The following is a 54,214-nucleotide window of genomic DNA, read 5'->3' on the forward strand; positions in this document are numbered from 1 at the left end:
CTGCCTCAACTTCGGCTCGCCGGAGGACCCGCAGGTCATGTGGCAGTTCGCCGAAGCGGTCCGGGGCCTCGCCGACGGCTGCGCCGAGCTGGGCATCCCGGTCACCGGCGGCAACGTCAGCTTCTACAACTCCACCGGCTCGCAGGCGATCCACCCGACCCCGGTTGTCGGCGTCCTCGGCGTGATCGCAGAAGTCGGCACCCGCGTCCCGATGGGCTTCGGCGGCGACAGCGACGTCATCATCCTGCTCGGCGAGACCGGCGAGGAGCTGTCCGGCTCCGAGTGGGCCTGGGTGACGCACAACCACCTCGGCGGCCAGCCGCCGCGGGTCAACCTGGTCCGCGAGCGCATCCTCGCCTCGGTCCTCACCGAGGCCTGCGAGCGCGGCCACCTGTCCTCCGCGCACGACCTCTCCGACGGCGGCCTCGCCCAGGCCCTCGTCGAGGCGACGTTGCGCTACGACCACGGCGCCAACATCACCCTGCCGGAGGGGCTCAACCCGTTCGTCGCGCTCTTCTCCGAGTCGACGGCCCGGGCCCTGGTCTCGGTGCCGCGCGGCCACGAGAAGGCGTTCGCCGCCCTGTGCGCCCAGCACGGCCTGCCGGCCACGGTGCTCGGCACCGTCGACGGGCGCAGCCGGGCCCTGGACGTGCGGGGGCAGTTCACGATCTCGCTGGACGAGATGCGGTCGGCGTGGAAGGGCACGCTGCCGGCACTGTTCGGCGACGTGTCAACCGACGCGCCTGCGTATGGGGCTTCGGCTTCGGCTGACGTTTCGGCTTCGCCTGACGTTTCGGCTTCGCCTGAGGTTTCGGCTTCGGCTGAGGCTGGGGTTTCGGCTGCGGCGGCCGCTTCATCCGCGGATGTTTCGGACAAGCCGGTCTCGGGTGGGGGAATCTTCGAGGCGGTTGCCGCGCCGGAGGTACCTGAGGTGCCGTCGACCGACTCGCCGTCGGTGGACATTTCGAAGGCCGCGGACGCCGGTACCGACGACGCTGCTCCTGACGCGGTTGCTGACGCTGCTCCTGCCGACGCTGCCGCTGCCGAGGGTCCGGCCGACACCGCACCACCGGCCGACCCCGACGCCTGACCATGCCCGAGGGCGTCTTCAGCCAGCCCGGCTCCGGCGCCCGTTTCGACTGGGGACCAGCGGGCGCCGCCGAACTGGCGCGCGTCTGCTCGGTCCTCGTCGTCGTCGACGTCCTGTCCTTCTCCACCGCGGTCGACATCGCCGTCGGCCGCGGCATGCGCGTCCACCCGTTCCCTTGGAGCGACCAGGCCCGCGCGTACGCCGACAGGATCGGCGCCAAGGTCGCCGTGGGCCGTAAACAGGCCTCAGACGCCTCCCCGTGGTCCCTGTCCCCGGCCGCCTTGCAGGGCGCCCCGTTCGTCGCCGAGCTGGTCCTGCCATCGCCGAACGGCGCGTCGATCTGCTCAGCGGCAGCCTCGACGGGCGTCCCCGTGGTGGCCGCCTGCCTCCGCAACGCCCCCGCGGTGGCCCGCTGGCTGCACGCCCAGGGCCACGGCACTCCCACCCGCCCGGTCGGCGTGGTGGCGGCCGGCGAGCTGTGGCCCGACGGCACCCTCCGCCCGTGCGTCGAGGACCTCCTGGGCGCCGCGGCTGTCCTGGACGGCCTGTCCATGCTGGGGGTGCCGCTGTCCGTGGAAGCCGCCGTGACCCTCGCGGCACTCGCTTCGGTCCGCAACGTGCCGGCGGCGGTACGGCGGTGCGTGAGCGGCCAGGAGCTGATCCAGCGCGGCTTCGCCGACGACGTCAAGCTCGCCGTCCAAGCGGGCGCCTCCCACACGGTGCCGGTACTGACCGGCCAGTCCTTCGCCCCTGCCTGAGTCTGCCTGTGCGCGGCGGTCCGCCCGCGATGCAGTGGCGGGTACTTTGGTACCAGGCTACTCTGGAACCCTCAGAGGGGGATCTATGGCGAGCGCATCTGCCCCAATCAAGGTCGACGTGGCCACTGACGAACTGATTTCTCACGCCGCGCATTTCCTCGGCAAGTCCAAGAAGGACGTCGTGGACGCTGCCGTCCGCGAATATGTCGACTCACACCGGAATGAGATCAACGCGGGCATCCGGGCGGCGCTTGGGCGCCTCGATGGCACTTCCAAGTCGGCCGTGGCGTTGCTTGCTGACGTGCCCATCGATCAGCTTGACGAGTACGGTGGCCTGGCTGAGGAGCAGGCCGGCGATTAGGTCCGGCAGGCTGTTCGCTCTACGCTCCTGCGATGTGTGTCGAGTCGACTCCCGTCCGGCCAACTCGCAATTGTATGAACGATCTGGCCACGCCAATTCCGCCGATCAGCAAGCCTTTGCACTGCGTTGCGGACGATCTGATCGAAGAGGCTCAACGCCTGCCCGAGTTGTACGCAGCTGGCGGCGCCGAACGAATCGTCTCGCTCAAGGACCGCGTGTGGTTCAAGGTGAAGACGGGCCGTTGGCGCGGCGCTGCAACTCGGCTTCCGGAAGCAGACCGGCCCGAGGCTGCTGTTCAGGTCCGCTTCGCTCCGTGGTGGATGGGCGCTGCCGGCTACCGACGCGAGGGTGATCCTGCCGACTTCTATTCAGCGCTTGAGTCGGACGCTGGTCGCAGCGGAGGGTCAGACAAGTGGCTGCCGTCAGACTGGGACTGGAAGCGCTTGGAGCTTGAACAGGCATACGCCTGGGAAGCGCAGATCCGCACGACGGTACGCGGGTTGATCGCCCGGTCGCTGCGCAACGGCAGGACCTATTTGGCGGAGTTTCGCGGCTACAGCGTCACGGCTCTTGCTCAGGCAAGGGGAGGCGAAACCTACCTGAAGGTAGGCCTCGCCAAAGTCGCCGACCCGAAGATCTTCGCGGTCATCCTCAATGCGGTTCCGGGTGTTGACCCACAGAGCTGGATGCCGGAACCGAGTGACGTCGCAGGCATGAGGACCGAATCAGGCGAGATCATCTGGTCCACCATTCTGCCTCCAGCAGTCGCGGCAGGCTTGCTCGATGAGTTTCCGCAGTAACGCCGGGACCGCACCAAGCTTGGGATTAGCGGAGGCAGCCGCCAATCCGCATGGCGTGGTGTCGGCCGAGCGTTCGACCTGCTCGACCTAGTTGAGTCGTTGCTGTGCGGAGGGCGTGGGATTCGAACCCACGGAGACGCGGAACGCCTCACCGGTTTTCAAGACCGGCGCCATCGGCCACTAGGCGAGCCCTCCAGCGGAACGTCGACCAGTCTGCCAGATCGCTTCGCGGCGTCGGTGGTCACCCGTGTGAGGGAGGCCGGACGGCAGGCGGGCGGTGGCGGACTGGACGACCGCGACCAGATGACATCTTGACACTCCGCCGCAAATGTCGCGCGGAATAAAGGTGACCTGCGCAGACTCAGGGCTGCAGGTGGGAGCTAACGGGGCGGGGGCCAAGGGCATGCATCTCTTCTTCAACGATCCACGGGTCGCGTACGTCACCCGGCACCGGCGCATCGTGCGGCATCCGTTGGTGGCGCTGGTCGCGGGTGGGGTTGGGGTGGCGGCGTTGGGGGTGGCGATCGGGTCGGCCGGGTGGGAGCCGCCGCGGCACGACGGGCCTGGGCCGCAGCGGGAGGCGCAGCAGCAGGGGATGGTGACGCCCGACCCGGTGCGCGAGATCAACCTGTACGACGTGCCCGCCGCGCCCCAGCCGGTCCTCGGGCCCACCAGTGCGCCGCCCCGGGTGCTGGCCGGGCCGCAGGCGCCGAAACGGGCCAAGGCGCCGAGGCAGGCAGTCAAGCAGACAGAGAGGGCCACGACCGCCCCGAAGACAAGCGCGCCGGCGGTAACAGCACAGCCGACGACCCAGCCGACCCCGGAGCCGACCACAGAACCGACCAGGGACCCGACGCCAGAGCCCACGACACAACCCACCACCAGCCAGGAGCCGGCCGTGGAGCCGACCGCCTGGCGCCCCGGGTGGCATCACCACGACGGCCGGGGGCATTGGCCGTGGGAGCGGAGCGCGCCGGCGCCGTAGGGCAGGAACCAGGGCCCGCGGGCATGGCGCAAAATGGTCAACATGCGCGCGATCACGATCGAGCAGCCGGGTGGTCCTGAGGTACTGCGGTGGACCGAGGTGCCGGACCCCGTGCCGGGACAGGATGAGGTTCTGATCGAGGTTCACGCGGCTGGGGTCAACCGGGCCGATGTACTGCAGCGGCAGGGGTTCTACCCGCCGCCGGAGGGGGCGCCGCCGTATCCGGGCATGGAGGTGTCGGGCCGGATCGTCGGGGTCGGTTCGGGTGCGCACCACTGGCAGGTCGGGCAGGAGGTCTGCGCGCTGATTCCGGGCGGCGGGTACGCCGAGCTGGCGGTGGCGCACGTCGGGCAGCTGCTGCCGGTACCGCGGAACGTGACGCTGGACGACGCGGCCGCGCTGCCCGAGGTGGCGGCGACGGTGTTCTCCAACGTCGTGGACGTGGCGGGGATCAAGCCGGGGGAGACGCTGCTGGTGCACGGCGGCGGCAGCGGCATCGGTACGTTCGCGGTGCAGCTGGGCAAGGCGCTCGGCGCGCACGTGGTGACCACGGCGCGGGAGAGCAAGCATGAGGCGCTGACCCGGCTCGGGGCGGACCGGGTGATCGACTACACGGCCGAGGACTTCAGCGCGACGGTGAAGGCCGACGTCATCCTCGACATCATCGGCGGGGCGTACCTCGGGGCGAACGTGAAGGCGCTCAACGAGGGCGGCCGGCTCGTGGTGATCGGGATGCAGGGCGGCCGGAAGGCGGAGCTGGACCTGGGCGCGCTGCTGGCGAAGCGGGGCAGCGTGTTCGCCACGGCGCTGCGGTCCCGGTCGCTGGCGCAGAAAGCGGCCATCATCCGTGGCGTGCGCGAAGAGGTCTGGCCGCTGATCGACGAGGGGCTGATCGGGCCGGTCGTGGACAGCCGGGTACCGCTGCCGGACGCGGCGGAAGCACACCGCCTGATGGAGTCCAGCGGGCACTTCGGCAAAATCATTCTGACCCGCCCCTAAGAGACCGTCAGAGATCCGGGGGAGAGGGCGAGGAAGCCAGGATCACCGGCCCCGGCCCCCGGGCCGAGAGCCGGTCCCCCGGGTTCGCCAGCCAGCAGTGCGTCAGCGACAGGCACCCGCACCCGATGCAGTCCGTCAGCGTGTCCCGGAGCCGCTCCAGCAGCGCGATCTGCTCGTCCAGGTGCACCCGCCACTTGCGCGACAGCCGGGCCCAGTCCGCCCGGGTCGGGGTCCGGTTGGCCGGCAGCGAGGCCAGCGCCTCCTTGATGGTCTCCAGCGGGATGCCGACCTGCGCCGAGATCCTGATGAACGAGACCCGCCGCAGCTCCGTGCGCTCGTACCGGCGCTGGTTGCCGCTGGTGCGGGTCGAGTGGATCAGACCGAGTTTTTCGTAGAAGCGCAGCGCGGACGGGGCGACCCCGCTGCGCGCCGAGAGTTCACCGATCGTGAGGAGCTCCGCCATGCGCTCAGCGCTTGGTGGACGGCTTACGCACGCGCTCGCGGGAGAGGATCCACAGCGCCTCGACGCCGTCCTTCCAGGTGATCTTCTTGCCCTCTTCGCGGGTGCGGGCCCGGTAGCTGATCGGCACCTCGTACGGGCGGTGCCGGTTGCGCAGCAGCTTGCCGGTGACCTCGGCCTCCATGCCGAAGCCGGCGGAGCGGATCTGCAGGGAGCGGTAGAGCTCGACGGGCATGAGCTTGAAGCAGGTCTCCAGGTCGCCGAGGTAGCAGTTGTACAGCATGTTCGCGGCGGTCGTGACGGCCTTGTTGCCCATGACATACCAGAACGAGAACGAGCTGTGGCTGCCGAACGTCCGATTGCCGTAGACCACGGTGGCGCGGCCGTCGAGCACCGGCTCGAGCAGCTTCGGGATGTCCTGCGGGTCGTATTCGAGGTCGGCGTCGAGGATGACCATGTAGTCACCCGTCGCGTGCTCCACGGCGGTGCGGATCGCGGCGCCCTTGCCCTTGTTGCGGGGGTGCAGCACCACCCGGATGCGCTCGTCGTGCAGCCCGTTGAGGATCTCCGCGGTGCGGTCCCTGCTTCCGTCGTCGACGATGACGAGCTCGGTCTCGGTCGGGTAGTTCACGTCGAGTGCCTGCTTCACGGCATCGGCGACGCGAACCTCCTCGTTGTAGACCGGCATCAGGATCGACAGCTTCATCACGATCTCCGAAGGGTTCGGGCTTGGGACCATCAGACTAGCCTTCCGTCACCCGGGCGTGTGATGTCCCCGCTTGGGGTTGCGGACCTCGTACGGTGTGGCCTATGACGAGCGCAGCGAAGCAGTTGGGCGACGAAGCGTACATCGCGGTGACGACGTTCCGCCGCGACGGGACACCGGTGTCCACGCCGGTCTGGGTCGCCCCGGACGGCGAGGCGTTGATGGTCTGGACCGTCGGCGATTCGGGCAAGGTGAAGCGGATCCGCCGGGACGGCCGGGTGACCGTCGCGCCGTGCACGGTGCGCGGGGTGCCGACCGGCGAGGCGGTGCCGGGGCACGCGACGGTCCTCGGCCCGGACGGTGGCCGGACGGCGCGGGAGCTCATCAAGCGCAAGTACGGCCTGCGCGGTCGCCTGGTCGTGTGGATGAGCGTCAAGCGCCGCGGCGAGGACGCAACCGTCGGCGTGCGGATCACGTTGGACTGAACGGCGGGTCTGGGACGAGGACAAAGCAACGCGCTCGGATCACCGGGGGGTGACAATCCGAGCGCGTCGCGGGAACAAGCGTATGGTTTTGGCACCGGAGGGAGGCGCGAGGTAAGGTTGCGGCCTCAGTCGCCTTGGCGCTGCTGCGGGATCTGTCCCTGGAGCAGGGCACGCACCTCGGATTCGCGATAGCGGCGGTGTCCGCCGAGGGTGCGGATGGCGCTCAGCTTGCCCGCCTTCGCCCATCGGGTGACGGTCTTCGGGTCGACGCGGAACATCGACGCGACCTCAGCCGGCGTTAGCAACGGCTCAGGCTCATGCGTGCGAGATGGCATCGGTCACTCCTCCACAGGTACCCAGGAACGTCGGACGGGGTCCCGCCGGCCGACGCGTTTCCTATGGTCCGGCTAGTCCCCGATGTCCGACATGGGCCGAACGGCTGAAGGTCCCTGTATGGACGGATGATGAATAAGTGAATTTTCCCATTTTGATGACACGAAATGGGATAAAGCGGGACCGGATGTGACGCTGTGTGGGTGAGTCGATACGAATTTAGCTCACTCGACCGGGTGAGTGGTAGCCCATAAAGTCCTCCCAATAACCCATAACGGACACCACCGTGGAGCGATTCGGTTGCGAAGGGTGACACCCGTTCGTGGCTGTTGGGATCCAGACATTTACCTGCGGCAATGCGTCTCGGTGTATGTCACCCGGCGGATGAAGAACAGGATGACGAAAAGACGGACCCGCCCGCGGTCGCGGCCGGATCCGTCGTGATCACCAAGCGTGGCGGCTGGCGCTCTGGCCACGAAAATTCACGGTGTTGGTCAGGCCGCTGTTCGAGTGGCTGGTTGACCCCGTCGGCGTCGGCGTTCGCAGCGGTGGACACGCGCGAGCCGCTGGCCGATCCTGTCACGGTCGGCTCACTAGTGATCTTGCCCGGTTGATCGAAGTCGCGGCGTGGTCATCCAGACGACCAGGACGCGCCTTGGATCACACGCTGGTCCGGCTCAGGCAGTGCGAGCGTCAGCGCTAGTTGCAGCGCTCCAGCAGCTGCACGGCGCGCCAGCGTTCGACCAGTTTCTCGTACACCTCGGTGGCCTCGTCGGCGTCGCCGCGGGCCACGCTGGACAGCCCCGCCGCCACCAGGCCCGGCGAGTCGTCCTCGACCAGGGCCTCGTCGGACAGCAGGCCCACCAGGCCGCCGTAGTCCAGCTCCACGATGGACCGGGAGTGGAACTCCTCCAGCCACCGCGCCGTCTCCTCGACCGCGACAGTGATCGGCGCGTCGCCGATGGCGCGGCGCAGCACCGCATAGGCCCGGTGCGCCCGACGGCGGGCCTTGGAGATCTCGGTGCGGTACCGCAGCACCCGCCGGCCCGGCCGCAGCGAGAGCTCCCGCTCCTCCAGGTCGACGAAGACGAACCAGCGCAGCGGTACCCCCCACGTCGCAACCTGTTCGTGTACCCGCGGCAGCCCGCGCTCCAGGACATGGTCGCCGCTGCGCCAGTCGTCGACGACGGTCTGCGCGAGGCCGGCGAGGACCGGCGGCACGAAGGCGTCGGCGATCACGCTCGGCACCCCGTCGCGGGCGGTGAGGGCGGCCTCGGCGACCCGGATGCGCAGATTCCACGGGCAGACGAGCAGCGTGTCGTCGGCCTCCAGGACGTAGGCCTCGTCGGGCAGGTCCGGCAGGCGGGTCCAGCCCGCGCCGAGCGCCTCGATGACCGACGTCCGCTGCCGGCCGGGACCGTCGGACAGCGCGACTGCCCGGCCCTCCTTCACGTAGCGACGCCAGTACAGCTGGTGGTCGCGGTCGAAGGCGGCCAGCGGCTCGTATACCCGCAGGTATGACGCGAAGAGCGACGGCACGGCCCGATCGTCGCACGAAACCGTCAGCCATCGGTATTAGGGTCGGTACACAGGCGCCGTCTCACGAGGATCGGCCCCCACCGACACAGGAGCATCCATGGGTGTCTTCACCACCAGCCACGAGCAGGTCGTCTACTGTCACGACCGGCCCTCCGGCCTGCGCGCGATCATCGCCATCTACTCCACGGCGCTCGGTCCGGCACTGGGCGGGACCCGTTTCTACCCGTACGCGTCGGAGGATGACGCCCTGCACGACGTCCTCGACCTGTCGCGCGGGATGGCCTACAAGAACGCGCTCGCCGGGCTCGACCTCGGCGGCGGCAAGGCCGTGATCTGGGGCGACCCGGACAAGGACAAGAGCGAGGCGCTGCTGCGCGCCTACGGCCGGTTCGTCCAGTCGCTGGGCGGTCGTTACTACACGGCGTGCGATGTGGGCACGTATGTGCAGGACATGGACGTGGTGGCGAAGGAGACCAGGTTCGTCACCGGACGCTCCGAGTCGCACGGCGGCGCGGGTGATTCTTCGGTCCTTACCGCCTACGGCGTCTTCCAGGGCATGCGGGCGGCCGCCGAGCACCGCTGGGGCACCCCCACGCTCGCCGGCCGGCGGGTCGGCATCGCCGGGCTCGGCAAGGTCGGCAAGCACCTCACCGAGCACCTCGTCGAGGACGGCGCCTCGATCGTCGCGACCGACGTCAACCAGCGCGCGATCGAGTGGGTCCGCAGCACGTATCCGCAGGTGGACGTGGTCGACAGCAACGATGACCTCGTTGCCGCGGACCTCGACGTCTACGCGCCGTGCGCCCTCGGCGGGGCGCTCAACGACGAGACCGTGGCGGTGCTCCGCGCCAAGATCGTCGCGGGTGCGGCGAACAACCAGCTGGCTCACCCGGGGGTGGAGAAGATGCTCGCCGAGCGCGACGTGCTCTACGCCCCGGACTATGTCGTCAACTCCGGCGGGGTCATCCAGGTGGCCGACGAGATCGAGGGCTTCAACTTCGCCCGCGCCCAGCAGCGCGCCGCCCGGATCTTCACCACGACGCGGGAGATTCTGCAGCTCGCTGAGGCTGAGGGGGTCCCGCCGGCGGTCGCCGCCGACCGCCTCGCCGAACGGCGGATGGCCGATGTCGGAAGGCTCCGTACGATCCTCTTGTAAGCGTGACGACCGCGGCACGACGGTGGTGCTTACCCAACCGGTCCGGTCGGGTAAGCAACGCCACCGAATTGGTCGGCAGGGGCGAGATGCCGAAAGGTGCCCTCGACATGTACCGTAAGAGCCACGAGAGATGCCTGACGTTGTCGGGGCCTGCCGGTAATGGCTGCCCCGTAATTCTGTGCGAGGGGGTCGAGCCATGGGGCGCGGCCGTGCGAAGGCCAAGCAGACTAGGGTGGCCAGGGAGTTGAAGTATCACTCCCCCAACACCGACCTCGACGCGTTGCAGCGCGAGCTCGCGGGCAGCCCGAAGTCTTACGACGACTACGCCGGATCCGGCGAACACGTCGACGATGAGGCCGACGACGAGGACGACGGTAACTACGACGACTCCTCCAGCGACAGCGACTGGCGCTCACGGAGTCGTTGATCATCGCTCTACCCGGCTGACGGGCACGTGGACACCCCACGTGCCCGCATCGTGTCCGAGGCACCCGCGCGGTGGCCGTTCTCTCGACGGCGCACCGCGTGGGTGTTCAGGCACATCCAGACACCTCTGGCACGGCCCTCAACGAGGACGGTTGTTCCAGTTGTAGAAGGTCGGGATGTTCTCGAAGTGGTTCCAGGCACAGACGGCGTTCGCGCCATCCTCGCCACTCGCCTCCGCGCGGGCGGCCCTTGCCACCGCAGCCTCGTCGAGCAGCACACGAAGGCCGTCAGCGGCCCCGTGGACGCGCTCCGCGACCGGGTCAGCGTGCTCCGGCATGGTCCAGCACTCCCTCCAGAAGGCAAATCTTGCTATTACGGCAGTGACGCGTCTGCGTGCCGTCGAACCTGCCGTGCTCGAAGTAGCGGTTCGCCGCGTGCGCACCGCCGCAGAAGCCGAAGTACGGGCACGTCGAGCGGCATGCCTCGACCCCGCGCAGGTACTCCGGCACCCAACCGGCGGACCCGGCCGCGCCGGCCAGGATCGTCGCGAGGGGTGTCTGCAGGACGTGGCCGGAGGAGAAGTCGCCGTACCGGGCGTCGGTGAAGCCCGCCAACTCGGGTGAAAGCAGGAAGACCCGGCCGTCGGCGGCGATCGTCGGGATCGGATCGAGCGCCGCGGGCAGCACGTCGTCGGCGCCGCCGGTCAGGACCGCGCCGGCGTAGCGCAGCGTCCACTCGATCTCCCGCACGTGGATGCGCGGGTCGCGCCGCCACGCCGCGACCAGCTCCGCCCAGAACGCCCGGACCGCGTCGGCGCCGAAGTCGTTGACGCGGGCGTTGACGCCCTCCTGCTCCTCGATGTTGATCCCGAGAACGTCGCAGCCCAGGTCGAGGAAGTAGTCGTAGAGCCGGGTGGCGAGCCCGGGGGTGGGCGCACTGACGACGCAGAGTGCCGAAAACGGGATCTCGTGCCGCCGCAGCGTCTCGATGCCGCGTTGGATCCGCCGGTACGAGGGGGAGCCCGCCCGATCGACGCGCTGGCCGTTCAGGTCGGCCGGCCCGTCGACGCTGACACTGACGTGCATCCGGTGGGCGGCGAAGAACTCGCACCAGGCGTCGTCGATGAGCGTGGCATTGGTCTGGACGTGGTGTTCGACGCCCGCGAACGGCGCCATCAGCTCGGCGAGGGCCTGACGGCCCGCGGCCAGCGGCTCCCCGCCGTGCCAGACCACCGAGAACCGGTCATTGCCGGCGGCCCAGACGTTGACCGAGCCGGCCACCGCGCTCGCGACCTCGAGGCTCATCCGGTCGTCGCGGGCGCGGAAGGGCAGGTAGCAGTACGTGCAGTTGAGGTTGCACAACGTCGTGGGCTGCATCACGACATAGCTCGGGACCGGGGAAATGCCCCGCATGCCGTTCCACGACACCGCCCCGTCCTCCTTTTGGGCGTAGGGACGTGTCGGTTCAGCCTAGGTCTCTTGCCTCGCTGCGGTAAGACCCGGTGATCGGAATAGGCGAGACTTCTCCAATCCCGCCTATTCCGACAACGCCGCATCAGCCCCGCGTGTGGGAGCCGACCATCTGCACCTGACCGGTGCCCTCGATGACCTCGCCGACCTGCCAGGCGTCCACGCCGCGGCCGGCGAGGAACGCCAGCGTGCGGTCGGCGTCCTCGGCGGAGACGACGGTCAGCATGCCGATGCCCATGTTGAAGGTGCTTTCCATCTCCATGTCCTCGATGCGCCCCTTGGTGCGCACGAGCTCGAAGATGGGCTGCGGCCGCCAGGTCGAGCGGTCCACGACCGCGTCGACGTGCTCCGGCAGGACCCGGACCAGGTTGCCGGGGATGCCACCGCCGGTGACGTGGGCGTACGCGTGGATCTCGCTCTCGGTGATGAGGTCGAGGCAGTCCTTCGCGTAGATGCGGGTCGGCGTGAGCAGCTCCTCGCCGAGCGTGCGCTGCGAGCCGAACTCGTCGATCACGCTGTCCAGCCGCATCCGGCCGGCGCCCAGCAGCACGTGCCGGACCAGGGAGTAGCCGTTGGAGTGCAGGCCGGTGGAGCGCAGGGCGATGACCACGTCACCCACCTCGACCCGGTCGCGGCCGAGGATCGCGTCCTCCTCCACCACGCCGACGCCGGTGCCGGAGATGTCGTACTCGTCGGGGCGCATCACGCCGGGGTGCTCGGCCGTCTCGCCGCCGAGCAGGGCGCAGCCCGCGTAGCGGCAGCCGTCGGCGATGCCCGCGCCGATCTCCGCGACCCGGTCCGGCACGACCTCGCCGCAGGCGATGTAGTCGAGCAGGAACAGCGGCTCGGCGCCGCAGGCCACCAGGTCGTCGACGACCATCGCGACCAGGTCGATGCCGACCGTGTCGTGGATGCCCATGGCCTGGGCGATGGCCAGCTTCGTGCCGACGCCGTCGGTCGACGAGGCGAGGATCGGGCTCTTGTACTTCTTGAGGTCGAGCCGGAACAGGCCCGCGAACCCGCCGATGTCACCCATGACCTCGGGCCGGTGCGTGCGGTGCACCTTGGTGCGGAGCAGCTCGACGGCCTTCTCGCCGGCGTGGATCGACACGCCCGCGTCCGCATACGTCACGGTGCGCCTGCGGCCCCTGCCGTTGCCGGCGGTCCACAACTGCCGCTCGGGGGTGCTGCCCTGGCCGGTCTCACCGGCCTTCTCGGCGCGCTCATCCACGTGCGTCACTTTCTCCCCTTTGATTGCCTCGGCGGCGGCCACCGCATGTTGCTATGGGTGGGCGGATCACGGACGCAGCAGTGCGCCCGAACCGCCCGGACTGGCGGCGACGCTGACCGCGCCACCGTCGGTCGTGGTGGGAGCGGCCCCCGCCGCACGCGCCACACCTTCCAGGACGTGCTTGCCGATCACGTTGTCGGCCGGCAGTTCGATCGGGTACTGACCGTCGAAGCAGGCGCTGCACAGCCGGTTGGCGGGCTGCTCGGTCGCCGCGATCAGGCCGGGCAGCGACACGTAGCCGAGCGAGTCGGCGCCGATCGAGCGGCGGATACCTTCGAGGTCGAGCCCGTTGGCAAGCAGCTCCGCCCGGGTGGCGAAGTCGATGCCGTAGAAGCACGGCCACTTGACCGGCGGCGACGAGATGCGGACGTGCACCTCGACCGCGCCGGCTTCCCGCAACATACGCACGATCGCACGTTGCGTGTTGCCGCGCACGACAGAGTCGTCGACGACGACGAGACGCTTGCCCCGCACGTTGTCGCGCAGCGGGTTGAGCTTGAGCCGGATGCCCAGCTGACGGATGGTCTGGGAGGGCTGGATGAAGGTGCGCCCGACGTAGGCGTTCTTGACGAGGCCGTGGCCGAACGGGATGCCGGACTCGGTCGCGTAACCGATCGCCGCCGGCGTGCCGGACTCCGGCACCGGGATGACCATGTCGGCCTCGACCGGGTGCTCCCTGGCCAGGGTGCGGCCGATCGCCACGCGCGCGGCGTGGACGTTGCGCCCGACGATGGTGGTGTCGGGGCGGGCCAGGTAGACGTACTCGAACAGGCAGCCCTTGGGGTCCGGGGTGCCGAAGCGGCTGGAGCGCAGGCCGTGCTCGTCGATGGCGATCAGCTCGCCCGGCTCGATCTCGCGCACCACGCTGGCGCCGACGATGTCGAGCGCGGCGGTCTCGCTCGCCACCACCCAGCCCCGCTCGAGGCGGCCGAGGACCAGCGGGCGGACCCCGTTGACGTCACGGGCCGCATACAGGGTGTCCTCGTCCATGAAGACGAAGCTGAACGCGCCGCGCAGGGTCGGCAGCACGTCCAGGGCCGCGGCCTCGACCGACCGGTCGGGGTGGGCCGCGAGCAGCGCCGTGACCAGCGCGGTGTCGTTGGTGGAGTTCATCTGGTCACGGTCGCCGAGCTCGGCGACCCGGCGGGCCAGCTCGGCAGTGTTGACCAGGTTGCCGTTGTGGGCCAGGGCGATCGTGGTGCCGCCGCGGTCCTCGCCCGGGGTGGTCGAGCGCAGCGTGGGCTGCGCGTTCTCCCAGTTGGACCCGCCGGTGGTCGAGTAGCGCGCGTGGCCGATGGCGATGTGGCCGTGCAGGCTCGCCAGGGTCGGCTCGTCGAAGACCTGGGACACCAGGCCGAGGTCCTTGTACACCACCACGCCGGAGCCGTCGGACACCGCGATGCCGGCCGCTTCCTGCCCACGGTGCTGCAGTGCATACAGCCCGTAGTAGGTCATCTTCGCGACCTCTTCGCCCGGCGCCCAGACGCCGAACACACCGCACTTGTCCTGAGGACCTGGACGCTGGGGGTCGAGCTCATGGCTCAACCGGCCATCGCCTCGGGGCACGTTGCCGCTCCTGTCGTCGCAGTTGCCGGGGTCGTCGGCGGTGTGGGTTCGAGGGGGGAGTCCGACCTGATAGGCGCGGTGATGCAGTCGCCTTCGCGCCCCAAAGTGTACGCGAGGAATTTGGCATGACGCACAGCCACAGTTTGCGCGCAGCTCGTAATCAGTGTCCCGTACGTTTTACAGACTCACAAGGGTAGATAGGCCGATAAATCAGCCCGAACCCCGCTGGCGCGGATCTTCCCGGCGGTGACTGCTTCATGCCACGTTTTCCGTCCCGTGGCGATCTCCAGCCACGTGGCGGGGTCGGTCTCCACCACGTTGGGTGGCGTACCTCTCGTATGCCGCGGCCCCTCGATGCATTGAATCGCGCCGTACGGAGGAACTCGCACCTCCACCGAACGGCCAGGAACCCGGAACCGCAGGTCAGCCAGGAGCTCTCGCACGGCGTCACGCAGCGCGACCCGGTCCGGAACGAGTCCACCATCCAGCGCATCAAGGACGGTTTGCACCGTGTCGGAATATCGGTGCGGAGTGGACATGACGGGACGATACGACCCGCCGGACGCCGGTCGCAACACCCTGCGCCTTTCGCCGACCCCTGTGGACAAGGCATAGTTTGCTGCGGCGCACCATGCAAAGCGAGCCTCGCTCGCATGTTGGACCATCGACAGAGATGCTCGGCAGAGACGCTCGGGTGAAAGTCAAGATCCGGAGGGGTGTGGACGTGACTACCCACCGACGAGCCTTGCTGCTCCGTGCTGGAGCAGCGGCCGTACTGGTGACGGGCGCGCTGGTCGGTGCGACAGCCGCACCAGCGTTCGCGGCCGCGAATCTCGCCATCAGTGCCAGCAACGCAACGTTGACCGTCGGTGGCGGCGCGCAGTCCTCGACGATCACAGTGCGAAACACCGGTGACTCTGCTCCTGCCAATGACGTCAAGTTCAGTGTCGACATTGCGGTCGGTGCCCAGGAAATCACGATGAGCACGCCCGGTGGTTGCTCGAACACCTCGACGGGCTTCGAGTGCACGATCCAGGCGGCGGACCTGCCGGCGGACGGCTCGAAGAGCTTCACCGCCTCCTTCACTCCGCCCGGGCAGAGCTCGATCCCAGCCGGCCAGTCGCGCGACGTCACCGGGCAGCTCAAGATCAACGGCGGCGGCGGCGGATCCGGCTCCTTCAAAGTGACCTTGAAGGGCCCGGCGCAGACCGCGCCGGCGACCCAGACGGTGCAGGAAGTCTCGGGCACGGTCAACGACTCGACGACCGGCAAGGTCCTCAAGGGCGCCTCGGTCAACATGGAGGACGGCGCCGGCAAGAGCCGCTCCGCGACCACCGACGACGCAGGCCGGTTCCGCTTCCTGGGCACCGAGACCAACCCGATCGCCCCGGGCAACATCTCGATCTCCGTCACGATGAACGGCTACGACGCCGCGTCCAAGGACGTCACCGTGCAGGCCGGCAGGTCGGCCACCGGTCAGCGGCTCGCGCTCGTGCCGATCGGCTCGACCGCGTCGCCGGTGGTGCCGTCCATGGAGGAGAGCACGCCGGCTGGCGACGACACGCAGTCCGTGGCCCCGGGTGCGGCCAACACCGCGAACACCTCCAGTGACAGCGGCGGCGGCATGTCGTCGTACATCCTGATCGCGCTCGGCGCGCTCCTGGTGATCTTCGGCATCGTCGCGATCGTGCTGCTGCTGCGCCGTCGCGGTGACGATGACGACGACGAGGAGCTGGACGAGGAGCCGGCCCCGCGGCGCGGCGGCGGGGGTCAGCGCCCCGGCTACCGGCAGGCGCAGGCCGACCCGACGATGGTCGGCGCGATGGGCGGCGCACCCACGATGATCAACCGTGGCACGGCCAACGACGCGACCGCGATCGTGCGGCCCGGCCGGGTCAACGACTACGACGTGCCGCCGGACCCGTACGGTGCGCCGCTGCCCCGGGCCGGTTCCGGCTACGGTGCCGCGGGCGCGGGTGCCGGCTACGGTGCCGCGAACGGCGGGGGCTACAACGACCAGGCCGGCTTCGCGCAGGGCGCCCCGTCGGCCGGCGCGGGCTACGGCCCGTCGTCCCGCCCGGCGGTCGACCCGTACGGCCCGGAGTACGGCGCGGGCGGCGGTGGCGGGTACAACGACCAGCCGGGCTACGGCGGTGGCGACCGGGGCGGCGCGTACGCCGACTCCACCCAGCGCTGGGAACCGGCGGCCGGCAACGGCTACGCCGGCGGCCAGAGCAACGGCGGCGGGTACGGCGCGAGCGGCGCGAGCGGCTACGGTGCCGAGCCCGGCGCCAACGGCTACGGCGGCGGCTACAACGGCAACGGTGCCAACGGCTACGGCCCCGACCAGGGCGCGAACGGCTACGGCCCCGACCAGGGCGGCTACGGCCCGGCCGGTGGCGGTGCCGGCGGCTACGGCCCCTCGGCCGGCCAGGACGGTTACGCCCCCGCCGGCGGTGGCGACGGCTACCCGAGCGCGGGCGGCGGCTACAGCCCGAGCGCCGGCAACGGCTACAACGGCCAGTCCGACTACGACGGCCCGTACGCCGGCCGCGGCGGCTACGAGCAGCGTGGCGGCTACGAGCCCGCCGCCGGCTACGAGCGCGACGGCTACGAGCGCGTCCCCGAGCCCCCGAGGGCCGGCAACGGCTACGACGGCGCCAACGGCAACTACGAGCAGCGCGGCGGCTACGGCGAGCCCCAGGGCAGCCGGGGCCAGGCCGGCGGCAACCGCCGCTCCCTGGACTGGCTCGACGACTGACCCACCCCGACATTGACGCAGGACGGCGCCCCCGACGGGCGCCGTTCTGCGTTCAGCGGGAGGCAGGAGCGGCAGGGCGTCATCCTGTACGGCGTTGAGGTCGATGCCGTCGCCGGCGCGCTGTGGAAGCTCGACCCGCGGTACGTGCCGGCCGGTGCCGGAGCGACCGCCGGGCAGGTGCCGGTGCTGCTGGTCCGGGACGGCGTGGAGGCCGCAGGGTCGTCAGCACCCGAACAGTCGCGCTCCCGCACTGGTCAGCAGGGGTGCGGAGCCGTCCGGTTTCCCCCGTTCGGAGACGAATGGGGAGTGACGCTCAGGCGTAGCGGTGGCCCATCTCGGCGTGCACGACGGTGTCGGTGGTGAGCGCCGCCAAGGCCAGCGACAGCCGGCGGTGCAGGGACGCGCGGATGTTCGCGGCGTCGAGCGGTGCCCATCGGACGCCGGTGAGCTCGTCGGCGGCGGGGCGCAGGTCGGCGGCCGGGTTCAGGACGCCCCCGTCGAAGACGAACTGGACCTGGTCGCTCCAGGGGCCGCGGCCCGGGGTCCAGTCCACGACGAGGAGGCGGCCGGCCGGCCGGTCGAGGCCGAGCTCCTCGCGGACCTCGCGGCGGCAAGCGGCGGACGGGGGCTCACCGGGCTCGACGATGCCGCCGGGCAGGTCGAGGTACGGCTTGTAGTTGGGCACCACGAAGAGGATGCGGCCGCCGGGATCCCTGATCAGGGCGCCCGCGGCGACGGTCTTGTGGGCCATGCGACGGGCGATGCCGGGGTGGAACTCCGCCTCCGGCGGCCCCTCCTGCTCGAAGAACGCGGCGGTCACGGCGTCCATTCAACGCGATGCTCGGCGGCGATGGCGTCAGAAGGCGCGCCGCATGTGCAGCCGGACCGTCGTGCCGGGCGAGCCGGTGCGCATCTCCAGCAGGTCGCAGATCTGGCGGGCGATCCACAGCCCGTGCCCCCGCTCGGAGTGCGGGTCGGAGCGCAGGAAGCCCAGGAAGTTGCCGGTGGCGGTGCCGGTGTCGGTGATCTCGCAGACGACCCGGCGGTCGGTCGCCCACATGCGGGCCTCGCCGTTGCCGCCGCCGTGGCGCAGGACGTTGGTGGCGATCTCGTTGACGGCGAGGATGAAGTCGTCGATCCGGTCGGCGGGCACGCCGAAGCGCGGCGCGTGGTCGGCGACGAACTGCCGGACCGGGGCCAGGTCGGGATGGATGGGGATCCACTCGAGGCCGGCGGCCGGGTACGGCGCGAGCGGTGTGTCGCGGGAGGCGTAGTACGACGCCGGCTCGGTGAAGTCGGCGCTGATCTCGCTGGTGGTGCCGACGGCGAGCCGGGGGTGGGTGCGGCGGGCGTCCTGGACGATGGCGCCGGCGAGGGTGCGGCTGTCGTACCCGCACATGACCCAGGCGCGGGAGTCGGCGAGGGCGACGTTGATGACGGACTCGTACCGGCCCCACTCGGAGGTCTCGAGGTCGTCGCGGCCGGCCCAGACGGGCTCGCCGAGGACCCGCAGGAAGGCGCTGCCGGTGGCGAGGGCGTCGATGCGGCGGTGGTGGGCGTCCAGGGTGCGGCCGGGGGAGTCGAACCAGCCGGCCGGCTCGAGGAAGGTGACCTGGTCGGCGGCGCCGTTGAGCTGCTCGCGCAGCAGGCGGGTGTTGTCGGTGGAGGTGACGGCGAGGACCGTGTCGCCGCGGTCGACGCCGTCGACGACGAAGGGGACGGCGGCGGCCAGGAACTGCTCCGGAGAGTCGAACAGCAGGGCCTGGTGGATCAGGGTCATGTCGCCGCCACCCCTGGGTCGCCGATGGTCAGGCCGGGGGTGGTGTCCCAGCCGACGATCCGCAGCACGTTGCGCAGCGTCGGGGTGAGGTTGCGCACCTGCAGGGTCCGCCCGGGTGGGAGCGCCTCGGCGGCCCGCACGAGGGTACGGATGCCGGCGACGTCGATGAACCGCAGCTCGGCGAAGTCGATGACGACGACCGGCTCCGGCCACTGCGCCGTGTGGGCGAGCGCCTCGGCGAAGGGCGCGGCGCTCAGCTCGTCGACGGTGCCGTGCACGCGCAGCCCGCGCGGGGAGTAGGTCGGCACGATGCGCAGCCGCCGGTCGTCGTGCAGCGGGTCGACGCACACCACGCCCGGGTGCCGGGCCACCAGGCCGCTGACGTCCACCCGGTCGAAGAGGCGCTCGTCGTACTGGCAGACGGCGGCGAGATCCTCCGAGCCGGTGACGGTCGAGGCGACCCCCGACTCGTACTCGTGCAGGCGCAGGCTGTCGGGCAGGCTGCGCAGGGCCAGGCTCATCTCGCCGGTGAGGCGCAGGCCCTGGAAGCCGGCGGCACGGGCGTCGCGGATCGCGTGCCGGATGCCGTCGACGAGGACACCGGGGTCGAAGTGGTCGTCCGCGGCCGGGCGGACCTCCAGCTGGCCGCGGGCCATCGCGAGCGCTCCGTCGACGCCGCGCGGGTCGAGCCACGCGTCGATGGCGTCGGGGCCGGTCTTGTCGGAGTAGTACAGCACGCGCTCACCGCGGATCAGGCCGTCGGCGATGTAGGCGGACACCACCTCGCGCTGCTCGAGATCGCTGGCGAACGGCAGGCACAGGTGGTCGCCCAGGCGGACGTGCCCGGTGTGCTTGGTCAGGACGCTGTCGTCGATGCTTTCAACTTACCCATTCACCCAGGAAATGATGTTTCACGCCCTACTGGCGGATGCAGCAGCTGGTGCACACCTTCGGCGTCGGCAGGGTGAAGGCCAGGCAGCAGGTGCGCCGCTTGATGTCCAGGCCGCCCTGCTCCCGCACGGACAGCTCGACCAGGTCGTCGGCGCCGAGCGCGCCGAGCACGCGGTGGGCGGTGTCCAGGACCGTGGCGGGCGGCGCGACGAAGCCGCGCGACAGCGCGTAGGAGACCCCGGAGGCGACCGAGCCCCACAGCGTCCGCCGGCTCAGGCGGGCCTGCTTGCGCACCTCGTCGAGCATCGGGTCGAGGTGCGCGTCGACGAGCGAGCGCCGCAGGACGCCCAGCAGCTCGTCCTCGTCCTCGACGATGAGCAGGCCGGGGGTGTCGGTCGCGACGATCGGGTCGGTCGCGAGGACCGCGGTGACCGGCCGGCGCAGGGCGACGGTCAGGAAGGGCTGCCGCTCGGAGAACCGGACCAGCACGTGGTCGGGGGTCATCAGGGGCACCCGCCGCGACGCCGCGAAGCCGAGCACCGCGGGCAGGGCCAGCCAGTAGGAGTAGCACTTCCACGCGAGGGCCGCGGCGGCGTGCGGCTGCGCGCTCCAGCGCCCCTCTGCGGCGGCGAGCCAGTCGCTGACGCCGTCGGCGGTCAGCAGTTCGGCGGCGCTGCGCCAGCCGGGCGCGTGGGTGACCAGCCCGGCCGACAGCCCTTGGAGTGATTCTTTGCCGTGCCGCAGACCCATCCGGGTGAGGGAGGCGATCACCGGTGCGAGCGGATCGGCGGTCGCGCGACTGATGAGCGCGGTCACGTTGGGTCGCCGGCCAGGCAGGGGGGCACGCGGCGGGAGCGCCACGACGCGGCGCCCGTCGACTGCGTGTGTGCGGTGCTCACCACCGTTCGATACCCCCAAGCGTGCGTGCCAAGCGCCCACGATACAGCGATTAGGTAAGCCTAACCACTGTGCAATTGTCTAGCATGCGTCGTAACTTTGTGTGACTTTGTACAAGCGCGTTGCTGATCCAGGGATGTTGATCAACTCCGATGGAGTGGTGTTGTCAACCCTTTTGTCGGTAAATTGTCCGCTTGACCTGTTCGACTGTGACCCCAGGGACACTTGGTGGGCAGGGGCCGTCTCCCTGCGGGGCTGGGCCGGACATGACTACGAGCGACTCTCCCGTGCAGCGGGCGTCAGAGGCGTTCGTCGCGGAGTTCGCGCGGTGGCGCATCGACCGCGGCATGTCCAAGAAGCAGTTGGCCGCCGCGATGGGGTTCGACGCCTCCTACGTGAGCCACGTCGAGGCCCGCCGCCACCGCCCCACCGAGGACTTCGCCCGCCGCGCCGAGGCCATCCTGCAGAGCGGCGGCGCCATCTGGCAGCGCTACAAGGAGTACGACGAGCTGCGCGCCACCGCCCGCAGCCGGGTCGGGCTGCCCGGCCGCGACCCGCCGGTGCCCGACCAGTGGCTGCCGCCCGGCACGGGGCTGGTCGTGGAGCGGGAGACCGCCCGGCTGTCCTACGTCGACGGCAAATACCGGTGCACGGTCCGCCGTGCGCTGTACAACGCCGGCACCGAGCCGGTCACGCGCTACCTGGTGCGGATCTCCGTGGACCGCTACCCGGACGACCCGGCGCGCTCCAACCGCCACCACCGCGACCACCCCATGTTGTGGGACGAGCTGGCGATGGTCGCGTCGTGCGCCGGTGAGCCCATGGACTGGCGGTCCAAGACCGACCGGGATGCGCTCAAGGAGGCGTGGCTGCTGTTCGAGAACGCGCAGGGCCGCTTCCCCCTGTACCCGGGGCAGCGGACCACGATCGCGTACTCGTGGCACATCAGCGTCGAGAAGTGGGGCCACTGGTTCCAGCGCACCGTCCGCCTGCCCACCCGGCAGCTCACCATCGAGGTCGAGTTCCCGGCGCGGATGCGGCCGGTCGTCTGGGGCGTGCAGACCTCACTGTCGGCGGAGGAGGTGCCGCTGCGCACCCCCATCACCCAGGAGCTGTCCGTCGACGGGCGGGCGGTCTTCTCCTGGCACACCGAGCAGGCGACCCTGCACGACCGGTACCGGCTGGAGTGGCGCTTCCGGGGCACCCGGCCCGAGGGGGCGGTGGAGCAGCCGGACGACTGGGAGGAGCCCCCTTTCGTGCAGCCGGCCTCGAGTGACGCCATGCGCGCGGCCGGTGTGATCCAACGTGGCGACGCCGGCCTGGACCGGCCGGTGCGCCAACTGGACCTGCCGGGCGAGTCGGCGCGCGCCGAGGACGTCGTCGACCAGCTGTCCACGGCGCTGGACCGGATCGAGGCGTTGCACCCTTTCGTCAAGGGCGTGGGGCTCGCCGCCCCGCAGCTCGGTTCGGGGCTGGCGGTGGCGGTGATCCGGCCGGCGGAGCCTGACGCGGAGCAGATCGTGCTGATCAACCCGACGGTCGTGGCCGAGTCGGGCGACGCCGACGAGCAGTTCGAGGGCTGCCTGTCGTTCTTCGACGTCCGCGGCCTGGTGCGGCGGCCGCTGAGGATCACCGTGCAGAGCCGGCGGCTCGACGGCTCCACGGTCACCACGGTGTACGAGCGTGCCCTGGCCCGCCTGGTGGCCCACGAGATCGACCACCTCGACGGGCGGCTGTACCTGGACCGCATGGAGCACGACGCGCCGCTGGTACCGACGACGGAGTACCGGCAGACGGGCAAGCCCTGGCGCTACGCCTGAGCGGCCAGCGGAGCGTCTCGGGCCGCTCATCATGTGGCAGGTTTGGCTCAGGCTGGCGCCGGAGCGCAGCGGAGGTGACGGCATGAGCGGCCAGCGGAGCGTCTCGGGCCGCTCATCATGTGGCAGGTTTGGCTCAGGCCGTCACAGCTCGCCCGGCGCGGAGATGTAGGCCGACTCGACGTAGACGGTGATCCAGCGGGCCGGTCGGCGCTCCGCGACCAGGTCCAGGGTCGGGTCCAGGTTGAGGGCGTGGTAGGCGCGCCGCATCGCGTCGTCGTCGAGGATCTTCGCCTTGCCGTTGATGTGCAGGCCGACCGCGCCGCGGGCGAAGTCGACGAAGAGCAGGCTGACCCGCGGGTCGCGCTCGATGTCGGAGATCGCGTCGGACAGCGTCGCGTCGTCGAACTCGGGCCAGGCGAGCCGGTTCACCGACAGGATCCGCACGAAGCCGGCGCCGCCGGTGACGAACGTGCAGTCGTGACCGTCCTCCGGCTCGCCCGTCGCCACGAACAGCATCTCCTGGCGGCGGACGAACAGCTGCATCCGGTCGTCGAGCTCGGTTCGGACCTCGTTGTCGGACAGTGTCGGCACGGTGCACCTCCGGAAGACGAACGCCTCTGACCAGCCAAACACCGGGCCGGCGGGGTGGCCGGACAGTCAGTGCGACATGACCGGGCCGCTTCGTGTCCAGTGCCCGGCAGCGGCGCGTCGAGTGGAAAACCATCCGCCAACACGAGACGTCGCACAGTCAGTGCGATGCGTGGTCTTCGCTGGTAGCGACGCTGGCTCTCCTACGGCACCTACGTTTGACCGCGAAGGGCACCGATGAGCAATCTGTCGCGATTACTGAAGGAGAGTTGGACCCTCGTCGAGGATCAGCAGGACAAGCTCGCCAGCTACTTCTACGCGAGGATGTTCCTGAACAATCCGCAGCTGAGGGACCTCTTCCCGGTCCAGATGGACGTGCAGCGCTCCCGGCTCCTCGGCGCGATCGTCACCGCCGTGCAGACTGTCGACGACCCCGACACGTTCGCCGAGTACCTGCTGTCCCTCGGTCGGGACCACCGCAAGTTCCACGTCCAGCCGGAGCACTACGACGTCGTCGGTGACGCGCTGATGGAGGCCCTGCGCACGTTCGGCGGCGACGAGTGGACCCTGGAGTTCGACCAGGCGTGGCGGGACGGCTACGCGGTCATCGCGGCCAAGATGATCGCCGGTGCCGAGGCGGACTCGACCAACCCGCCGTACTGGCACGCCGAGGTGCTCTACCACGAGCGCCGCACCCCCGACATCGCCGTCATCACCTGCCGGCCGCTGCAGCCCCTGGAGTACCGCGCCGGGCAGTACATCAGCGTCGAGTGCAAATACCAGCCGCGGCTGTGGCGGGTGTACTCCGCGGCGAACGCGCCGCGCAAGGACGGCTCGATCGACTTCCACGTCCGGGCCCTCGGCGCCGGCTGGGTGTCCTCGGCCCTGGTCCGGCGGGTCCAGGCGGGCGACATGATCCGGCTCGGCGCGCCGATGGGCTCCATGGTCCTGGACCGCCGCTCGACCCGCGACATCGTCTGCGTCGCCGGCGGCACCGGACTCGCCCCGATCAAGGCCCTGATCGAGGAGATGACCCGGGCCAACCGGACCCGGTGGGTGCACGTGTTCTTCGGCGCCAGGAACCGCGAGGACCTGTACGACCTGGCTTGCCTCAACCGGCTGGCCGCCCGCTACCCGTGGCTGTCGGTGGTCGCCGCCACGACCGACGACCCGGAGTTCCCCGGGGAGCACGGCAGGATCTCCGACGTGGTCGCGCGCTACGGCCCCTGGAACGACCACGACTTCTTCGTCTCTGGCTCACCGCAGATGGTGCGTTCGACCCTGCGCACCCTCGCGGAGATGCAGGTCCCCGCGATCCGGATCAAGTACGACGCCTTCGGGGACGTGTGACGCGGGAGGGGCGCCGTTCGTGCGGGCGGCGCCCCTCCCGCACTACAGTTTCGACGTGATCGACAGGCGCGCCGTCCGCATCGAGGTGCTGTTGCTGCTGGGCGTGTCGCTCGGCAGGTCCGCGATCCTGTCGGTCCTGGCGATCATCGACCGGCTCACCTATGTCAAGCCGCTGTCGGAGCAGACCGCGACGCTCAACCCGTCGGTCACGCCCGACCGGCCCTGGCTCGATCTGGCCTACCAGCTCACCTACACCGGCCTGGGCTTCATCGCTCCGTTGCTGGCGGTGTACCTGCTGCGCCGTGACCACCAGGGCTGGCGCCTCGATGCGCGCCCCGCATCGGACCTGGGCTGGGGCACCGCCTTGGCCGCCCTGATCGGCCTGCCCGGGCTCGGGCTGGTCTGGGTCGCCCAGGAGCTCGGCATCAGCGCCCGGATCGTGCCCGAGGCGCTCGGCACCCACTGGTGGTCGGTGCCGGTGCTGATCCTCGCCGCCCTGCAGAACGGCGTCCTCGAAGAGATCGTCATGATCGCCTACCTGCTGACCCGCCTGCGCGACCTCGACTGGGGCTGGTGGCCGGCGATCGTCACCAGTGCGGCGATCCGCGGGTCGTACCACCTCTACCAGGGCTTCGGCGGGTTCGTCGGCAATTTCGTCATGGGGTTGATCTTCGGCTGGTTCTACCGGCGCACGAACCGGGTCATGCCGCTCATCGTCGCCCACACCATCCTCGACATCGTCTCCTTCGTGGGGTACGCGCTGCTCAAGAATCATTTGACGTTCCTGAGATAGGGCAAATCGCCACAATTTAGTCTGACTGGCGTGGGCCGGATCCTTCTCGTCGTCACCCTCGTCGCCTCGTCCCTCTTCGCCGTGCCCGTCGCGGCACGGGCCAGGGCCGACACCGCGCTCTACATCGTGCAGTTGGCCGGCGACCCGGCCGGCCGGCAGGAGAGCGCCCGCGGCCGGATCCGGGCCGACCGCACCGCCGTGCTGCGCCGCGCCGGCATCGGCCGGACCGTCACCGTGTACGAGTCGGCCTTCAACGGCTTCGCGGCCGCCCTGACCCCGGCGCAGAAGGCGCGCGTCGAGCGGATCCCGGGCGTGCGGCGCGTCTGGAAGAACGAGCGGCGCACCGTCGACACCATCTCCACCCCCGACTTCCTCGGCCTCGCCGGCGACACCGGCGTGTGGAGCAAGCAGTTCGGCGACCCGTCCCGCGCCGGCGAGGGAATGATCATCGGCGTCGTCGACACCGGGTTCTGGCCGGAGAGCCCCAGCCTCGCCCCGCTGCCCGAGCCCCGCCCCGACCAGGCCGTCATCGACAGGAAGTGGTACGCCGGCGGGGTCGACAAGTGCGACGAGGGCACCGGCACCGCCCAGCAGAGGATCACCTGCAACAACAAGGTCATCGGCGCGCGGTACTACGACGGCAGCGGCTTCGGCGGCTGGGAGTCGGAGTTCCGCTCGCCCCGCGACTACGACGGCCACGGCACCCACACCGCCACCACCGCCGCCGGGCTGCACGACATCCCCGCCACCATCAACGGCGACCCCGTCGGCAGGGTCTCCGGCATGGCGCCCGCCGCCCGTATCGCCGTGTACAAGGCGCTGTGGCGGCAGTCCGACGGCGAGGGCTCCGGCGGCACCGTCGACCTGCTCGACGCCGTCGACGACGCGGTCAGCGACGGCGTCGACGTCCTCAACTACTCCGTCTCCGGCTCCTCGGCGCTCGTCGTCGACCCGATCGAGCTCGCCTTCTACAACGCGGCCGCGGCCGGGGTCTTCATCGCCACCTCGGCCGGCAACAGCGGCCCCGACGCCTCCACCGTCGCGCACAACGCGCCGTGGGTCACCACCGTCGCCGCCAGCACCCACAACCGCGGCGCCGACAAGTCCGTGACCCTCGGCAACGGCAAGACCTACGCCGGCGCCGGCCAGGGCCCCGCCGTGCCGTCCGCGCCACTGGTCGACGCCGTCACCGCCGGGCTCAAGACCGCCGAGCCCGGCAAGGTCGAGCTGTGCTACCCGGGCGCCCTCGACCCCGCCGCCGTCACAGGCAAGATCGTGCTCTGCAAGCGCGGCGTCAACCCGCGCACCGACAAGAGCATCGCCGTGCGCGACGCGGGCGGGGTCGGCATGGTCCTCTACAACCCCGACGAGAACTCGCTCAACACCGACTACCACGTCATCCCGACCGTGCACGTCGACCACCACGCCGGCGCCGCGATCAAGGCGTACGTGCGGACCGCCGCCCCGACCGCCGCGCTGTCCGCGGTGTCGAAGACCGTGCCGCGCGCCCCGGCGATGGCTGCGTTCTCCTCGCCCGGCCCCGCCGTCGCCGGCGGCGGCGACCTGATCAAGCCCGACATCACCGCCCCCGGCGTCGACATCGTCGCCGGCGTGTCCCCGGCCGGCCACCACGGCAACCTGTACGACGGCGAGTCCGGCACCTCCATGTCCAGCCCGCACGTCGCCGGCATCGCCACCCTCGTCCGCGCCGCCCACCCCACCTGGACGCCGTCGGCGGTGCAGTCCGCGCTGATGACCACCGCCAGCGTCTTCGACAGCGACGACGGCATGATCCAGCGCGCCGGCGAGCTCGCCAGCCCCTTCGACTACGGCGCCGGCCACGTCACCCCGGCCCGCGCCTTCGACCCCGGCCTCGTCTACGAGTCCGGCCCCCAGGACTGGGCCCGGTACGCGTGCGGCCTCGGCCAGCTCCAGCTCGTCAGCGACTGGTGCCCGACCGTCGGCGCCATCGACCCGAGCGACCTCAACTACCCGTCGATCGCCGTCGCGGCGCTGCCCGGCCGGCAGACGGTCACCCGCACCGTCACCAACGTCTCCGCCCTGCCCAGCGTGTACGTCGCCACCGTCACCGCCCCGCCGGGCGTCACCGTCACCGTCACCCCGAGCACGCTGACCGTCGGCGCCGGGCAGAGCGCCACCTTCCAGATCACGATCACCCGCACCGACGCGGCCTACCGGACCTGGACCTTCGGCTCGCTCACCTGGACCGACCTGCGCGGCCACACCGTGCGCAGCCCGATCGGCGCCCGGCCCGTCGCCCTCGCCGGCCCGGGCGAGGTCACCGGCACCGGCGCCGCCGGCACCGCCACGATCGAGCTCACCGGCGGGTACACCGGCAGCATCGCGACCAAGGTCCACGGCCTCGCCGCGTCCACCGTCACCGAGCGCCGGCTCGCCGGGAGCACGGCCGCCTTCGTGCCCACCGCCCCGGCCACCGGCCCGGCCGTGTTCAAGTTCGGCGTCACGGTGCCGCCCGGCACCGAGGTCGCCCGGCTGGCCACGTTCGCCGCCGACCACGCCCCGGGCACCGACCTCGACCTCTACGTGTACCAGGACGGCGAACTGGTCGACCGCAGCGAGGGCACCACCGCCGAGGAGGAGGTCGCCCTCACCTCCACCGGCACGTTCGAGGTGTACGTGGTGCGCTTCGCCGCCCCGCCGGACGTCGACGCCCGGCCGGTCAGGGCGCATACGTTCCTGGTCGGCGGCACGGCGGCCGGCAACCTGACCGTCACGCCGCAGGTCTCACCGGTGCGGCCGCAGCAGGTGGTGACCTTCGAGGCGGCGTGGAAGGGCCTCGACCCGGCGAAGCGCTACCTGGGCATGGTCGAGTTCGGCGACGGGTCCCAGGCGCGGGCCTGGACGACGGTCGCGATCGGCCCGGCTGCGGGCCTGCCGCCGGCCGCGGTTTCGAGCGTGTCGCCGTCGGCCCCGGTTCTGAGCGTGTCGCCGCCGGTCGTGAGCGGTCGTTGAGCGGCCGCGGGCGATTGTCAGCGGTCGTCAGCGGCCGGGGTCGGCCGGCTTTGCCTTGCGGCGGTAGTAGCGGGTGGCGCGCATGGCGATCGCCTCGGTCGACCTGACCGCGGCGACCGCGCCGAGGACGGGCCCGATGCCGGGCACCGCCCGCCGGGCGATCCTGACGCCCGCGGCCTGCAGCAGCCCGCCGCCGATCGCCCGCCCCAGCGGACTCGCCAGCCGGGCCACCCCCACCCCGGACCCGGCCCGGCGCGAGCGCTGCGCCTGCTCCGCGGCCAGGAGGGCGGCTTCGGCGGTCTCGATCTCGGCGTACACCCGCTGCAGCACGAGCAGCTCAGCCGCCCGCTGCCGATCGAGCGGATCGTGCCCGTGCGCCGCGGCGAGGTGCAGGACGAGCTTCGCGTGCAACCAGTTGACCCCGGCCGCCTCCACCAGCAACCCCAGCGACCCTGCCGCCCCCGCCGCGAACCCCTGCCGCCTCGCCCGCCGCACGAACTCCCGCGTGATCGCCCTGCCCACCGCGTCCCCGTCGGCGTCCGGGTAGTTGACCGCGTACCAGGCCACCCGCTCCCGCGCCCCCGCCCCGAGCCTGGCAACGGCACTGAGGGCGAGGAACTCGGGCAGGTACGCCGGGTTGATCCCGCGCCGCTCCCCGACCGGCGCCCGCCCGGGCGTCTCCGCGGCCTCCGCTGCGACGGGTGCGGCAACCAGGGACTGCGCCTTTGGCTGCGGTGTCGGCTCCGGCTGTGGTGCCGGCTGCGGCTCCGGCTCTGGCTGTGGTGTCGGCTCCGGCTGTGGTGCCGGCTCCCGCGGCGGCTCCGGTTGCGGTGTCGAGGCCGGGAAAAGCGCCTCTTGCGTCGAGCTCACGTCGACGGTCGCTTTCTTGGCCGCCGCTTTCTTCACCGGAGCTTTCTTCACCGGAGCCGCCGTTTTCTTTGCCAGGGCCTTCTTCGCGGGCGCCTTCTTCGCCGGTGGCGCGGCCTTCGCGGGAGTGGCGGCCTCCGCGGTGGCCGGCTCCACGATCTGGACCTCGGCGGGTATTTCTGCGGTCGGAGCCACCTTCTTCGCCACCGCTTTCTTGGCCGCTTTCTTCGCTGCCTTCTTCACGGGCGGCACGTCGCTCGGCGGCGCCACCGGCTCGGCAGCCTTCCTGGCCGCCGGCACCTTCTTCGCCGGCGCCGCCTCCGCGGGCGTCGCCTCCGCGGGCGTCACCTTCACGGGCGCCGCTGCCTTCACGGGCGCCGCTGCCTTCACGGGCGCCGCTGCCTTCGCGGGCGCGGCTATCCCTGGCGCGGCTTCCGCGGGCGCGGCTTTCGCTGGTGCCGCCTTGGCGGGCGCGGCTTTCATGGGCGCTGCCTTGGCGGGCGCGGCTTTGGCGGGCGCTGCCTTGGCGGGCGGCGCGAACGGCGGTGGCGCGAACGGCGGTGGCGCGAACGGCGTCACCGGCGCCGCCGCCGGGCGCGGCATCCGTGGCTGCGGCGGCACCGCCCGCGGCGGCTCCACCGGCGCCGGCGGCGCGCCGAACGGGGTGGTCGCCGGCCGGGGCGTGGCGACAGGCGGCGCTGGCGCGTCCGCAGGGTCGTCCTGCGGCGGCGGCTCGAACCGCAGGGACGTGTCGCCGAGGACCCTCGGGCGGGAGGGCGTCTCGTCGGAACGCGGAGGCTGAGTGGACTTTGGATCCTCTCCCATCCGCAAGAGCGTAATGCGCCTGCCCGCCCAGCACCCGTCTTGCGGCCCGGGGACCTGGCCGGGTCCCCGGGCCGGTGGTCATCCGGCGGGGATCGTGACCGTGACCGTTGTCGTGCGGTTGTTCCTGACCCCGTACGTCTGCGCGGTGGCCAGGTCGGTGCCGCCGAGCCAGCCGGAGCGGCCGTCGTACGTGACGTAATGGAGCTTGACCTGTTGCGGTGCGATGTTCGCGATCGTGTACGTGCCGTCCTGGTTGACGTTGGCGGCGAACGCGACCGGCTCGCCCGACAGCGCGTCGACGGCGCGCAGCTCGACCGGGACCGGGGCGCCGGTCGTGTCGCGGATGGTGCCCGCGACGGTGCCGCCGCCGCGGCGGGCCTTCAGGCTGGCCGTCACCTTCCCACCGGCGACGACCGTGACCGTGCTCGCCTCGTGCCGGTTGACCGCGTTGCCGGTCCAGCGCCACTGGTACGAGGCCTCCGCGAAGCCGACCGCCCAGGTGTACGGACCGATGCCGCTCAGCGTGTACGTGCCGTCCGCCTGGGTGGCCAGGCCACAGCCGTCGCCGCCGACCGGGTTGCGGGGCGGGGTGATGACGGAGACGCAGGCGCCGCCGACCGGTGCGCCGGTGCAGGCCTCGGTGTACCTGCCGCGGATCACCCCGGCCCGGTCGAACACCACGGCGGGACCGGCGACGACGGCACCGCTCGTCACGGTGATGCGCTGAGCCGCTTCGCGACTGCCGGTCCCGCCGGTCGCACCCACCCACTGCAGCCCGAGCGTGTCCACGTCAGGGTCGGCGATCAGCTGGTACGTGCCGGGCGCGAGCGGCCCGATCCGGAGCGTGTTGCCGTCCTCGCCGGTGCACCACTGGCGGAAGCCGGTGTCGGCCAGCGGCCGGTCCACATCGACCGGCTGCACGCAGCCGTGGGCCGGGCCACCGGTCGCGCGGTCGGTGAGCGTGGTTGTGATCGTGGCACCCGCCGTCAGGGCGACGTCGACCTGCGTGGTCTGCCCACCGGCGACGACCGCGAGGGCGTTGTGCCGGTCCAGGTGGACGCCGTCGTCGGTGCTGACGACCAGGTGCCAGGATCCGGCGTACACCTCGTCCAGGAGCACCTCGCCGTTGTCGGTGCAACCCTGGTACATCGAGCTCTCCGCTGTCCAGAGGCAGAACCGCTGCACCGGCGCGCCACTCGCCGCGTCGTGCGTGACGACCCGGACGGCGCCCGTCGGCCGGAACCGCTCGTCGACGGTGGTCGTCTGCCCCTCGGCCACCATGAACCGCTGCGCGCCCGCCTCCGCCAGCGAGTCGTGCGCCCACTGGGTGACCCCGTGCAGGCCGCCGAAGCCCACGGTGTACCGGCCCTCGACGGGCAGGCCACCGACCTGGTACCGCCCGTCGGCGTCGGTCGGTCCGCCGGCCACGTTGCCCAGCTCGTCGCCGACCGCCACCCACGAGCCGGCGACCGGGCTGCCGTCGGCCCTGGTCAGCCGGCCACCGACGGCCCCGGTGGCCAGCGCGTGCTCCTCGACCGTGACCGTCTGCCCCTCGGCGACCGGCACCGTGCCAGCGGTCTCCAGGCTCCGCCCCCCACCGGACCACTGCGTGACCCGGCCGTCCACGGCGTACGAGATCTTGTACCCGCCGGCCGGCACCATGACCTCGAACCACCCGCCGGACGCCGAGGACGCGGTTGCCACGACTTCCCCCGTGCCCGCGTCGTGGAAGGTCACGAACACGTCTGCCGGCGCGCCGTCCCGCTCGAGCAGGCGCCCGGTGACCGTGCCGACCGGCAGCAGCTGCTCGTCGACGATCACCGTGGCTCCCGCGCCCACGGTGAACGCCTGAGCGCTCCAGTACGCCACCTGCCGGTGCGCCCACTGGGTGAAGCTTGCGGAGCCGGTCTGCGCATGGATCGTGAACGCGACCAGGAACTGCCCTGACGGCAGCCCCGCGAAGCCGTACGCACCGGCGGCGTCGGTGGTCGCGGCGCCGTACTGCGCGCCGTTGAGCTGGAGGCTGACCTGCGCACCGGCGACCGGCGCGCCGCTCGGGTCGACAAGATGCCCGACGAGGCTGCCCTGCGCCGGGTCGGCCGCGACGGCAGGTGTGACGGGAACCACTGCGGTGGCGATGGTGATCGCCGTCGCCGCTGCGAGCAGCAGGGGACGACGGAGGGCGCGCGTCAGCATGGCACTCCTGGGTGAGCGGGGTGAGAGACGGCGCGCCGGTCGGCCCCAGCGCCGTGAGCAGCGCAAACGTGGTCCAGGGCAGTGGCGGTGGTCGTCGCGGCGCGCCGGGAGCGTACCCGCTTTGCCCGGTCCTTTGCTGTCCCTGTATCCTCGGACGGCGGCTCCTGGCGACAGGGGCTGTGGAGGCTTCGCCTAGTTCGGTCTATGGCGCCGCACTGCTAATGCGGTTTGGGTCTTAAAGCCCATCCCGGGTTCGAATCCCGGAGCCTCCGCGCAAAACCTGGTGTGTACACTAGGTGAGCACCAAGCGCCCGTAGCTCAACGGATAGAGCATCTGACTACGGATCAGAAGGTTAGGGGTTCGAGTCCCTTCGGGCGCGCAACATCAAGAGGCGGTTGACCTGCGGAAACGCGGGACGACCGCTTCTTCGTGTCTGTCTGTTGTGGACGGTGGGTGTCACGTGGGTGTCGCTTGGGTGTCGTCACAGCGCGTGCTTCCGGCCCGCTGGGCAGGTCTTTGATCGCCGTTGTCGGGCCGGTCGGTGCGGGTGTCCCGGTGGCCGCTCGGGACTGTGGTCGGTTGCGGCTGGCTTTCTCGCGGATCTTGTTGCGGGTGCGTCGGGCGGCGGTGACGACGAGTTTGGCGGTGGCGTTGGCGCAGCGCCGTTGGGCGACGGGAAGGACGCTGGTGTAGGTGTCGGCGGTGACGAGGATGCTGGAGTGCCCGAGCAGGTCTTGCAGGGTTTTGAGGTCGGCGCCGGCCTGGTGGGCGATTGAGGCGGCGGTGTGACGCAGGTCGTGCAGCCGGATCGGTGGGACGTCGATGCGGTTGAGGAGTTGGCGGAAGCGGCAGCTGACGTTGCTGGGGTGGATGGGTAGGCCGTCCATGCGGACGAACACGTACCCGGAGTCCTGCCAGGGTTTGCCGGCGGCGCGGCGGCGGGTCCGTTTCTCGATCTGCCGGGCGCGGTGTTGCCGCAGGATCTGCAGGGTGTGTTCGTCGAGGGCGACGGCGCGGGTGCCGGCTGCGGTTTTGGGTGGGCCTTCGATGACCTGGTAGCCGGCGGTGGTGCGGTTGCGGACGATGTAGAGGACGCCGCGGTCGAGGTCGATGTCGCTCCACCGCAGTCCGCAGGCCTCACCGCGGCGCAGGCCGCGGAGGCCGACGAGCCACCAAAGGGCGTAGAGGCTGTCGTCGGTGACGGCGGTGAGGAACGTGGCGAGGTGCTCGGCGGTCCACACCGCGACGGCGGGGCGCTGGCCGGTGTGCTGCCAGTCGGTGACCTGGTCGTCGGTCCAGACTTTGGCGTGTGGACGTCGGTAGCCGCGGACTTCGATGTGCCGGGCCGGGTTGGCTTCGATCATGCCTTCGCGGACGGCATGGTTGAGTGCCGCGCACAGGGTGGTCCGCAGGTGCTGCATCGCGGACGGCGACTGTGGCTGGCCCTTGCGGTTGGTGGTCTTGGCGATCTCGGCGAACCTGGCCCGCAGCAGCGGCCCGTCGAGGTCGGCGAGGCGCAGGGTGCCGAGCCGGGGGATCAGAACCTGTTCGACGTCGCGGGTGTAGTGCAACATGCTCGTGGGTCGCAGGTGGGTGCGGGTGGACAGCCAGTACCGCAGCCACCGCTCCACCGTCCAGGACCGGGCGGTGCGTTCCTCGCCGGTGGCGGCCAGCCACTCATCACGGGCCCGGCGGGCGGCGGCCTGGGAGGGGTAGCCGCCGCGGCGGACCCGTTCGGAGCGGCCGAGTAGGTTGCGGGCCGAGGCGTGGAAGCACCACGACCCGTGCGCCTGCTCGATCAGCCGTGGGCAGCGCTGTTCGAGGCGCCGGCCGTTGCCGTCACGGCAGCCGCACCGTTTGAAGATCACGCCTTTGCTCGCCATGGTTGTGTCCTCCCGCCTGGGCCTATGGGGTTCAGGTTGGTGGATGCCGGGAGGGTTCGGTGTCACTCGGCCGGGCGACTGCTGGATGTTTGTTGGCCGGGCGGTCGGCGTTGGTCGTGGGAGTTGTCGGCGGCGGTACAGGCGGCCATGGAGGTCGGCGACCTGGGCGGCGTGACGGACGGCGATGCCGGTGACGTTGACTTGATGGAATCGGCGGAGTCGTCGGTGACGGGCGGGCAGCAGCAGGCGAGGTAGGTCTGCAGTTCGCCGAGGCGGGCGTTGATGGTGGTCGGGTCGGCGCGGTAGCGCACGAGTTTGCCGTCGCGGGTGGACTGGACGAGGCCACCGCGGCGCAGGATCGTGAGCTGCTCGGAGGTGGTGGACTGTCCGAGCCCGCAGCAGTCGGCGACCTCGCCGACGGTGAGTTCCTTGCCGCCGGTGAACAGCAGCATGATCTGCTGGCGGGTCTCGCTGGCGAGGGCCTTGAGGAAGTCTTGGGTCGGCCCGTGCAGGGGTGTCGGGGTCGTCATCGGGTTCTAGTCTGCTCCGTCGGCTTCATTTCGTCTTTTCCCGATCTGACGGGACATTGTTGGTGTGACTCGTGCTGACCTTGTGGTGATCGGCGGTGGCCAGGCAGGCCTGGCCACCGCGTCCATCGCGGTGTCCCGCGGCCTGGCACCGCTCGTGCTGGACGCGCAGGCAGTGCCCGGCGGCTCGTGGCCGCGCTACTACGACAGCCTGACGCTGTTCTCCCCGGCCCGGTTCTCGTCGCTGCTGGGCCTGCCGTTCCCCGGCGATCCGGATCGGTATCCGCTGCGGGACGAGGTCGTGGATTACCTGACGTCCTACGCGACCCGCCTGGACGCCGAGGTGCGGTTCGGGCAGCGGGTCGATCGGGTCGTCGGGTCGGCCGGCGGGTTCATGGTGACGACGGCGGCGGGCGGCGTTGTGGAGGCCGGTGCGGTGGTCGCGGCGAGCGGTGGGTTCGGGTCGCCATTTCGGCCGCCGCTGCCGGGTCTGGACACGTTCGCGGGCTCGGTGCTGCACTCCGCGCAGTACCGTGACCCGGTGCCGTTCGCCGGTGCCAGGGTGGTCGTGGTCGGTGGTGGGAAATCGGCGGTGCAGATCGCCGTCGAGCTCGCCGGGGTCGCGCACGTCAGCATCGCCACCCGACGGCCGTTGCGGTGGCAGCCGCAGCGGATCCTGGGTCGGGATTTCCACTGGTGGCTGACCCGCACTGGCCTGGACAGTTCCCGTCTCGGGCCGTGGCTGGCGAGGGGCACCGTGCCGGTGATCGACGACGGCCGGTACCGGGCGGCGGTCCGCTCCGGCAGGCCCGAGCACCGGACGCTGTTCGAGCGGGTGGACGGCGAGCACGTCGTGTGGCCGGACGGCGCCCGGGAACGCGTCGATGCCATCGTCCTGGCGACCGGTTACCGGTCCGACCTGTCGTACCTGGCCGGGACCGGGGCGCTCGACGCGCACGGTGTGCCGCTGCACGCCGGCGGCGTGTCAACATCGGTGCCCGGGCCGGGGTATGTCGGGTTGGAGCGGCAACGGAGTTTCGCCTCGGCCACGCTGCGCGGGGTCGGCCGCGACGCCGCGCACGTCCTCGACCAGTTCACGCGGCAGCCGTCGCGTCAGGCGCGCGTGACCGGCTGAGCGCGGTTGTGGTCGCCGTCGGTGGCGTGCCGCCAGACCTTGACGGAGGACAGAAGCAGCAGCAGGGCGAGCCCAGGCACGAGGACGGTGTCAGGGACGGCGCCGAGCAGCAGACCGCCGAGAACGGTGCCGGTGATCGACCCCGCGGCCAGCACGGCAACGAGGCGGGCGTGGCGGCGTAGGACGGTGAAGCTACCGTCGTGGCTGTAGCGGGCGAACGCGACGAGCATCGTGGGGAGCGAGACGGCGAGGGAGAGACTGCCGGCGACTTTGATGTCGGTGCCGAACAGCAGCACGATCGTCGGGATGAGCAGTTCACCGCCTGCCACACCCATGATCGCGGCGACGACGCCGATCCCGAACCCTGCCACGACGCCTGCCGCGACGACGACGGCGGGCGCGAGGGCGACGTGGTGCAGAGTGCCGGCGTGGTTGCCGATCAAGGCGAGCGCGATGAGGACGAGGAGTGCGGCCAGGACGCGGTAGAGGGTCGTAGTGCGCATCCGGGTGGCCCAGGACGCTCCGGCCCAGGCGCCGGCGAGGCTGCCGAGCAGCAGGTTCGCCACCACGTCCCAGTGCGGCCACAGCGCGGACAGGGGCACGGCGGTGAGCCGGGCGGGCAGTGCGGTGACGACCACGACCAGACTGAGGGCCTTGTTGAGGATCACGGCCTGCAGCGCTACGAACCCGAACAGCGTGATCAGCAGCGGGAGGCGGAACTCGGCGCCGCCGAGGCCGATCATCCCACCCAGCACGCCGACGGCCGCGCCGGCGGCGAACGCGACCGGCAACGATGACCGGGTGTTGGCCCGGTCGGCGGCTGAGGGGGTCGGCACAGCTGGCACCCTACGGCTCCGTGTCGGCTCGCTGGCCGCTCGGCCGGTGCTGGCGTCCGCCGGTCGAGGGCGCGGTGAGGTCCGTGCTGTGCGCTGCGGTGGCGCCGGCGATATCGCGGACGTCGCTGGCGTGTGGCGGGGCGGAGGTGGCGCGGGTGAGGATGCCGACGACCGCGACGATGCTGGATGTGCCGATGGTGAGCAGGACCGGGGTGTAGCTGCCGGTGGTGGTGTAGAGGGCGGCGGCGGCGAGGGGTGCGCCGGCTTTGGCGAGGGTGACCGGGGTGGCGAGGGCACCGGCGATGCTGGCGTAGGCGGTGGTGCCGTACCGGTCGGCGAGCAGGCCGGGAATGGCGAGGCTGGACACGCCGAACCCGATCCCGAACCCGGTGACCGCGATGACCGCGCCCAGGCGGGTCGCACCGGCGATCGGCAGGCTGAGCGCTGCGGCGGCCTGCACGGTGAAGACGAGGGCGACGACGCGGTGCAGCCGGAAGCGGCGTTGCGCGGCGGTGAGGACGAGCCGGCCGGTCACGGACAGCACGCCGAGGAGCCCGGCGACGGTGGCGGCGAACGTGGCCGGGTGGCCTTCGTGGACGAGGAACCCGACGAGGTGCACGGTCATGGCGCTCATCGCGGCGCCGTGCGCGACGAACGCGACGGCCAGGCACCAGAACCGGCCGTCGCGGACAGCTACCCGGACGAGGGTTCGACGTTGCGCGCGGGTGGCGCTCGGCGCGGCGACCGGTCCGGTCGGTGGGCGGCGGATGACGAGGCCGTGCAGCGGCACGGCGACGGCCGCGTACACGGCGGCGAGGACGAGCAGGGTGGTGCGCCAGCCGTGCCGGTGTTCGAGCTGCCCGGTGAGGGGCATGAAGATGGTGCTGGCGAACCCGGCCACGACGATCATCGCGAGCAGCGCCTTCGCTCGGCGGGCCGGGTCGAACCAGGACACGATGACGGCGGTCGCCGGTTCGTACAGCGCCATCGCCATCGCGACGCCGAGCCCGACGAACACCGCGTACAACTGCCACACGGCATGCACCTGCGAGCAGGCCACGAGCAGTCCCGCGCCGGCGACCGTCCCGGTGGTCATGAGCGCCCGCCCACCGTGGCGGTCCAGCCATCGCCCGACCGGCACGGCGGCTGCGGCGGAGGCGAGCAGCGCGGCGGTGATCGCACCGGTGACCGCGGTCGCGGAGGTGTGCAGGTCAGCGGCGATCGGGTGCAGCAGCACCGCGAAGGCGTAGTACAGGCAGCCGTACCCGACGGTCTGGGTGACCGCGAAGACGGCGACGATCCGCCAGCCGTGGAAGGCCGGCCGGTGGTCGCCGCCGCGCGGGTCAGCGGCCACCGGTGTCGAAATGTGGGTGGGGGGCGGCGTCATCAGCCGCAGCAGCCGCCGGCCTGCTCACCCGAGGCGGGCTGCGACACCGAGACCAGGGTCAACGGCGCGGACAGGAGCCCGCCTGCGATCCCGGTCGCCAACCCACGTCCCGAAGGCACGGTGACCTCGGCGGGGGTGCCACAGCAGCCGCCACCGGCCGCGTCGACGGTGTCGTCACCGACGACCGGGTTGCTGTTGCACACCCCGGTCTCGGGCAGGTCGAGCTGGACGTCGCGGGCGGCATCCCAGTCCCCGGCGAGGGCGGCGACCACGGAGCGGGCCTGCTCGTAGCCGGTGGCCAGGAGGAACGTCGGGGCGCGGCCGTAGCTCTTCACACCGATCGCGTAGAACCCGGCCTCAGGGTGGCCGAGCTCGTCGGCCCCGTGCGGCGGGACGGTGCCGCAGGAGTGCTCGTTCGGGTCGATCAGCGGCGCGAGGGCGCGGGTGGAGCCCATGATCGGGTCCAGGTCCAGGCGCAGCTCCGACACGAACCCATGATCGGGCCGGAACCCGGTTGCCGCCACGATCCGGTCCACGACCACCGTGCGCACCCCGTCGGACACCGCGACGCCCCCGTCGGGTAGGACGGTCAGGGTCTCGGCGGAGAACCCGGTGACGAGTTCGATCCGGCCGGCGTCGACGTGTTCACGCAGCCGGGTGCCGATCGCGCCGCGGGCCGGGAGGGCGTCGGCGGCCTCGCCGCCGTAGGTGCGGGCCGGGGAGGCGGCGCGGATCGCCCAGGTCACCTGCGTGCCCGGCACCTCCTGGGTCAGGTCGGCCAGGACGAGGAGGGTGTTCGCGGCGGAGTGCCCGGCGCCGACGACCAGGGTGCGCTTGCCGGCGAACCGGTCCCGGTCGGCGCCGAGGACGTCGGGTAGCGCGTGTTCGATGAACGACGCGGCGGTGGTCTCGCCGTGGGCGGGGATGCCCGAGGCGCCGAGGACGTTCGGGGTGGACCAGGTGCCGGACGCGTCGATCACGGCGCGGGCGAGCAGGTCGGTGCCGTCGGCGAGGCGGACCAGGAACGGGGTGGTCTCCCGGCCGGCGGTGCGCAGCCGGTCCAGGCCGAGGCGGGTCACGGCCACCACCCGGGTGCTGTAGCGGACGTTCGGCTTGAGCGCGGGCAGGTCGGCGAGGGGCTGCAGGTAGTCGCCGGCGAGTTGCCCGCCGGTGGGCAGGCGCTCCGGGTCGGGTTCGACCCAGCCGGCCTCGGCGAGGAGCCGGCGGGCGGCGGCGTCGATGTTGTACCGCCACGGCGAGAACAGCCGCACGTGGCTCCACTGCCGCACGGCGGCGGCCGGGGTGTCGCCGGCCTCCAGCACGGTGAACGGCAGGCCCCGCTCGTGCAGGTGGGCGGCGGCGGCCAGGCCGACCGGGCCGGCCCCGATGACGACGACGGGCAGGTCTTCCAGACGGGTACTCACAACGAACTCCAATGCCTTGACGACGTTCGAAATAGGAGGGCGGACTGCGGTGCGGTGTTTGCTGCGGGTGACAGGTCAGACCACGAGCGGGCTGCGGCGCTCGATGAAGACGACGTCGCGCCACCGGTTGCCCTGGCTGGCGTGCCGGCCGATGCGTTCCCGGACGCCGAGCTCGCGGAAGCCGGCGACGCGGTGCAGGGCGCGGCTGGCGGTGTTTTCGGGGAAGATCCCGGACTGGATGGTCCAGATCCCGGCCGCCTCGGTCGAGGCGATCAGCGCGTCGAGCAGGGCCCGGCCGACGCCGCGGCCCTGGGCGGCGGGGTCGACGTAGACGGAGTGCTCAACCACTCCGGCGTACACCTGCCGGGCGGACACCCGGGAGACAGCGACCCAGCCGAGGACGGTGCCGTCGGGATCGACCGCGACGTGCCGGTGGGCGGGCAGCTTGCCCGCGTCGAACGTTTCCCAGGTGGGGGCGGTGTCCTCGAAGCTGGCGTCGCCGGCGTCCATGCCCGCCTGGTAGATCGCCAGGACCGCGACGGCGTCGTCGGCGGTCATCGCCCGGATCGCGATGTCGGTCATGCGCAGCCGCCGATCGGACTGGGGGCCGGTTTGCCCATCACGACGTCGGCGGCGGACGGGAAACAGTCGATGCAGGTGGTGTTGATCCGGTAGTGCCGAGCGGTGCCGACCGGCTCCACCAGGACGAACCGGACCTCGGTCAGGATCTTCAGGTGCTGCGACACCGTCGACTGCGCCAGCCCGACCGCGGCGACGATCTCCCCGACGCTCAGCGGCTTGCCCTGCCGCGCGAGGTACTCCACGATCTGCACCCGGGACGGGTCCGCGAGGGCACGGAACCACGACGCGTACGTCTCCGCGGTCGTCCGGTCGAGGAGTTCGGTCACCATCCACCAACTTCATCGTTTATCGCCGATCAACGATTGAAGTGTAGCCGGGTCGACTGTTACGAGCCATCCCGTGGCGGTGACGAGCCGGGCGACGGCGGTCAGGGTGGCGGTTTCCACCCGGTCCGGGGTGTCTGCGGGGCTGTGGTAGCCGGCCATCCCGGCGCCGACCCCGACCGCCGGAAGGCCCACGGCCCCGTAGCGGCGGTTGTCCGAGGCGACCGGCCCGGCGACCAGGGGCAGACCGGTATGCCGGCCGGCCTGATCGAGTGCCGCGAGGAGCGCGTGGGCGGGGCCGCCGCCCTCGACGGCGGCGGCCTGGTGCAGGTTCCCGGCGCCGTCGACGTTGATCACCAGCGGCGTGGCGCCGGCCTGGCGCAGTTGTTCCGCGTGGTGCGCGGAGCCGAGCGCGCCGGCTTCCTCGGCGTCGAGCAGCGCGACCGACAGCCGCGCGATCCCGGGAAGGTGCCGGGCGAGGACGCGGGCGGCCTCCAGGACGACGGCGACGCCGCTGCCATTGTCGGCTGCCGCGGGCTGGCGCAGGCCAGGGTGGTCGCCGACACCGTCGTAGTGCGCGGTCAGCAGCACCTCCACACCCTCGTCTGCGGAGGTGTCGGCCGGCCAGGTGCCGTGCACGTTGGTGGCCGGGACGTCGAGCCGCCGGATCGGTGTGTTCCCGGCCAGCCAACCGCTGCCGGCCGCCGCCGCGGTATGCAGCGTGGTGTGGGTGGTGGTGTCGAGGGTGAGGATCGGCAGTGGGCCGGGGTTCGGGCCGGCGAGCATCGTGTAGTGCCAGCCGTCGGCGTCCACACCCCGGCCGAACAGTAGTCCGGCGGCGCCGTGGGCGTGGCCGTAGGCGTCGAACAGCGTCATCCCGGTCGGCACGACCAGCCATCGGCCGCCGGGATCGCCGGCACCGGCGACCGCCAGGTCGCCACGGCGGGTGAGGGGCTGGTCGGCGGAGGCGAGGTGGACCGCGACGTCCCGGCCGAAGGAGAGACGTCGGATGGTGCGGCCGTCGTGCCAGTGCACGTCCGGGGTGGTGTAGACCTCGGGGACGAACCGGACCGCGAACGGCTCCAGGGTCACGGTCGCGCCGAGGTCGGCGAGGTGCTGGGCGAGCCAGGCGCAGGCCGCGGCGCCGCCGGCCGACCCGACCCGGCGACCGGCGAACGGCACGCCGGCGAGGATGGCGACTGTGGCGGCCATCCGCTCGCCGGACACCTCGTCGAGCAGGTGCGCGAGAGCAGCCACGGTCGTGGCCGGACGGCTGGCGGCGGTGCTCATCCGCAGCAGCCCGTGCCGGAGGCGACCGCCTCAGCCTTCGCCGACGTCCCGCAGCAGGCGCCCGCCTCGGTCGCCTCGGCTATGGTGCCGCAACACGGCGACGCACCGGCCACCGCGGACTGGTCGGGGTCGGGCAGGGTGAGGGTCGTCGTGGGCGGGTTGCCGCAGCAGCCACTGGTGCCGGCCACGTCGAGGGCTGCGGCTGGGTCGCCGGTGAAACCGCCCCGGGTCTGGATGCCGGTCATGGTCATGCTCTCCTTCAACGATCGATGGGTGAAACGGCTGTGGATCAGATTGGGTGCCGGGCTAGCGGGGACCGGTCAGGGCGGCGAGGTCGGCACGGGTGCGTTCGACGCGGCGCTGCGCGCGGTCGGCGGCGGTGCTGACCTCGGCGCAGCTGTCGCAGAACTGGACGCCGGCCGGCGGGCTCGAGCGGCGGGGGAAGCGGAACATGACGGTCTCCTCATCGTGCGCCACGGACTGTCTTGACGTCTGTCGAATCAAACGGTTGCACGCTGATTCGAGATCTGTCAACCTAGAGGCATGTCAAAACAAGCGGCGGTGCTCACCCTCACCGACCTCAACGCGGACACCCCGTGCTGCCCGCCGATCGCGCAGCACCGCATCCCCGCCGAGACCGCCGCCGTGCTCGCCCCAGCATTCAAGGCCCTCGGCGACCCGGTCCGGCTGCAGCTGATGTCGATGATCGCCTCGGCACCCGACGGGGAGATCTGCGTCTGCGACCTCACCCCGGCGTTCGAACTGTCCGGGCCGACGATCTCCCACCACCTCAAGACCCTGCGCGAGGCCGGCCTCGTGGACTCCGACCGGCGCGGGACCTGGGTCTACTACCGAGCGCGGCCCGGCATCATGCGCCAGCTCGCCGCCCTGCTCACCGTCGACGTCGCAGCAACGGTCGGCTGACGCGAACCGGCCCGCCGGTTCCACCATGCGCCGCTCGGCATTCGCGTGCCGCCGGCACCGATGGCAGCAGCGCGAACTGCAGGTCATTCCGCGGATTCCGCCTCGCCGCCTCCGCGGGATCTTTACGATCCCGGCGTGATCACCCACGCAACCACTGACGCGGAGCGTCGAGAGGTGCAGGCCCTGTTCGAGTCGGTGTTCTCCGACATCGACGAGTTCGCGGTCCCGCCGACAAGTTCGGACCACATGTACGCGCCGCTGGTGCTGCGCTACCACGACCCCGACACCAGCGCGCTGGCCGGCGCGGCACTCGCGTGCCGGGCCCAGGTCGCCGCCACCGCCATGCTGGCCGGCGGGCGACTGCCCGGCAACCGTGACTACCGCACCGTCCTGGATAAGCACCGCGAGCTCGATCTGATGTGCGTCGCACCCGCGTTCCGTGACCGGGGCATCGGCGGCGCGCTGCTCACCGCCATGCGCGAGGAACTGGCCGCGCAGGGCGTCCGCGTGTGGTTCGGCAACGCCATCGACGGCTACGACCTCGACGGGCTGCGCCGCTTCTACACCCGCCACGGCTTCACCGTCCTGGCCGACGGCGAGCCGCTGCCGCCGCTGCTCGGCAAGGACTGGACGATGCCCACCGTCGTCGCGCCGGCCCCGAGGTTCTACTTCTACCAGCGCCTCACCGGCTCGGCCGGGCAAGCGCTGGAGTCGCATCCCGCCGCCTGATTGCCGCCGGGCCGCGTCGGTGCCGAATGTCGGCGTCAACGCGGCCCGACGTGGCCTGTGAACACCTGCCACCAAGGTCCAGCCACACCGGCACCTTTGGCGGACGGCGGCTCCAACTGTTCATTTGACGCAGCCGATAACGCTCACTCATCATTGAGTCAATGAACGCTGAGCTTTCTTTGGTACAGCGGCGCGCCCGTATCCACGCCGCCCTCGGTGACCCGGCACGCCTGGCCATCGTGGACACGCTCACCCTCAGCGACGCCTCACCCGGCGAGATCGCCCGCAGCCTCAACCTGCCCACCAACCTCGTCGCCCACCACGTCAACGTCCTCGACGAGGCCGGACTGCTCGTCCGGACCCGGTCCGAAGGCGACCGGCGCCGCACCTACCTGCGCCTAGAGCCGAACGCCCTCGCCTTGCTTGCCGCGCCGGTCCTGATCGACGTGACGCGGGTGGTGTTCGTGTGTACGCACAACTCCGCCCGCTCCCAGCTCGCCGCGGCGCTGTGGACGCACCGGGCCACGATTCCCGCCGCATCGGCCGGCACGCAGCCCGCCGCTCGGGTCAACCCCCGCGCCGTGACCGTGGCCCGCCGCCACGGACTGCTGATCAACGCGACCGGCACCGCCCACGTCGCCGACATCGTCCACGACACCGACCTCGTCGTCGCCGTCTGCGACAACGCCCACGAAGACCTCACCCAGGGTGTCCGGCCGCGTCTGCACTGGTCGGTGCCGGCGCCTGCGGACACCGACGCCGCGTTCGAGGCCACCTTCGCCGACCTCGCCGCCCGCATCGACCGCCTCGCACCAGCCCTGCACCCCGCGGCCGGGCCGACGCCCGCACCCGCCCAGCGCACCGGAGCACCTCATGACTGACGCGATCGTCTACTACCACCAGGACCTGTCCGTCGACCAGCAGCTCGCACTGCGCACCGCCGCGGTCCGCCTCGCCCGCGAGTTCGACGGCACCTACGGCGCCGAGACCATCGAACGGTTCCTGCACACCAGCTACGACCAGTTCGCCAACCTGAGCAGCGTGCCGAACTTCCTGCCGCTGCTCGCCGAACGCTTCGCCCGCCAACGCCTCCAAGCCCTCGCCCGCGTCGAAGGCAAACACCGCGACGGCAAACCCGTCGTGCTGTTCCTGTGCACCCACAACGCCGGCCGGTCCCAGATCGCCCTCGGCTGGTTCACCCACCTCACCGGCGACCGCGCCGTGGCCTGGTCCGGCGGCTCCGAACCCGGCACCGAGGTCAACCCCGCCGCAGTCGCGGCGATGGCCGAACGCGGCATCGACATCACCGACGAGTACCCGAAGCCATGGACCGACGAGGTCGTCCGCGCCGCCGACGTCGTGGTCACCATGGGCTGCGGCGACGCCTGCCCCGTCTTCCCCAGCACCCGCTACGAGAACTGGGACCTCGACGACCCGGCCGGCTGGGACCTCGACGGCGTCCGTCCCCTGCGCGACGAGATCGAACGCCGCGTCCGGCGCCTCATCGACCAGCTCGACGTCCCCGCCACCGCATAGACACCTCACCGGACCGTGCCCACATCGCTCGACCCGTCTCATCCGTCCGCAGAGCAGGAGCAGCACCCGATGACTCACCCAGCACCGTGGCGACGGTTCCTCGCCGAATTCGTCGGCACCGCGCTGCTCGTCACCGCCGTCGTCGGCTCCGGCATCATGGCCACCACGCTCTCCCCGAACGACGTCGGGCTACAGCTGCTGGAGAACTCCGTCGCCACAGCGTTCGCGCTCGCCGCGCTGATCCTCACCTTCGGGCCGGTCTCCGGCGCGCACTTCAACCCGGTCGTGTCCGCCGCGGACTGGTTCCTCGGCCGCCGCACCCGCACCGGGCTGACCCTGCGCGACCTCGGCGGGTACATCCTCGCGCAGACCGCTGGCGCGATCGGCGGGTCGATCCTGGCCAACCTGATGTTTGACCTGTCCGCGGTCGACTTCTCCGGCAAGGAACGGTCTGCCGGGCACCTGTGGCTTGGTGAGGTCGTCGCCACCACCGGGCTGATTCTGCTCATCTTCGCTCTGGCCCGCTCCGGCCGCGCCACCGTGGCACCGGCCGCGGTCGGTGCGTACATCGGCGCCGCGTACTGGTTCACGTCCTCCACCAGCTTCGCCATCCCTGCCGTCACGATCGGCCGGGCGTTCACCGACACCTTCGCCGGGATTGCACCCGGCTCGGTGCCCGGGTTCGTCGTCGCGCAGATCGTCGGGCTGCTCATCGGGGTCGGGCTGCTGCTGGCGCTGTACCCGGACGCCGGCCGCAACGCCGACGAGGTCGTCGTCGCGCACCCGAGCGACCGGCCCGCACGCACCGGCAAGCGCAGCGTCCGCGCTTCCTGAGCTCCATCGCAGCGACCTCACCAACGCACGTGCCGATCAAACCCGGAGGAACCGAAGCACATGAGTGACAAGCCCAGCGTCCTGTTCGTCTGCGTGCACAACGCCGGACGCTCCCAGATGGCCGCCGGCTGGCTGCGCCACCTCGCCGGCGACACCGTCGAGGTCCGCTCCGCCGGCAGCGAACCCGCGACGCAGATCAACCCTGCCGCCGTCGAGGCGATGCGGGAGGTCGGCATCGACATCACCGCCAACACCCCACGCAAACTCGACTACGAGACCGCCGAATCCTCCGACGTGCTCATCACCATGGGCTGCGGCGACGTCTGCCCCGTGTTCCCCGGCAAGCGGTACCTGGACTGGAAGCTCGACGACCCGGCCGGGCAGGGCATCGACGCCGTCCGCCCGATCCGCGACGCCATCCGCGCCCGGGTCGAACAGCTGCTCACCGAGCTGCCCGTCAAGACCGGCTGACGCGACCGGGCCGACAGCTCCGCCGCCGGTTGGTCAGGCCGGCGGCGGCCCACTTTGTACACCACTGGATGGTTGTTCATGCGCCTGCTCGTCATCGGCGGCAGCGACGCCGGGATCAGCGCCGGCCTCCGCGCCCGTGAGCTCGACCCCACCGCCGACGTCACCCTCTTCGTCGCCGACACCTATCCGAACTACAGCATCTGTGGCATCCCGTACCACGTCTTTGGCGACGTCCTCGACTGGCACAACCTCGCCCACCGCACCACCACCGACCTCGAAACCGCCGGCCTGCAGCTGCGGCTCGGCCACCGCGCTGTGACGATCGACCCCGACGCGCACACCGTCACCGCGACCACGCCCGACGGCGCCCCGGCGACGTTCGACTACGACCGGCTCGTCATCGGCACCGGCGCTGTCCCAGCCCGTCCACCGATCGAAGGACTGGACCAGCTCGGTGCCGGCGACGGGGTGCACGTGCTGCACACGATGGGCGACACCTTCGCCCTGCTCCGCTCCATCGAGCAGCGCCACGCCACCAGCGCGGTCATCGTCGGCGCCGGATACATCGGCCTGGAGATGGCCGAGGCCCTCACCACCCGCGGCCTGCACGTCACCCTCCTGGAACAGCTCGACCAGGTCATGCCCACCATCGGCCCCGAACTCGCCCACCCACTCGCCGAACACCTCCGCGAGCGCGGCGTCACCGTGCACCACGGCACCAAGGTCCACGCCATCAGCGCCGCCGATGGCGGCCTGACGGTCGGCACCGACACCGGAGAGCACCACGGCGACGTCGTCCTCGTCGTCACCGGTGTACGACCCGACGTGCGACTCGCCGCCGACGCCGGCGCCACCCTCGGTGTGCGTGGCGCGATCGCGGTCGACCGGACGATGCGGACCAACCTGCCCGACATCTACGCCGCCGGCGACTGTGTGCACACCTACCACCGGCTTCTCGACCGCAACGTGTACCTGCCCTTGGGCAGCACCGCCCACAAGCAGGGCCGCGTCGCCGGCGCCAACGCCCTCGGCGGCGACGCCGTGTTCGCCGGATCGCTCGGCACCCAGGCGGTCAAGGTCTTCGACCTCGTCGCCGCCGGCACCGGCCTGCGTGACCGCACCGCCCGCGACGCCGGGTTCGACCCGGTCACCATCGCCAGCACCGCCGACGACCACAAGGCGTACTACCCCGGTGCCACCCCGATCCAGATCCGGGTCACCGGTGATCGGAGCACCGGCCGGCTCCTCGGCGCGCAACTGCTCGGTCACCACGGCGCCGAGATCGCCAAACGCGTCGACACCTACGCCACCGCCATCAGCTACGGCGCCACCGTCGCCGACATCACCGATCTCGACCTCTCCTACACACCGCCACTGGGCAGCCCATGGGACGCCGTCCAGATCGCCGCGACGAAGTGGAATCGGCAGGTCCTGGAACGCCCCTGACTGGCGGGTCCGCGGAGTTCGGCGACAAGGTGGAGCGCTGGGCTTGCATCCGGTACCCGGGTACAGGCTTACCGTCGAGTGGACGGCGTCGCTGCGGCGCCGGAACACCTGCTCAAGGAGCCTGTGATGTCGTTCGTGGTGCCCGACGCCTGCACGCTGCCGACCGTCGACCGGCCGCTACGGCTGGCCGAGTTCGACGACTTGTTCGCTACCGCCGTCCGGCAGGTTGAGCCGATCGGACCGACCCACGCCCGGATGCGGCTGACCGGCTCGGCCGGCCTCGAAGCGACCGTGCGTGACCTGACCGCCCGAGAGACCGAGTGCTGCTCGTTCTTCACCTTCACCGTCACCCCGCAGCCGGCCACCGACGGTGAGACGTTGACCCTCGACGTCGAGGTGCCCGCGCAGTATGCCGACGTGCTCGCGTCGTTGGCGCAGCGGGCGAGTGCTGTCTCGGCCGGGACGACGCCGTGACCACGATGCTGCTGGACCTGTCGGGCCTGGCCGGTCGGGCCGGTGTCCCCACCGAGCGGGTGCGGCACTACGCCGAGGTCGGCCTGCTCCCGCCGGCGCGCCGCGACGGCGGCCGTCTCGGCTACCCGTCGGCAACCGCCGACACGGTGCGGCTGCTGGTCGGGGCGGAGCGTCTCGGCATCGGCGGCGACGACCTGACCGGACTCGCTACCGCCTGGCACGCCGGGCGCTGCGACGAGGCCCACCGGCGGCTGAGCGATGCCGTCGATGCCCGGCTCGGGACCGTCCAGGACGACCTGGCGCAGCGGCTCGGACGCGCCGCCGCGCACGGCCCCGGCACACCCGGATGGGCCACGGAGACGCGGGCCGGCGTCACCCTCTCCGAGGACGCCGCCCGGCTGCAGGCCGCCGCAGCCGCACTGGCCGCCGCGCCGCACGCTGGTGCGTGCGACGAGTCCTGCACCTGCGCCTCGGCGGTCGCCGCTGCCGGGGACGTGTACCGGTTCCCGACCGACCCGGCCAGCACCGAGGCGGCGTTGGCGTGCGACCTCGCCGCGGACGGCGGCGACGCACACGACCGGATCGGTGTCTGGCAGCAGGTCTTCACCCACGTCCGGGGCCGCGAACCGCTCGCCGACACCGAAACCGGGGTGGCGTTGCGGTTCCCGCTGGACGCCGACCTCGCCGCGACCCTGGCCCGGCTCGCCGCGGCGGAGTACCGGTGCTGCTCCTTCGGCAGCTACACCCTCGTCATCGACCACACCGGCCTGCGCCTGGAGGTCCGCATGCCCGCCGACGCCGCCGGGATGCTCGCCGCCGTCGTCGGCCTGCCCGACCCGCCCGCACCGACCATGGAGGTTTCCGGTGCAGCGGATCAACCGTGACGACCTGCGTGCCCTCCTCGAGACCGGCGCCGTCACCCTCGTCGAGGCGCTGCCGGAGCCGCACTACGACGCCGAGCACCTGCCCGGCGCGGTGAACCTGCCCGGCGAACTCACCGCCGACCTCGCTGCTGCCCTCGCCCCGGACCGGGCACGGACCGTCGTCACGTACTGTTCCGGGCCGTCGTGCGGCCGGTCCAAGGTCGCCGCCGCGGCGTTCACCCGGCTCGGCTACCCAGACGTGCGGGTCTACGACGGCGGCAAGGCCGACTGGGCCGACGCCGGCCTGCCCTTCCACGGCACCCGCGCGGCACCGAGGGCGGCGTGATGCTCTCCCCGGACCGGGCCGGGCTGCGCACCGGGGAAGTCGCCGAACAGGCCGGCGTCAACATCCAGACCCTGCGCTACTACGAACGCCGCGGCCTGCTCGCCGAACCCGTCCGCACCAACGGCGGGCACCGGCTCTACCCACCCGACACCGTCGCCCTGCTCACCGTCATCAAGACCGCGCAACGGCTCGGGTTCACCCTCGACGAGGTCGCCGACCTCCTCGAAGCCGGACGGCGCCGGCACCCGACCCCGGACCTGCGGCAACGCGCCGTCGACAAGATCGCCGAGATCGACGCGCGGATCGCCGACCTCACCGCCATCCGCGGCGCGCTCACCGAGGTCGTCGACGCCCGCTGCGACAGCCTCACCAACTGCACCTGCACCGACTGCCCGATCCCGTTCCTCACCATCGGCACCGCCGAACACCCAGACGGAGACCCCACATGAGCCTGCCCCTCACCCCCGTCACCCCGGACCGGCACCACCACGACGACCCGCCGAACATCGACAACACGCCACCGACCCGAAGCAAGGTCACCGGCGCCCTCGCCGCCCTCGCCTGCGCCGCCTGCTGCGCCATCCCGCTGCTCATCGCCGCCGGCGTACTCACCGGCGCCGGCGCGGCCATCCTCGAACAGACGCTCCTCGCGGTCGCCGCCGGCCTCGTCGTGCTCGCGCTGGGCATGTGGTGGCTGCACCGGCGCCGCAACGCCCACCGCGCCCCCGCAGCCGGTGGCGGGGCCAGCTGCGGATGCGGTGGCGGAGGATGCGGCTGCTGAACCGGACCCGTGCCGCGGCGGCGCACCCCGACGGTGCCGCGGCACGCCGGTGTGCTGCCATCACGTCATGACGATCATCCGATCCATCCTGCTGTTCCTGCTCGCCGCGGTCGCCGAGATCGGCGGCGCCTGGCTCATCTGGCAAGGCGTCCGCGAACACAAGGGCCTGCTGTGGATCGGCGCCGGCATCGCCGCGCTCGGCGCCTACGGCTTCGTCGCGACGCTCCAGCCGGATGCCAACTTCGGCCGCATCCTCGCCGCCTACGGCGGCGTCTTCGTCGCCGGATCGCTGGGCTGGGCCATGGCCTTCGACAAGTTCCGACCCGACCGCTACGACATCGCCGGCGCGGTCATCTGCCTCATCGGCGTCGCCGTCATCATGTACGCCCCACGCACCTGAACCCGCCACCACCCACGAGACCTCGGCCGTGGCGGCGGCGACACCCGCACACCGCCCGCACCCGGACGAGGACTCCATGACCGTCACCGAACGCGCACCCACCACCGAACGCGCACCCACACTCAGCGCACTACTGCTCACCGGCTCGACCGCGCTCTTCGCGATCGGCGCCCTCTGGGAACACCGCACCAACGGCGAACAGACCGAACCCGTCACCGACGAGACCGGAGAAGCCGGCGACAGTCCCTCATCGAACTCCTCGAATCACCCGCCGTCATCGCCGTCGCCGTCATCGTCGGGCTCCTGCTCGCCGTCGCCGTCTGACGCCGGCCGGGCATCGTGTCGCTCCTCGCCCTCGCCGCCTTCACCATCGGCGCCGCCGTCTTCGACACCCTCGAAACGGCGCACCACCTCGATGACGGCCACACCACGCTGACCGCCCTCGCCGCGCTGGTCACCGTGACCCGCCTCGGCGCCGCCGGCACCGCATTGGCCGCACTCGCCAGACGCTGCTGACCGCCAAGCGACCCGGCGACCGCGATGCGTGTCGAACGCGTTCGGACGTTCGGCAACCGGCGAGCACACGGGGCCGCACTTCAACACTCCATCAGTACATCGCTTCCTGTATTCAGGATCGCCGGCGCCGGCCTCACGGCGATGGTGCCCAACGCCGTCGGCATCCCCGCCACCGTCGTGCTCATCACGGCCGTCGAGGTCCAGGAGTCGGCTGTGCGCGGTCGCACCGTCAACGTTGCGCCGACGATCGGCCCCAACCGGGCGGCGCCGCATCGCGAACGTACGTCCAACCTGTCGGCCGAATCGTGGAGGCGTTCACGCTTTACTGGCGATGCTGTTTCGCGCTGTAATGGCGCAGATGCGGGCGCTCTTGGAAGGTGATGTCACCAACCGGGGACGGTAAATCGCCCAGCACGGCCTCGCCATGATGTTCGGCGGGCTGGCGACGTTGTGGGAGTCGCAGGCGCTGCCGGCGCCCGACGCCCTGGTCAATCTCATCGGCATCACTCGCGCCGGCCTGCTGGTCCAGCTTCGGACACCCGCGTCGTCGACCGAACTGGCCGCCCGCCTCGGTGTCATCACCACTGCCGTCAACCAGCGCCTTCGGCCGCTGCACGCGGGCGGACTGCTGGTGCGGGCACGGCATGGCCGTTGCGTGCTGTACCGCCGCTCCGATCTCGGCGAACGGTTCGCCGACCCGTCAGCATCGGCCGCGGACTGATGGCGGTATCCCCTGGCGAGTCACCCTGTTTGTGTGTCGGGGGATTCGGAGGCGAGGCGCCAGCGGATCCAATGGGTGCTGTGGCCGACGGCGGCGGCCAGGCGGGTCAGGGTCCAGTCGTCGGTGTACCGGTCACGGAGCCAGGCGCGGAGGTCTGTGGTGCCGACCCGCTGGGCGGCGGCCTCGTCGGCGCTCGCGGCCCGGGATCGTTTGCCGGCGGTGGTGTTGTGGCCGGTCGCTCGGATCTGGACGCCCGCGGTGTCGAGGGCGGTGCGGAGCCGTTGCCGGCCGAGGCCGGTGGTCCGGGCGAGTTCCTCGACGCTGGCGCCGTCGGTGTAGGCGGTCCGGAGGTAATCGTCGAGGGTGTTGAAGCCGAGTGCGGTGAGGCGGTCGGTCAGGTCGCGCTGGCGGTGGGCGGCGATGGTCTTCCGGCCGGCTTGGAGCGCGGCGCGGCGCCGGGCGACGCGCTGTGGCGGGTCGGGTGCCTGCAGCGCTGTGCGGGACCGGGCGCTGAGTTCGCCGCTGGCGAGCATGGCCGCGGTGGTGGCGAGGCGTTCCCGGACGTGCTCGTTGCGCTGGTAGGCGAGGTGCTGGCGGTCCGCGATCGCCTGGGACAGGTGGGCTGCGGTCAGGGGTTCGGTGACGCAGAGGCCCATCGTGGTGCGGTAGGTGGCGGCGGTGTGGACGTGGGAGCCGAGGGACACGTACCAGTTGCCGCAGAGGTGGCAGCAGAGCCGGCCGGTGGCCTCGTCGATGGTCAGGTCGCCGGGTGGGGCGTGCAGGCAGGTGCCGTCGGGGAGTTGCCACAGGTGGTGGTGGTCGCCGCGGTCAGGTCCGGGGTGCGATTTCACGGTGCCTCCTGCGGCGGTTCACCTGTGATGGGGTTCGAGGCGGTGATCCGTTCGGATGGGTCGCCGGATTGTGACGAGGGTGGCTGGTAGAGCCGATGACGCCGCTGGCAGCGCCGAGCCGGTCCCAGCCCCGTCGTTTATGGAAGGTGGTGGCTCGCGGGGCGGTGGTGGTGCGCAGCTCCACGGTCTGCACCCATCGGAGCCTATCTGCAAACTAGTTGCAACTACATATAGGGTGCAACAATGGCGATCACCCGGGGCAGCGCCCGACCGATCACGTTCTACGGCCAGCCGGTCCTGCACCGCCGTTGCGCCGACGTCACCGTCTTCGACCAGGCCCTGGCTGATCTGGTCGGAGACATGTTCGCCTCGATGTACGCTGCGGAAGGCGTCGGTCTCGCCGCCAATCAGATCGGTGTGGACCTGCGGGTGTTCGTCTACGACTGCCCCGGCGACGGCGGCATCCGGCACGTCGGGCACGTCGTCAACCCGGTCCTGCAGGTCGCGTCCGCGCTCGCCGGCACCATCACCGACACCGAGGGCTGCCTGTCCGTGCCGGGACCACGCGCGGAGGTACCTCGCGCGGCGCTCACCACGGTGACCGGGTTCGACGTCACCGGGGCACCGGTCACGGTGACCGGCAGCGGCTACTTCGCCCGCTGCCTGCAGCACGAATCCGACCACCTCGACGGGACCGTCTACGTCGACCGGCTCCCCGCCGAGCAGCGCGAGCAGCTGCTGCGCGAAGCCGGCCTCACGGTCTGAGCGATGCCGCTGGTTCTAGGCATCGAGACGTCCTGCGACGACACCGGCGCCGGTCTCGTCCGCGACGGTGTGCTCCTCGGCGACGCCCTCGCATCGAGCATGGACGAACACGCCCGGTTCGGTGGTGTCGTGCCCGAGATCGCTGCCCGCGCCCACCTGCAGGCGTTGCGGCCGATGGTCGAGCACGCCTTGGACCGGGCCGGTGTGGCGCTGTGCGACGTGGACGCCGTCGCGGTGACCGCCGGTCCCGGTCTGGCGACCGCGGTGCAGATCGGGCTCGCCGCGGGCAAGGCATACGCGCTGGCGCTCGGGGTGCCGCTGTACGGGGTGCATCACCTCGCCGGGCACGCCGCCGTCGACACCCTCGAACACGGGCCGCTGCCACCGTCGTGTGTGGCGCTGGTCGTCTCCGGCGGGCACACGTCGCTGCTGCTGCTCGGCGACCTCGCCCGCGACCCGATCACCCACCTCGGTGACACCGTCGACGACGCGGCTGGGGAGGCGTTCGACAAGGTCGTCCGGCTGCTCGGCCTGCCGTACCCGGGCGGTCCTGCCATCGACCGTGCCGCCCGCGACGGCGACCCGGTTGCGATCCGGTTCCCGCGCCCGCTCACCGGTCCCGGCGATGCGCGGTACGGGTTCTCGTTCTCCGGCCTGAAGACGGCAGTGGCCCGGTGGGTCGAACGCCACGACGGGCCGGTGCCGGTGCCGGACGTGGCCGCGTCGTTCCAGGAGGCGGTCGCCGACACCCTGTCCCGCAAGGCCGTCGCCGCGTGCCGCGACCACAGCGTCGACACGCTGCTCATGGTCGGCGGGGTCGCCGCCAACAGCCGGGTCCGGGCGCTGACAGCACAGCGGTGCGCGGCCGCGGGTATCACGCTTCGAGTGCCCGGCCCGCGGTTGTGCACCGACAACGGGGCCATGATCGCCGCCGCCGGTGACCTGCTGGTCCGCGCCGGTGTGGCGCCGGACCGGCTCGATCT

Annotated in this window: 60 protein-coding genes and 3 tRNA genes (2 of these 63 only partly in view); 35 read left to right on the forward strand and 28 right to left on the reverse strand. The window is 71.4% G+C overall.

The window, feature by feature from the left end:
- The 4 genes from purL to AB0H83_RS24970 all read left to right on the forward strand — a co-directional run.
- On the forward strand, positions 1-1,090 hold the 3' end of the coding sequence (gene purL / locus AB0H83_RS24955) for a phosphoribosylformylglycinamidine synthase subunit PurL (RefSeq protein ID WP_360098361.1). It extends 1,541 nt beyond the left edge of the window; 1,090 of the gene's 2,631 nt are visible here — the last part of the coding sequence; its start codon lies beyond the left edge, outside the window; it ends in the stop codon at positions 1,088-1,090.
- A gap of 2 nt (positions 1,091-1,092) precedes the next feature.
- A complete protein-coding gene (locus AB0H83_RS24960) occupies positions 1,093-1,848 on the forward strand; it encodes a 2-phosphosulfolactate phosphatase (protein ID WP_360098363.1) in 756 nt (251 codons plus the stop codon).
- A gap of 118 nt (positions 1,849-1,966) precedes the next feature.
- Positions 1,967-2,209, forward strand: a complete 243-nt coding sequence (locus AB0H83_RS24965) for a hypothetical protein (protein WP_360098365.1) — start codon at positions 1,967-1,969, stop codon at positions 2,207-2,209.
- A gap of 74 nt (positions 2,210-2,283) precedes the next feature.
- Positions 2,284-3,009: a hypothetical protein gene (locus tag AB0H83_RS24970; protein WP_360098366.1), complete on the forward strand. Its 726-nt coding sequence runs from the start codon at positions 2,284-2,286 to the stop codon at positions 3,007-3,009.
- 107 nt (positions 3,010-3,116) lie between these two features.
- Here the strand turns inward: AB0H83_RS24970 and AB0H83_RS24975 are convergent.
- A tRNA-Ser gene (locus AB0H83_RS24975) sits at positions 3,117-3,204 on the reverse strand.
- Between the two features lie 208 nt (positions 3,205-3,412).
- Between AB0H83_RS24975 and AB0H83_RS24980 the strand changes: the two genes are divergently transcribed.
- Together AB0H83_RS24980 and AB0H83_RS24985 are read left to right on the forward strand one after the other, a co-directional pair.
- The gene (locus AB0H83_RS24980) at positions 3,413-3,994 is read left to right on the forward strand and encodes a hypothetical protein (RefSeq protein ID WP_360098368.1); all 582 of its coding nucleotides are present in this window, start codon (positions 3,413-3,415) and stop codon (positions 3,992-3,994) included.
- A gap of 42 nt (positions 3,995-4,036) precedes the next feature.
- Complete coding sequence (locus AB0H83_RS24985; RefSeq protein ID WP_360098370.1) at positions 4,037-4,993, forward strand: NAD(P)H-quinone oxidoreductase; 957 nt, start codon at positions 4,037-4,039, stop codon at positions 4,991-4,993.
- A gap of 7 nt (positions 4,994-5,000) precedes the next feature.
- On the opposite strand, the gene soxR is transcribed toward AB0H83_RS24985, so the two are convergent.
- Entirely contained in the window at positions 5,001-5,456 is a 456-nt protein-coding gene (gene soxR, locus AB0H83_RS24990; RefSeq protein WP_360098372.1) for a redox-sensitive transcriptional activator SoxR, read from the reverse strand.
- Between the two features lie 4 nt (positions 5,457-5,460).
- On the reverse strand, positions 5,461-6,159 hold the full coding sequence (locus AB0H83_RS24995; protein WP_360098374.1) for a glycosyltransferase family 2 protein: 699 nt from the start codon (positions 6,157-6,159) through the stop codon (positions 5,461-5,463).
- Between the two features lie 104 nt (positions 6,160-6,263).
- On the opposite strand from AB0H83_RS24995, the gene AB0H83_RS25000 reads away from it, so the two are divergent.
- Positions 6,264-6,644, forward strand: a complete 381-nt coding sequence (locus AB0H83_RS25000; RefSeq protein ID WP_360098376.1) for a PPOX class F420-dependent oxidoreductase — start codon at positions 6,264-6,266, stop codon at positions 6,642-6,644.
- A 125-nt stretch (positions 6,645-6,769) separates the two neighbouring features.
- Here AB0H83_RS25000 and AB0H83_RS25005 read toward each other — a convergent pair whose 3' ends face one another.
- A complete protein-coding gene (locus AB0H83_RS25005) occupies positions 6,770-6,979 on the reverse strand; it encodes a BldC family transcriptional regulator (protein WP_033365012.1) in 210 nt (69 codons plus the stop codon).
- Positions 6,980-7,676: 697 nt separating this feature from the next.
- Complete coding sequence (locus AB0H83_RS25010) at positions 7,677-8,516, reverse strand: hypothetical protein (protein ID WP_360098378.1); 840 nt, start codon at positions 8,514-8,516, stop codon at positions 7,677-7,679.
- 97 nt (positions 8,517-8,613) lie between these two features.
- Here AB0H83_RS25010 and AB0H83_RS25015 point away from each other — a divergent pair, with 97 nt between their 5' ends.
- On the forward strand, positions 8,614-9,672 hold the full coding sequence (locus AB0H83_RS25015; protein WP_360098380.1) for a Glu/Leu/Phe/Val dehydrogenase dimerization domain-containing protein: 1,059 nt from the start codon (positions 8,614-8,616) through the stop codon (positions 9,670-9,672).
- Positions 9,673-9,868: 196 nt separating this feature from the next.
- Positions 9,869-10,099, forward strand: coding sequence for a DUF3073 domain-containing protein (locus AB0H83_RS25020; RefSeq protein ID WP_360098382.1), 231 nt, complete (start codon positions 9,869-9,871; stop codon positions 10,097-10,099).
- Positions 10,100-10,237: 138 nt separating this feature from the next.
- Here AB0H83_RS25020 and amcA read toward each other — a convergent pair whose 3' ends face one another.
- From amcA to AB0H83_RS25045, 5 genes are all read right to left on the reverse strand, one after another.
- Entirely contained in the window at positions 10,238-10,435 is a 198-nt protein-coding gene (gene amcA / locus AB0H83_RS25025) for a multiple cyclophane-containing RiPP AmcA (RefSeq protein WP_360098384.1), read from the reverse strand.
- Positions 10,419-11,510, reverse strand: a complete 1,092-nt coding sequence (gene amcB, locus AB0H83_RS25030) for a cyclophane-forming radical SAM peptide maturase AmcB (RefSeq protein ID WP_360098508.1) — start codon at positions 11,508-11,510, stop codon at positions 10,419-10,421. Before amcB ends, amcA begins: the two co-directional genes overlap by 17 nt.
- A 142-nt stretch (positions 11,511-11,652) precedes the next feature.
- Positions 11,653-12,807 carry a phosphoribosylformylglycinamidine cyclo-ligase gene (gene purM / locus AB0H83_RS25035; protein ID WP_360098386.1) on the reverse strand — a complete coding sequence of 385 codons (1,155 nt, stop codon included), beginning with the start codon at positions 12,805-12,807 and terminating at the stop codon, positions 11,653-11,655.
- A 57-nt stretch (positions 12,808-12,864) separates the two neighbouring features.
- A complete protein-coding gene (gene purF, locus AB0H83_RS25040; protein WP_360098388.1) occupies positions 12,865-14,424 on the reverse strand; it encodes an amidophosphoribosyltransferase in 1,560 nt (519 codons plus the stop codon).
- Between the two features lie 185 nt (positions 14,425-14,609).
- Positions 14,610-14,963 carry a sterol carrier family protein gene (locus AB0H83_RS25045; protein WP_360098390.1) on the reverse strand — a complete coding sequence of 118 codons (354 nt, stop codon included), beginning with the start codon at positions 14,961-14,963 and terminating at the stop codon, positions 14,610-14,612.
- A gap of 440 nt (positions 14,964-15,403) precedes the next feature.
- On the opposite strand from AB0H83_RS25045, the gene AB0H83_RS25050 reads away from it, so the two are divergent.
- Positions 15,404-17,185 carry a carboxypeptidase-like regulatory domain-containing protein gene (locus tag AB0H83_RS25050; RefSeq protein ID WP_360098392.1) on the forward strand — a complete coding sequence of 594 codons (1,782 nt, stop codon included), beginning with the start codon at positions 15,404-15,406 and terminating at the stop codon, positions 17,183-17,185.
- A 313-nt stretch (positions 17,186-17,498) separates the two neighbouring features.
- On the opposite strand, the gene AB0H83_RS25055 is transcribed toward AB0H83_RS25050, so the two are convergent.
- From AB0H83_RS25055 to AB0H83_RS25070, 4 genes are read right to left on the reverse strand one after another with little or no spacing between them, the layout of a single operon-like run.
- Complete coding sequence (locus AB0H83_RS25055) at positions 17,499-18,014, reverse strand: NUDIX hydrolase (RefSeq protein ID WP_360098394.1); 516 nt, start codon at positions 18,012-18,014, stop codon at positions 17,499-17,501.
- Positions 18,015-18,041: 27 nt separating this feature from the next.
- Positions 18,042-18,965 carry a sensor histidine kinase gene (locus AB0H83_RS25060; protein WP_360098396.1) on the reverse strand — a complete coding sequence of 308 codons (924 nt, stop codon included), beginning with the start codon at positions 18,963-18,965 and terminating at the stop codon, positions 18,042-18,044.
- Positions 18,962-19,840: an MEDS domain-containing protein gene (locus AB0H83_RS25065; RefSeq protein WP_360098510.1), complete on the reverse strand. Its 879-nt coding sequence runs from the start codon at positions 19,838-19,840 to the stop codon at positions 18,962-18,964. Before AB0H83_RS25065 ends, AB0H83_RS25060 begins: the two co-directional genes overlap by 4 nt.
- Before the next feature lie 43 nt (positions 19,841-19,883).
- The gene (locus AB0H83_RS25070; protein ID WP_360098398.1) at positions 19,884-20,672 is read right to left on the reverse strand and encodes an IucA/IucC family C-terminal-domain containing protein; all 789 of its coding nucleotides are present in this window, start codon (positions 20,670-20,672) and stop codon (positions 19,884-19,886) included.
- Between the two features lie 347 nt (positions 20,673-21,019).
- Here AB0H83_RS25070 and AB0H83_RS25075 point away from each other — a divergent pair, with 347 nt between their 5' ends.
- Complete coding sequence (locus AB0H83_RS25075) at positions 21,020-22,573, forward strand: peptide deformylase (RefSeq protein ID WP_360098400.1); 1,554 nt, start codon at positions 21,020-21,022, stop codon at positions 22,571-22,573.
- Positions 22,574-22,714: 141 nt separating this feature from the next.
- On the opposite strand, the gene AB0H83_RS25080 is transcribed toward AB0H83_RS25075, so the two are convergent.
- Positions 22,715-23,164 carry a pyridoxamine 5'-phosphate oxidase family protein gene (locus AB0H83_RS25080; RefSeq protein ID WP_360098402.1) on the reverse strand — a complete coding sequence of 150 codons (450 nt, stop codon included), beginning with the start codon at positions 23,162-23,164 and terminating at the stop codon, positions 22,715-22,717.
- A gap of 234 nt (positions 23,165-23,398) precedes the next feature.
- On the opposite strand from AB0H83_RS25080, the gene AB0H83_RS25085 reads away from it, so the two are divergent.
- From AB0H83_RS25085 to AB0H83_RS25095, 3 genes are read left to right on the forward strand one after another with little or no spacing between them, the layout of a single operon-like run.
- The gene (locus AB0H83_RS25085; protein ID WP_360098404.1) at positions 23,399-24,511 is read left to right on the forward strand and encodes a globin domain-containing protein; all 1,113 of its coding nucleotides are present in this window, start codon (positions 23,399-23,401) and stop codon (positions 24,509-24,511) included.
- A 55-nt stretch (positions 24,512-24,566) separates the two neighbouring features.
- Positions 24,567-25,304 (forward strand): CPBP family intramembrane glutamic endopeptidase, encoded by a 738-nt coding sequence (locus tag AB0H83_RS25090; protein WP_360098406.1) that lies wholly within the window; start codon positions 24,567-24,569, stop codon positions 25,302-25,304.
- 30 nt (positions 25,305-25,334) lie between these two features.
- Positions 25,335-28,298: a S8 family peptidase gene (locus AB0H83_RS25095; protein ID WP_360098408.1), complete on the forward strand. Its 2,964-nt coding sequence runs from the start codon at positions 25,335-25,337 to the stop codon at positions 28,296-28,298.
- Between the two features lie 27 nt (positions 28,299-28,325).
- Here AB0H83_RS25095 and AB0H83_RS25100 read toward each other — a convergent pair whose 3' ends face one another.
- Positions 28,326-29,204: a hypothetical protein gene (locus AB0H83_RS25100; RefSeq protein WP_360098410.1), complete on the reverse strand. Its 879-nt coding sequence runs from the start codon at positions 29,202-29,204 to the stop codon at positions 28,326-28,328.
- Between AB0H83_RS25100 and AB0H83_RS25105 the strand changes: the two genes are divergently transcribed.
- Positions 29,185-29,967, forward strand: a complete 783-nt coding sequence (locus AB0H83_RS25105; protein ID WP_360098412.1) for a hypothetical protein — start codon at positions 29,185-29,187, stop codon at positions 29,965-29,967. The two genes, AB0H83_RS25100 and AB0H83_RS25105, sit on opposite strands and share 20 nt — an antisense overlap.
- 101 nt (positions 29,968-30,068) lie before the next feature.
- Here AB0H83_RS25105 and AB0H83_RS25110 read toward each other — a convergent pair whose 3' ends face one another.
- On the reverse strand, positions 30,069-32,186 hold the full coding sequence (locus AB0H83_RS25110; protein WP_360098414.1) for a carboxypeptidase regulatory-like domain-containing protein: 2,118 nt from the start codon (positions 32,184-32,186) through the stop codon (positions 30,069-30,071).
- Positions 32,187-32,367: 181 nt separating this feature from the next.
- On the opposite strand from AB0H83_RS25110, the gene AB0H83_RS25115 reads away from it, so the two are divergent.
- Positions 32,368-32,458, forward strand: a tRNA-Ser gene (locus AB0H83_RS25115).
- A gap of 35 nt (positions 32,459-32,493) precedes the next feature.
- Positions 32,494-32,566: transfer RNA gene (locus AB0H83_RS25120), tRNA-Arg, on the forward strand.
- Here AB0H83_RS25120 and AB0H83_RS25125 read toward each other — a convergent pair.
- Complete coding sequence (locus tag AB0H83_RS25125) at positions 32,532-34,070, reverse strand: tyrosine-type recombinase/integrase (RefSeq protein ID WP_360098416.1); 1,539 nt, start codon at positions 34,068-34,070, stop codon at positions 32,532-32,534. The genes AB0H83_RS25120 and AB0H83_RS25125 overlap by 35 nt on opposite strands.
- Positions 34,071-34,132: 62 nt before the next feature.
- Positions 34,133-34,600 (reverse strand): metalloregulator ArsR/SmtB family transcription factor, encoded by a 468-nt coding sequence (locus tag AB0H83_RS25130; RefSeq protein ID WP_360098418.1) that lies wholly within the window; start codon positions 34,598-34,600, stop codon positions 34,133-34,135.
- 64 nt (positions 34,601-34,664) lie between these two features.
- On the opposite strand from AB0H83_RS25130, the gene AB0H83_RS25135 reads away from it, so the two are divergent.
- Positions 34,665-35,732: an NAD(P)/FAD-dependent oxidoreductase gene (locus AB0H83_RS25135; protein ID WP_360098420.1), complete on the forward strand. Its 1,068-nt coding sequence runs from the start codon at positions 34,665-34,667 to the stop codon at positions 35,730-35,732.
- Here AB0H83_RS25135 and AB0H83_RS25140 read toward each other — a convergent pair.
- The 8 genes from AB0H83_RS25140 to AB0H83_RS25175 form a co-directional block, all read right to left on the reverse strand.
- Positions 35,711-36,568: a sulfite exporter TauE/SafE family protein gene (locus AB0H83_RS25140; protein WP_360098422.1), complete on the reverse strand. Its 858-nt coding sequence runs from the start codon at positions 36,566-36,568 to the stop codon at positions 35,711-35,713. The genes AB0H83_RS25135 and AB0H83_RS25140 overlap by 22 nt on opposite strands.
- 10 nt (positions 36,569-36,578) lie before the next feature.
- Positions 36,579-37,922 (reverse strand): MFS transporter, encoded by a 1,344-nt coding sequence (locus tag AB0H83_RS25145; protein ID WP_360098424.1) that lies wholly within the window; start codon positions 37,920-37,922, stop codon positions 36,579-36,581.
- A gap of 32 nt (positions 37,923-37,954) precedes the next feature.
- The gene (locus AB0H83_RS25150; RefSeq protein WP_360098426.1) at positions 37,955-39,379 is read right to left on the reverse strand and encodes an NAD(P)-binding domain-containing protein; all 1,425 of its coding nucleotides are present in this window, start codon (positions 39,377-39,379) and stop codon (positions 37,955-37,957) included.
- A 75-nt stretch (positions 39,380-39,454) separates the two neighbouring features.
- Positions 39,455-39,961: an N-acetyltransferase family protein gene (locus tag AB0H83_RS25155; protein ID WP_360098428.1), complete on the reverse strand. Its 507-nt coding sequence runs from the start codon at positions 39,959-39,961 to the stop codon at positions 39,455-39,457.
- A complete protein-coding gene (locus AB0H83_RS25160; protein ID WP_360098430.1) occupies positions 39,958-40,290 on the reverse strand; it encodes a metalloregulator ArsR/SmtB family transcription factor in 333 nt (110 codons plus the stop codon). Before AB0H83_RS25160 ends, AB0H83_RS25155 begins: the two co-directional genes overlap by 4 nt.
- A gap of 9 nt (positions 40,291-40,299) precedes the next feature.
- A complete protein-coding gene (locus AB0H83_RS25165; RefSeq protein WP_360098432.1) occupies positions 40,300-41,574 on the reverse strand; it encodes a M28 family peptidase in 1,275 nt (424 codons plus the stop codon).
- A complete protein-coding gene (locus AB0H83_RS25170) occupies positions 41,571-41,819 on the reverse strand; it encodes a hypothetical protein (RefSeq protein ID WP_360098434.1) in 249 nt (82 codons plus the stop codon). Before AB0H83_RS25170 ends, AB0H83_RS25165 begins: the two co-directional genes overlap by 4 nt.
- 61 nt (positions 41,820-41,880) lie before the next feature.
- Entirely contained in the window at positions 41,881-42,027 is a 147-nt protein-coding gene (locus tag AB0H83_RS25175; RefSeq protein ID WP_360098436.1) for a hypothetical protein, read from the reverse strand.
- Positions 42,028-42,117: 90 nt separating this feature from the next.
- Here AB0H83_RS25175 and AB0H83_RS25180 point away from each other — a divergent pair, with 90 nt between their 5' ends.
- From AB0H83_RS25180 to AB0H83_RS25250, 15 genes are all read left to right on the forward strand, one after another.
- A complete protein-coding gene (locus AB0H83_RS25180; RefSeq protein ID WP_360098438.1) occupies positions 42,118-42,498 on the forward strand; it encodes a metalloregulator ArsR/SmtB family transcription factor in 381 nt (126 codons plus the stop codon).
- Positions 42,499-42,633: 135 nt separating this feature from the next.
- Positions 42,634-43,227, forward strand: coding sequence for a GNAT family N-acetyltransferase (locus AB0H83_RS25185; RefSeq protein ID WP_360098440.1), 594 nt, complete (start codon positions 42,634-42,636; stop codon positions 43,225-43,227).
- Positions 43,228-43,388: 161 nt separating this feature from the next.
- Positions 43,389-44,108 carry a helix-turn-helix domain-containing protein gene (locus AB0H83_RS25190; protein ID WP_360098442.1) on the forward strand — a complete coding sequence of 240 codons (720 nt, stop codon included), beginning with the start codon at positions 43,389-43,391 and terminating at the stop codon, positions 44,106-44,108.
- A complete protein-coding gene (locus AB0H83_RS25195) occupies positions 44,101-44,763 on the forward strand; it encodes an arsenate reductase ArsC (RefSeq protein WP_360098444.1) in 663 nt (220 codons plus the stop codon). Before AB0H83_RS25190 ends, AB0H83_RS25195 begins: the two co-directional genes overlap by 8 nt.
- A gap of 69 nt (positions 44,764-44,832) precedes the next feature.
- Complete coding sequence (locus tag AB0H83_RS25200) at positions 44,833-45,597, forward strand: MIP/aquaporin family protein (protein WP_360098445.1); 765 nt, start codon at positions 44,833-44,835, stop codon at positions 45,595-45,597.
- Between the two features lie 60 nt (positions 45,598-45,657).
- Positions 45,658-46,068 (forward strand): arsenate reductase ArsC, encoded by a 411-nt coding sequence (locus AB0H83_RS25205; RefSeq protein WP_360098447.1) that lies wholly within the window; start codon positions 45,658-45,660, stop codon positions 46,066-46,068.
- Positions 46,069-46,146: 78 nt separating this feature from the next.
- Positions 46,147-47,514: an FAD-dependent oxidoreductase gene (locus tag AB0H83_RS25210; RefSeq protein WP_360098449.1), complete on the forward strand. Its 1,368-nt coding sequence runs from the start codon at positions 46,147-46,149 to the stop codon at positions 47,512-47,514.
- Between the two features lie 126 nt (positions 47,515-47,640).
- Positions 47,641-47,988: a hypothetical protein gene (locus AB0H83_RS25215; RefSeq protein ID WP_360098451.1), complete on the forward strand. Its 348-nt coding sequence runs from the start codon at positions 47,641-47,643 to the stop codon at positions 47,986-47,988.
- A gap of 5 nt (positions 47,989-47,993) precedes the next feature.
- The gene (locus AB0H83_RS25220) at positions 47,994-48,872 is read left to right on the forward strand and encodes a MerR family transcriptional regulator (protein ID WP_360098512.1); all 879 of its coding nucleotides are present in this window, start codon (positions 47,994-47,996) and stop codon (positions 48,870-48,872) included.
- Positions 48,853-49,197, forward strand: coding sequence for a rhodanese-like domain-containing protein (locus tag AB0H83_RS25225; RefSeq protein ID WP_360098453.1), 345 nt, complete (start codon positions 48,853-48,855; stop codon positions 49,195-49,197). Before AB0H83_RS25220 ends, AB0H83_RS25225 begins: the two co-directional genes overlap by 20 nt.
- Entirely contained in the window at positions 49,197-49,646 is a 450-nt protein-coding gene (locus AB0H83_RS25230; protein ID WP_360098514.1) for a MerR family transcriptional regulator, read from the forward strand. Before AB0H83_RS25225 ends, AB0H83_RS25230 begins: the two co-directional genes overlap by 1 nt.
- Positions 49,643-49,978 (forward strand): hypothetical protein, encoded by a 336-nt coding sequence (locus AB0H83_RS25235; RefSeq protein WP_360098454.1) that lies wholly within the window; start codon positions 49,643-49,645, stop codon positions 49,976-49,978. The genes AB0H83_RS25230 and AB0H83_RS25235 overlap by 4 nt, the downstream gene beginning before the upstream one ends.
- A 67-nt stretch (positions 49,979-50,045) precedes the next feature.
- Positions 50,046-50,378 (forward strand): YnfA family protein, encoded by a 333-nt coding sequence (locus AB0H83_RS25240; protein WP_360098456.1) that lies wholly within the window; start codon positions 50,046-50,048, stop codon positions 50,376-50,378.
- A 339-nt stretch (positions 50,379-50,717) separates the two neighbouring features.
- Positions 50,718-50,894, forward strand: a complete 177-nt coding sequence (locus AB0H83_RS25245) for a hypothetical protein (RefSeq protein WP_360098458.1) — start codon at positions 50,718-50,720, stop codon at positions 50,892-50,894.
- 424 nt (positions 50,895-51,318) lie between these two features.
- A complete protein-coding gene (locus tag AB0H83_RS25250) occupies positions 51,319-51,615 on the forward strand; it encodes a hypothetical protein (RefSeq protein WP_360098460.1) in 297 nt (98 codons plus the stop codon).
- A 20-nt stretch (positions 51,616-51,635) separates the two neighbouring features.
- Here AB0H83_RS25250 and AB0H83_RS25255 read toward each other — a convergent pair whose 3' ends face one another.
- Positions 51,636-52,466: a hypothetical protein gene (locus AB0H83_RS25255; protein WP_360098462.1), complete on the reverse strand. Its 831-nt coding sequence runs from the start codon at positions 52,464-52,466 to the stop codon at positions 51,636-51,638.
- Positions 52,467-52,709: 243 nt separating this feature from the next.
- Between AB0H83_RS25255 and def the strand changes: the two genes are divergently transcribed.
- Together def and tsaD are read left to right on the forward strand one after the other, a co-directional pair.
- Positions 52,710-53,231 carry a peptide deformylase gene (gene def, locus AB0H83_RS25260; RefSeq protein WP_360098464.1) on the forward strand — a complete coding sequence of 174 codons (522 nt, stop codon included), beginning with the start codon at positions 52,710-52,712 and terminating at the stop codon, positions 53,229-53,231.
- Positions 53,232-53,234: 3 nt separating this feature from the next.
- A protein-coding gene (gene tsaD, locus AB0H83_RS25265; protein ID WP_360098466.1) for a tRNA (adenosine(37)-N6)-threonylcarbamoyltransferase complex transferase subunit TsaD crosses the window boundary here: on the forward strand, positions 53,235-54,214 show its 5' portion. 61 nt of this gene lie beyond the right edge of the window; 980 of the gene's 1,041 nt are visible here — the first part of the coding sequence; its start codon is at positions 53,235-53,237; its stop codon lies beyond the right edge, outside the window.

The organism is Dactylosporangium sp. NPDC050688 (assembly GCF_040654515.1).
In the GTDB taxonomy this organism is placed as follows: Bacteria; Actinomycetota; Actinomycetes; order Mycobacteriales; family Micromonosporaceae; genus Dactylosporangium.

Bases quoted from the DNA above. Each gene is read 5' to 3' on its own strand.
- AB0H83_RS25175 (WP_360098436.1), bottom strand. From the start codon at position 42,027: ATGTTCCGCTTCCCCCGCCGCTCGAGCCCGCCGGCCGGCGTCCAGTTC.
- AB0H83_RS25110 (WP_360098414.1), bottom strand. From the start codon at position 32,186: ATGCTGACGCGCGCCCTCCGTCGTCCCCTGCTGCTCGCAGCGGCGACG.
- AB0H83_RS25085 (WP_360098404.1), top strand. From the start codon at position 23,399: ATGAGCAATCTGTCGCGATTACTGAAGGAGAGTTGGACCCTCGTCGAG.
- AB0H83_RS25160 (WP_360098430.1), bottom strand. From the start codon at position 40,290: ATGGTGACCGAACTCCTCGACCGGACGACCGCGGAGACGTACGCGTCG.
- AB0H83_RS25200 (WP_360098445.1), top strand. From the start codon at position 44,833: ATGACTCACCCAGCACCGTGGCGACGGTTCCTCGCCGAATTCGTCGGC.
- AB0H83_RS25060 (WP_360098396.1), bottom strand. From the start codon at position 18,965: ATGACCCTGATCCACCAGGCCCTGCTGTTCGACTCTCCGGAGCAGTTC.
- AB0H83_RS25000 (WP_360098376.1), top strand. From the start codon at position 6,264: ATGACGAGCGCAGCGAAGCAGTTGGGCGACGAAGCGTACATCGCGGTG.
- AB0H83_RS24960 (WP_360098363.1), top strand. From the start codon at position 1,093: ATGCCCGAGGGCGTCTTCAGCCAGCCCGGCTCCGGCGCCCGTTTCGAC.
- AB0H83_RS25235 (WP_360098454.1), top strand. From the start codon at position 49,643: ATGAGCCTGCCCCTCACCCCCGTCACCCCGGACCGGCACCACCACGAC.
- AB0H83_RS25205 (WP_360098447.1), top strand. From the start codon at position 45,658: ATGAGTGACAAGCCCAGCGTCCTGTTCGTCTGCGTGCACAACGCCGGA.
- AB0H83_RS25250 (WP_360098460.1), top strand. From the start codon at position 51,319: ATGATGTTCGGCGGGCTGGCGACGTTGTGGGAGTCGCAGGCGCTGCCG.
- AB0H83_RS25195 (WP_360098444.1), top strand. From the start codon at position 44,101: ATGACTGACGCGATCGTCTACTACCACCAGGACCTGTCCGTCGACCAG.
- AB0H83_RS25180 (WP_360098438.1), top strand. From the start codon at position 42,118: ATGTCAAAACAAGCGGCGGTGCTCACCCTCACCGACCTCAACGCGGAC.
- AB0H83_RS24970 (WP_360098366.1), top strand. From the start codon at position 2,284: ATGAACGATCTGGCCACGCCAATTCCGCCGATCAGCAAGCCTTTGCAC.
- amcA (WP_360098384.1), bottom strand. From the start codon at position 10,435: ATGCCGGAGCACGCTGACCCGGTCGCGGAGCGCGTCCACGGGGCCGCT.
- AB0H83_RS25210 (WP_360098449.1), top strand. From the start codon at position 46,147: ATGCGCCTGCTCGTCATCGGCGGCAGCGACGCCGGGATCAGCGCCGGC.
- AB0H83_RS24980 (WP_360098368.1), top strand. From the start codon at position 3,413: ATGCATCTCTTCTTCAACGATCCACGGGTCGCGTACGTCACCCGGCAC.
- AB0H83_RS24985 (WP_360098370.1), top strand. From the start codon at position 4,037: ATGCGCGCGATCACGATCGAGCAGCCGGGTGGTCCTGAGGTACTGCGG.
- AB0H83_RS25050 (WP_360098392.1), top strand. From the start codon at position 15,404: ATGAGCACGCCCGGTGGTTGCTCGAACACCTCGACGGGCTTCGAGTGC.
- AB0H83_RS25155 (WP_360098428.1), bottom strand. From the start codon at position 39,961: ATGACCGACATCGCGATCCGGGCGATGACCGCCGACGACGCCGTCGCG.
- AB0H83_RS25015 (WP_360098380.1), top strand. From the start codon at position 8,614: ATGGGTGTCTTCACCACCAGCCACGAGCAGGTCGTCTACTGTCACGAC.
- AB0H83_RS25045 (WP_360098390.1), bottom strand. From the start codon at position 14,963: ATGTCCACTCCGCACCGATATTCCGACACGGTGCAAACCGTCCTTGAT.
- AB0H83_RS25170 (WP_360098434.1), bottom strand. From the start codon at position 41,819: ATGACCGGCATCCAGACCCGGGGCGGTTTCACCGGCGACCCAGCCGCA.
- AB0H83_RS25220 (WP_360098512.1), top strand. From the start codon at position 47,994: ATGCTGCTGGACCTGTCGGGCCTGGCCGGTCGGGCCGGTGTCCCCACC.
- AB0H83_RS25020 (WP_360098382.1), top strand. From the start codon at position 9,869: ATGGGGCGCGGCCGTGCGAAGGCCAAGCAGACTAGGGTGGCCAGGGAG.
- amcB (WP_360098508.1), bottom strand. From the start codon at position 11,510: ATGCGGGGCATTTCCCCGGTCCCGAGCTATGTCGTGATGCAGCCCACG.
- AB0H83_RS25190 (WP_360098442.1), top strand. From the start codon at position 43,389: ATGAACGCTGAGCTTTCTTTGGTACAGCGGCGCGCCCGTATCCACGCC.
- AB0H83_RS25165 (WP_360098432.1), bottom strand. From the start codon at position 41,574: ATGAGCACCGCCGCCAGCCGTCCGGCCACGACCGTGGCTGCTCTCGCG.
- AB0H83_RS25075 (WP_360098400.1), top strand. From the start codon at position 21,020: ATGACTACGAGCGACTCTCCCGTGCAGCGGGCGTCAGAGGCGTTCGTC.
- AB0H83_RS25125 (WP_360098416.1), bottom strand. From the start codon at position 34,070: ATGGCGAGCAAAGGCGTGATCTTCAAACGGTGCGGCTGCCGTGACGGC.
- AB0H83_RS24995 (WP_360098374.1), bottom strand. From the start codon at position 6,159: ATGAAGCTGTCGATCCTGATGCCGGTCTACAACGAGGAGGTTCGCGTC.
- soxR (WP_360098372.1), bottom strand. From the start codon at position 5,456: ATGGCGGAGCTCCTCACGATCGGTGAACTCTCGGCGCGCAGCGGGGTC.
- AB0H83_RS25230 (WP_360098514.1), top strand. From the start codon at position 49,197: ATGCTCTCCCCGGACCGGGCCGGGCTGCGCACCGGGGAAGTCGCCGAA.
- AB0H83_RS25240 (WP_360098456.1), top strand. From the start codon at position 50,046: ATGACGATCATCCGATCCATCCTGCTGTTCCTGCTCGCCGCGGTCGCC.
- AB0H83_RS25130 (WP_360098418.1), bottom strand. From the start codon at position 34,600: ATGACGACCCCGACACCCCTGCACGGGCCGACCCAAGACTTCCTCAAG.
- AB0H83_RS25215 (WP_360098451.1), top strand. From the start codon at position 47,641: ATGTCGTTCGTGGTGCCCGACGCCTGCACGCTGCCGACCGTCGACCGG.
- AB0H83_RS25005 (WP_033365012.1), bottom strand. From the start codon at position 6,979: ATGCCATCTCGCACGCATGAGCCTGAGCCGTTGCTAACGCCGGCTGAG.
- def (WP_360098464.1), top strand. From the start codon at position 52,710: ATGGCGATCACCCGGGGCAGCGCCCGACCGATCACGTTCTACGGCCAG.
- AB0H83_RS25055 (WP_360098394.1), bottom strand. From the start codon at position 18,014: ATGGACGCCGTGACCGCCGCGTTCTTCGAGCAGGAGGGGCCGCCGGAG.